Genomic DNA, 57671 nt, shown 5'->3' with positions numbered 1-57671 from the left:
TTCACCGCATAAGCGCAAGTCGATACCGCTTCTTTCAGCTTCCTGCGCAATCATCGCCAGCGCACGTAGCATCCCCGGATGCAGGCTGTCATAAATGCTGGCCACCCGCGTATTGTTACGATCGACGGCCAGAATGTATTGGGTAAGATCGTTGGTTCCGACCGAGATAAAGTCTATCCGGTTAGCCAGATGCGGCAGCATAAACACCATCGACGGAACTTCCAGCATGATGCCGATGCGCGGTTTCGGGATTGCGTAACCGATCATCTCTTCCACTTCACGTCCGGCGCGTTCAATCAGGCGTCGCGCTTCGTCCACTTCATCAATACTGGTCACCATCGGCAGCAAAATGCTCAGGTTACCGGTTGCCGCGTTCGCACGCAGCATGGCCCGGACCTGGATCAAAAAGATCTCCGGTTGATCGAGCGTAATGCGGATCCCTCGCCAGCCAAGGCATGGGTTTTCTTCACTGATCGGCATATAGGGCAGCTGTTTATCGGCCCCGACATCCAGCGTCCGCAGAGTCACTGGCTTGTCGTTAAACATTTGCAGCATCCCTTGATACTGCGCAACCTGTTCTTCTTCCGAAGGAAAACCGCTTTGCAGCATGAAAGGTATTTCTGTGCGATACAGACCAATGCCATCGATCCGGCTGCCCAGCTTCTCTTCATGTTCCGGGCTGAGACCCGCATTGAGCATTACCTTCACGCGCTCGCCGCTTTTTAACTGCGCCGGCTGATTGACGTCATCTTCCGCCAGGCGGCTCAGCTCAATCTCTTCGCTGATAAGACGCTGGTATTCCTGGACCAATACCGGTTCCGGATCGACCAGAACTTCGCCTCGATAACCATCCACCACCAGCGTTCGCCGGTGTAGCACTGACGGCTGGATATCTGCCCCCATGACGGTAGGAATACCCAGCGCACGCACCATAATTGCCGCATGAGAGTTGGCTGCGCCGTCCCGGACAACCACGCCGACTAACCGGTCCTGGGGAAGTTCCGCCAGCGTGGTCGCGGAAAGCTCATCCGCCACCAGCACAAAACGTTCCGGCCAGGCATTCGGTCCCTGGATCGAGTCGTCAAGATGAAATAGCAGACGCTGGCCCAGCGCGCGTAAATCTCCGGCCCGCTCTTTGAGGTAGTTATCGCTCAGCGCGGCAAACTGTTCGGCAAATTTTTCGATGATCGTTTTAACGGCCCACTCAGCCACCGAGCCGTTATCCACTTCCGCAAACAGTTCGCGGCGCAGACGGGTATCGGAAAGCAGGTGCGAGTAGAGATCAAAGATCGCCGCCGTTTCTTTCTGCGCCCCGGCGGTAAAACGCTTGCTGTAACGGCGGAATTCGTTCGCCGCTTCTTCCAGCGCGCCGGTCAGCCGCTCACGTTCGAGCACGGGATCCAGCGTTGAAGCCTGATAAACCTGCTCCATCAGCGGTAGCGTCGCATCCTGCCAGCCTTCGGCAATGGCTACACCGGGAGCAGCAGGCAATGCACGGATACGCGTTTGCCGATATTGGCCGAACAACGCATTCAGTTGCGACTGGGAAAGTATGGCCGCCATTTGCGTGGCGAGCGTCACCAGGAAAGACTCTTCGCTTTCGTCGTACTGACGTAATTCACGCTGCTGCACCACCAGCACACCCAAGAGCTGACGACGCTGAATAATCGGTACGCCTAAGAACGCACGAAAGCGCTCTTCTTTTACCGAAGGGATGTATTTAAAGCTGGGATGTTTTTGCGCATCGGCGAGGTTGATAGGTTCCGCCAGCCTGCCAACCAGGCCAACGATACCTTCATCAAACGCGAGTGCGACAGTGCGACCACGGGGTTTTTTCAGACCCCGTGTCGCCATGAGGTAATAACAACGTCGGTCGTGATCGGCCAGATAGACCGAGCAGACCTCTGTATCCATCGCAAGACAGATGTCGGTAACCAGTATATTAAGCGCCTCATTAAGACGCGGAGCACTGGCCACCTTTTCGACTATTTCGCGCAGGCGGGTGAGCATAATTTGCGTAGCTTAACCTCTTTTACGTCTGTACGCAGGTGCGCTTTGCGGTTTAGGAGTGGCCTCCTGAAGCGCCATAACAACACTTGCGAATTCTTTCATCACCCTGCGATAGACATCGCGTTTAAATGACACCACCTGTCGAACCGGATACCAGTAACTCACCCAGCGCCAGCCGTCGAACTCAGGTGTACTGCTGGTTTGCATATTGATTTCAGCATCGCTGCTGACCAATTGCAGAAGAAACCATTTTTGTTTCTGGCCGATACAAACCGGCTTTGTGTCCCAACGCACCAAACGTTTCGGTAACTTGTAACGCAACCAGTTACGAGTAGAAGCAAGTATCCGTACATCTTTACGGCTGAGACCCACTTCTTCAAAGAGTTCCCGGTACATCGCCTGCTCTGCTGTCTCTCCTGCGTTTATCCCACCTTGAGGGAATTGCCAGGAGTGCTGACCAAATCGCCGGGCCCACATGACCTGCCCCTGGCGGTTACAAATTACTATCCCTACATTCGGGCGGTAGCCATCGTCATCAATCACCGGACTACCTCAATATAAACCTTATATACAAATGATTGTTTCACACTACTGAGAGGCGGTAAACCACTCTGTTAAGGGTGCGATATTCTAATAACAATTGAATAACTCACAGCGAAGGCCCGAGTTATAAACAGAAGAAGAGCATTCAGGGCGATTTTATTCACCTTTTCTGTGGATATAGTTGTGAAGAAGTACGGAATTACTATGGGAAAACCCAGAACAGACCGAATAAGACATTCGTCACATATAAAAAATAGTCTTCTTTATTCATTAAGTTAAAAACGATCTCCACCAACAGATACACATAAATGTGATGTGTATCACGCGCACGATCTTCAGGCTGATGAAAGATCGACCAGCGTTGGTTTTATCCACAGATTATGCCAATAAGTTAGGCACAATTTGTGTAAAAATTCGATTTTCGTCGCACGTCAAGGCTGTAAATTGAAACAGTAGTGGGGGTTTTTCACAGTTATCCCATCTTTCTGTGGATAACATGGTGTAAGATCCTGTTCATTGTCAGTGACCAGAATTGGAAAACCTACATTGCTGTTGCGCAACAACGCGCGCGCGAATATAAAAACCAATATAAATCAAATAATTGAATAAAGCATGTGGAAAAAGATAAACTCTGTCCACACGGTATAAAATCATTGCTCATTTTTTCGCCTAAGGGTTAACCCGATGCCAGAACTCCATCCGTTACTTTCTCCGCCTGATTCTGAAGTCCAATTGCTGACCCAGGCGCGGCAGCTTGCGGGCTACTCGTTGGGAGAATTGGCGACCATGGCGGGACTCGTCACCCCCAAGGATCTCAAGCGTGATAAAGGCTGGATTGGCGTCCTGCTGGAGATTTGGCTGGGCGCCAGCGCAGGCAGCAAGCCGGAGCAGGATTTTGCGGCGCTGGGCGTAGAGCTGAAAACGATCCCTGTGGATAGTCTTGGCAGACCGCTGGAAACCACCTTCGTGTGCGTGGCGCCGTTAACTGGCAATACTGGCGTCACCTGGGAAACCAGCCATGTGCGACACAAACTTAAACGCGTACTGTGGATCCCGGTAGAGGGTGAACGCAGCATTCCACTGGCTGAACGTCGCGTCGGCTCGCCCTTGCTCTGGAGCCCGAACGACGAAGAAGAGCAGCAATTACGGCTAGACTGGGAAGAACTAATGGACATGATTGTACTAGGCCACGTCGAACGCATCACCGCTCGCCATGGGGAAGTGTTACAGCTGCGTCCCAAAGCCGCCAATGCCCGGGCGCTGACCGAAGCGATTGGCGCCAATGGCGAACCAATCCTGACCCTGCCACGCGGATTTTATCTGAAAAAGAACTTCACGCGCGCATTGCTTGAGCGGCATTTCTTATTCCAGCCGCAATAGGCACTGCCCGGCCTTTCACCCGCCGCGTTACGGGCCTATAATTACCGCTTCTTTTTTTTGGCAGGACTTTGCTCGATGTTATTTGCATGGATAACCGATCCTAACGCCTGGCTTGCGCTCGGTACGCTGACGCTGCTGGAGATCGTTCTTGGGATCGACAATATTATTTTCCTCTCTCTGGTTGTAGCCAAACTTCCGACAGCGCAACGCAATCATGCCCGACGTATTGGGCTGGCGGCAGCAATGATTATGCGTCTGGCGCTGCTGGCCTCTATCGCCTGGGTCACGCGACTGACAAACCCGTTGTTCGAGGTGTTTGGCGAGGCGATATCCGCTCGTGATCTGATCCTTCTGCTCGGCGGGTTGTTCCTGATCTGGAAAGCCAGCAAAGAGATCCACGAATCCATTGAAGGTGAGGAAGAGGGACTGAAAACCCGCGTCTCTTCGTTCCTGGGCGCGATTGTGCAGATCATGTTGTTAGACATTATCTTCAGTCTGGATTCCGTGATTACAGCGGTAGGCTTGTCTGACCATCTGTTTATCATGATGGCGGCGGTGGTGATTGCCGTAGGCGTGATGATGTTTGCTGCTCGCCCAATTGGTGAGTTTGTCGATCGTCACCCTTCAGTGAAAATGCTGGCGCTCTCTTTCCTGATTCTGGTCGGTTTTACGCTGATTCTGGAAAGTTTCGACGTCCACGTTCCGAAAGGATACATCTATTTCGCCATGTTCTTCTCTATCGCGGTAGAGACTCTGAATCTGTGGCGCAATAAAAAAAATCCGCTCTGATGAAATCTGTCGCTCCCCGCAAGGGGAGCGAATACCGCGCCGTACCTACCTCTTCTCACAGTTTAAGATTTTACTGCTTTCGTCATGCATAACTTCGCGTTATTACTAAACTATTGTCAGACGCAGGCCATGTGAGGATAAGCAGATGAAAAAATGGGCAGTTTTAATTTCCGCCGTAGGACTGGCTTTTGTAGTTTCTGGGTGCAGCAGCGATTATGTAATGGCGACAAAAGATGGTCGAATGATCCTGACCGACGGAAAACCAGAAATTGATGACGATACCGGTCTGGTGAGCTACCACGATCAGCAAGGCAACGCGATGCAGATCAACCGCGACGATGTATCTCAAATCATTGAACGCTGATGGTTGAGGTCAGCAACAGGCTGGCCTTAACAATTTTACTTCCCTTTTTCCCTTCCCTCAGCCATTTTTATAATCCTTATGTTGTGATTATAAAAAGGAAACGGCTATGCAATATCACCGTATACCCCACAGCTCGCTGGAAGTCAGTACACTGGGGCTGGGCACAATGACGTTTGGTGAACAAAACAGCGAAGCCGACGCCCATGCACAGCTCGATTATGCCGTGGCACAAGGCATAAATTTGATCGACGTTGCCGAGATGTATCCGGTACCGCCGCGTCCTGAAACCCAGGGGCTCACCGAAACTTACGTGGGCAACTGGCTAGCCAAACACGGTAGCCGCGAAAAGCTAATCGTGGCGTCGAAGGTCAGTGGGCCGTCACGTAACAACGACAGCGGCATTCGACCGAATCAGGCGCTGGACCGTAAAAACATCCGTGAAGCGCTGCACGACAGCCTGAAAAGACTGCAAACCGATTACCTGGATCTGTATCAGGTTCACTGGCCGCAGCGCCCCACCAACTGCTTTGGTAAGTTAGGCTACAGCTGGACGGACTCCGCGCCGGTCGTCTCCCTGCTGGATACGCTGGACGCGCTGGCTGAATTTCAGCGCGCGGGGAAAATTCGCTACATCGGCGTTTCCAATGAAACCGCGTTTGGCGTGATGCGTTATCTGCATCTGGCGGACAAACACGATCTGCCGCGCATCGCCACTATCCAGAATCCCTACAGCCTGCTGAACCGTAGCTATGAGGTTGGACTGGCAGAAGTCAGCCAGTACGAAGGGGTTGAACTACTGGCCTATTCTTGCCTGGGCTTCGGTACGCTCACCGGTAAGTATCTGAACGGCGCGAAGCCTGCCGGCGCACGTAATACGTTGTTTAGCCGTTTCACGCGCTACAGCGGTGAGCAAACGCAAAAGGCCGTTGCAGCCTATGTGGATATCGCGAAACGCCATAATCTGGATCCTGCACAAATGGCGCTGGCATTCGTGCGTCGTCAGCCGTTTGTCGCCAGCACCCTGCTGGGAGCAACGACGATGGAGCAGTTAAAAACCAACGTTGAAAGCCTGCATCTGGAATTGAGCGAAGAGGTTCTGGCCGAGATTGAAGCGGTGCATCAGGTGTATACCTATCCTGCGCCATAGCGGTTAGTGCCTGATGGCGCTACGCTTATCAGGCCTACAGAAAGCATTCCCTGTAGGCCGGATAAGGCAACTACACGTCACAGACTAATGGCGGCGCTGCCAAATCCATAGCGCCGCAATCGCCAGCGCAAACAGCGCGCCAAATCCAATACCAATCGCTACCGCCGGGATCCCTACCAGCACTGCCAGCGAGTAAATACCCAGCATCAGCAGCATCGCGCTGTTTTCACCCAGGTTTTGCACCGCAATCGCATTACCCGCACCGACGCTTTTCTTGCCCCGCTCCTGTAACAACGCATTCAGCGGCACCACAAAGAACCCGCCTGACACGCCGATAAGCATTAACAACGCGTAAGCCGGAAGCAGCGCATGTTGCAGCGAGAAGATCAGCACCACGACGCCAATCAGGATCCCCGCTGGCATACAGCGCGACACGGTTTCCAGTGTCACCAGCTTCGCCGCCGCACCCGCGCCGACCACAATCCCGATTGCCACCATGGCATTCAGGTAAGTAGGTGTAGCGTTATCAGTGATGCCCAGCGCCACCGGCACCCACAGCACCAACAGAAAACGCAGCGTGACGCCAGCGCCCCAAAAGAGGCTGGTTCCCACCAATGAGAAACGCGTTTCACCGTTACGCCACAGCGAAGTGGCCGCACAGAAAAAACTGCGGGTCATTTTCCCCAAATGCCAGGACTGGCCAGGGCGAGCCGCGGCCAGCTTAGGGATAAACAGGTTAGCCACCACGGCGCCCGCATAGGCCAGCGCACAGGCAGAAAGCGCAGCAATCACGTGCCAGTCGGCCAGCACGCCGCCTGCCACAGAACCGAGCAAAATCGCGGCAATGGTGGAGGCTTCCATCAGGCCGTTAGCTTTCACCAGTTTGTCGCCAGTGGTCAGTTCACCGAGAATGCCATACTTGGCTGGTGAATACGCCGCCGCGCCGATCCCCACCAGCGTATAGCCGAGAAATGGATTCACGCCGAAACAAATACTCGCCGCGCCCAGCAGCTTCATGCCATTAGCGAACATCATCACCCGGCCTTTGGCAAAGCTGTCTGCCACCTGCCCGACAAAGGGCGCAAACAGGATGTAAGCGCCCACAAACACCATTTGCAGGATCGGCTGACTCCAGTCCGGATAAAATTGTTCCTTAAGCAAAGCCAGCGTGGCGAACAGTAAGGCGTTATCGCCAAACGCCGACAGGAACTGCGCGGCGATAACGGACATCATCCCTTTGGACCAGATAGAAGTGTTAGTGTGCACTGACTCACTCATGTTGTTTTTCCGGCTCATCGACCCAGCTTTTCAGCGTAACAAAATCCGGCTTACCGCTGCCGAGTAATGGGAGTTGTTTCAGATGGCGAATATCACGCGGCACGGCAAGTTCAGGCACGCCATGCGTTCGCGCATACTGCTGCAGTTTTTCGCGCGTCAGTTCACTGTCGGTGGTGAACAGCACCAGCGCCTCGCCTTTGCTGGCATCGCTTTTGATCGCCGTGGCGTGCATTTTGTCTGCAGATACCGCCAGCGCCAGTTGCTCAACCATTTCCAGCGAGACCATCTCTCCGGCAATTTTAGCAAAACGCTTGGCGCGTCCCTGGATCTGCACAAAGCCGTTTTCATCAAAGCGCACGATGTCTCCGGTGTCATACCAGCCGTGCTCAATCTCACCCTGTGCATTTTCTGCCGTCGGCACTTCCAGCACGCCGGGTTTTTCGACACGCAAATAGCCGCTCATAATATTAGGGCCCTTCAGCTGTAAACGCCCTCCGTCCTCAATGCCAGGAACAGCTAACAGTCGGGCATCCATACCGGGTAAGATGCGCCCTACCGTTCCTGATTTCGCAGCCATCGGTACGTTGATCGACACCACCGGCGCACATTCCGTCACGCCATAGCCTTCAAGGACGCGCAGACCAAATTTCTCCTGCCACAGCTGTTTTGTGGTGTCTTGCAGTTTTTCCGCTCCCGCCACCACATAGCGCAGACGGTGAAAATCATAGGGATGCGCGAAACGAGCATAGTTGCCAAGGAACGTTGACGTACCAAACAGTACGGTGCAGTTCCGGTCGTAGACCAGTTCCGGCACAATGCGGTAATGCAGCGGGCTGGGATAAAGAAACACTTCTGCGCCGGTCAGCAGCGGCGTGAATAATCCCACCGTCAGACCAAAGGAGTGGAATAGCGGCAACGCAGACATAAAGCGGTCGTCGGCGGTGAAATCAGCGATGGTTTTAATCTGCTCGACGTTCGCCAGAATGCTCTTGTGGCTGTGTACCACACCTTTAGGATGACCTTCCGAGCCAGAGGTAAAGAGGATCACCGCAGCCTCTTCCGGCTGCTGTTTCACCTGCGCCAGATGCGGCGCCAGCAGATGCGAGAAAATCCACAGCTTATCGCTAAACGTCACATCGGCTTTCAGATCTTCCAGGTAAACCCAGCGCACCTGGGTGAGCTGTTCCGGTAAATGCCAAAGTTTGCCTTTATCGAGAAACTGTCGGGAAGTGAAGATAGTTTTGACTTCTGAAGCAGTAATGGCGCTGGTTAGCCCTTTTACACCTGCTGTATAGTTCATCATCGCCGGAATACGTCGACGCGCAATAGCGCCAAAAATGACCGCCGCGCTGATCCCCGCGTTTGGCAGCATCAGGCCAATTTTTTCACCCTCGGCGGTATATTTTTCCAGGATACGGGCCACAAACAGCGTCTTAGTCAGCAGTTTACGGTAGCTGTCCGGCGTAAAGTTAACATCTTCAATGCAGTTTTTGCCTGCGCCAAAGCGATATTTCGCCGCCAGCAGAGATTCGTAAAGTGTTTCACGCGGACGTACCGCCATGCGCGCTTCCATCATAATTTGATGCAGCATTTCACCCGCGATTTTGCGGCGATCGCGAGCACGCGGCGCTTCCGGCATCGGCATGTGGGTCGGCGGCAGGATGTGCAAGCGTATACGCGGGAAGAATCGCTGTTTAACCAGACCTTTCAGGCGACTAAAGCGTGACAACTCCGCGCCTTCGATGCGCACAGGAACCACCGTGGCCCCTGACTTTGCCGCGACAAACCCGGCGCCGTCATAGATTTTCATCAATGAACCGGTGGTCGAAATACGCCCTTCCGGGAAAATAACCACCGGACGCCCCTGCTCGACCAGGCGAACCAGATGTTTAATCGACATCGGTTTGGTCGGGTCTAACGGCACGAAATCAATCAGCGGAGTCAGCCAGCGCATGTACCATTGCTGACTAATAGAGGTGTAAACAGCAAAAACGGGGCGGATCGGTAAAAAAAGCGCCAGCAGGATGCCGTCGATAAATGAGACATGGTTGGGAGTAATTAGAACGCGTTCTCCCTGTAGCGCGCTGATATCGCCCGTGACGCGAACGCGGAAAAGCACGCGAAACAGATTACGAAAAAAGCCAAATAGCATCTCAACTCCCTGTGCCATTAATTACATAAACATTAATGTTGGGAGAGTATACGAGTTGGAGAGTGGGCGCGACAGGTAACTGGTGAATACAATCCGAAAAAAAACCTGCGCATCCGCGCAGGTCGGTGCAAGAGACAGGTACGAAGTGCGTACCGAATAATCTCACCAATCAATACCTCTGGGATCTTGATTGTGGTCGTCAGCAGCCAGATACGCCAGTGCGAAAACGCAAAGGAATGAACCCAAATGCAACGAGTTGTGTAAATTATCGGTTACTGTTACAGATAGGCCGAAGACAAAAAAAAACCTGCGCATCTGCGCAGGCTGGTGTAATTCTAGTGATCAACCCGAAAGTTGATTTCACCTATCAATACCTCTGGGATCCCAACTCTAGCAATCTGCTCAGTGCCCTCACCAGCGAACAATCGCAACAGCACATCGCAAAGTGTAAGTAAAAATTAGCGTTTTCTATTTTTTGTCTTACTTCGCTCGTGCGCGCTCACATTTGCGACGTCCTGACAGGCAATCTGCTTGAACAGCCAGCCATTTTCCGTAACACTGACACAATGTAAGCGTTTACCCACAACAGGTACTATCATGGCGACCATAAAGGATGTAGCCCGACTAGCTGGTGTATCAGTCGCCACCGTTTCTCGAGTGATTAATGACTCCCCCAAAGCCAGCGAAGCATCGCGTCTGGCCGTAACGAGTGCAATGGAATCACTCAGCTACCACCCCAACGCCAACGCGCGTGCGCTGGCGCAACAATCTACCGAAACCATCGGACTGGTGGTTGGTGATGTGTCAGATCCATTTTTTGGGGCAATGGTTAAAGCTGTCGAGCAGGTGGCCTATAACACCGGTAATTTTTTACTGATCGGCAACGGCTACCATAATGAACAGAAGGAACGTCAGGCGATTGAACAGCTCATTCGCCACCGCTGCGCTGCGCTTGTTGTCCACGCCAAAATCATCCCGGATGCAGACCTCGCTTCATTAATGAAGCAAATCCCCGGCATGGTATTGATCAACCGAATTCTGCCGGGATTCGAACAACGCTGTGTTGCCCTTGATGACCGCTTCGGCGCGTGGTTGGCTACCCGACACCTTATTCAGCAGGGCCATACGCGTATCGGTTATCTGTGCTCCAATCACACTATTTCAGATGCGGAGGATCGCCTGCAAGGCTATTACGATGCGCTGGCGGAGAGCAATATACCGATTAACGATCGGCTGGTGACCTTTGGCGAACCAGATGAGAGCGGCGGTGAGCAGGCCATGACCGAGTTGCTTGGCCGTGGCAAAAACTTCACGGCAGTAGCCTGCTATAACGACTCCATGGCGGCTGGCGCGATGGGCGTGTTAAATGATAACGGCATTGATGTACCAAGCGAAATTTCCCTGATCGGCTTCGATGATGTGCTGGTTTCCCGCTATGTGCGTCCACGTCTGACCACGGTACGCTATCCGATAGTGACGATGGCAACCCAGGCCGCTGAACTGGCGCTGGCGCTGGCGGAAAAGCGACCCACGCCTGAAATCACCCACGTATTTAACCCAACTCTGGTGCGCCGCCATTCCGTTTCGACGCTGACAGAGCCGGGCAATTCTTCGTCAAACGATTAACCAGGATAGCGTCATGACCACGATGTTGGACGTTTCACGACACGCTGGCGTCTCAAAAGCGACCGTTTCGCGCGTGCTGAATGGTACGGGTCAGGTAAAAGAGAGTACGCGCCAGAAAGTGTTTAAGGCGATGCAGGCACTTGATTATCGACCCAATTTTTTAGCGCGCTCTTTGGCGAACCGTACCAGCAACAGCATTGGCCTGGTGGTTTCCACGTTTGATGGATTCTACTTTGGACGCCTGCTGCAACAGGCTTCGCGCCAGACGGAATCTCACGGTAAGCAGTTGATCGTCACCGACGGCCACGACACACCGGAGCGTGAACAGGAAGCCGTGCAAATGCTGGCCGACAGGCAGTGTGATGCCATTATTCTCTATACCCGTTATATGAGTGAACAGGCGATTATGTCGCTAATGAACAGCATTGCTATGCCGTTGCTGGTCATTAACCGTGATGTCAGTCAGGCCCGCGATCGCGCGATTTTCTTTGAACAGGAAGAAGCCGCGTTCCAGGCGGTCAATTATCTGATCTCCCAGGGGCATAACGATATTGCCTGCATCACCGTGCCGGGCCATACCCCTACCGGTAAATCACGTTTGATGGGATATCGTAAGGCGCTGGAAAAAAACGGTATTCCCTGGGATCCCGACAAGGTCAAATACGGCGACTCCACAATGACGCGAGGCTATGAAGCCTGCCGTGAACTGCTGGAGGAAGGGGTGACATTCAGCGCCCTGTTCGCCTGTAACGATGACATGGCATTAGGTGCATCAAAAGCGTTGCATCAGGCTGGCCTGAAGATCCCAACGGACGTCTCGCTGTTTGGTTTTGATGATGCGCCCAGCGCCAAATGGCTGGAACCGGGGCTTTCTACCGTTTATCTGCCGATTGACGCCATGATAACAACGGCAATTGACCAGGCTATCCGTCTGGCCAACGGTGAGAGCGTAGAGCCGATCCCACCGTTTACCGGCAAACTGGTGTTGCGGGAATCGGTGACAACGGGGCCGTATTACGAATAGTGCCGGATGGCGCAAGCGCCATCCTGCGTTTCACAACGCTATATTCAGATTAATTCCAGCGCCAGTAGCTCATCAATCGTCTGGCGACGACGGATCAGTCGCGCCACACCATTATCAAACAACACCTCCGGCAGCAGCGGACGGCTATTGTAATTTGACGACATTGACGCGCCGTACGCCCCGGTATCGTGCAGCACCAGATAATCCCCCGGCACTACCGCTGGCAACAGACGGGTTTCCACATTTCCGCCTTCCTGCTGGGTAAAGACGTCGCCGGACTCACACAGCGGCCCGGCTACTACGGTTTCTATTTGCGCGGCTTGCTCCAGAGAACGGCCATCTCCCGCCAGTGCAGAGATATGGTGATAGCTACCGTACATCGCCGGGCGCATCAAATCGTTGAAGCCTGCGTCAATCAGCACAAAGTGACGGCTGCCCATCGCTTTTACGCTGCGCACCTGCGCCACCAGCACGCCAGCTTCCGCGACCAGAAAACGGCCCGGTTCGATCTCCAGTTTGACAGCGTGACCCAGATGATGCGCAATTTGATCGCGCGCGGCGTTCCATAACCCAAAGTAATGATCGGTATCGATCGCCTCTTCGCCCTCACGATACGGGATCGACAGCCCGCCGCCCGCGGAGATCGCCTCCAGATCCTGACCAAACTCGACAACCTGACGCACCATCGCGCCGCATACCTGTTCCAGATGGCCGTAGTCCACGCCGGATCCAATATGCATATGAATACCCACCAACTTCAACTGATAGCGCTGGATCACTTCCAGCGCCGCCGGAAGATCGCTGTACCAGATACCGTGCTTGCTGTTCTCGCCGCCGGTGTTGGTTTTTTGACTGTGTCCATGACCAAAACCAGGATTCACGCGCAGCCACACGCGATGGCCCGGCGAAAGCTGGCCCAGTTGTTCCAGCATATCCACCGATCCAGCATTTACCGGAATGCTCAATTCATGCACCCGGGCGAGCGTCGCGTCATCGATCATATCGGCGGTAAAGACTATCTCATCTTGTCCCGGCTCAAAGCCCGCCGCCAGCGCGCGTTCAATTTCGCCCAGCGAGACGGAATCGACCTTCACGCCCTGCTCGCGCATCAGGCGCAGAATATGAATATTTGAGCATGCCTTCTGGGCAAAACGCACCACGTCAAACTGGCTCAGTTTGGCAATCTGCGCGCGGATAATCTGTGCATCATACACCCACACCGGGCAGCCAAATTCAGCGGGCAGGCGTAGCAGGTTGGCGGCGGTGAGATCGGTATCAGTGCTGTTGAGTGGGCGTGGCATGATGTGCTCCGGTATTGGCTTTTTTATGATTACGCCACAGGCCAGAAAGAATAAAAAATATCGTTTTATCGTGAGTCTATGCAAAAATGATATGGCTTACATCATTCGAGGATTACTCATGCCCGCCGTTAACCTGCGCCATATTGAAATTTTTCATGCCATCATGACCGCAGGTAATCTGACGGAAGCCGCGCGGATGCTACATACCTCGCAGCCGACCGTCAGTCGGGAACTGGCCCGATTCGAGAAAGTGCTGGGATTAACGCTGTTCGAACGTTCGCGTGGCAGATTGCATCCGACCGTGCAAGGGTTACGTCTGTTTGAAGAGGTACAACGTTCCTGGTATGGTCTGGACAGGATTGTGAGCGCCGCCGAAAGTCTGCGCGAATTTCGTCAGGGCGAATTATCGATTGTCTGCCTGCCGGTATTCTCACAATCTTTTTTACCGCCGCTGCTGCAGCCATTCCTCACACGCTACCCGCAGGTCAATATTCAGATAGTGCCGCAGGAGTCACCATTGCTGGAAGAGTGGCTGTCGGCGCAACGCCACGATCTGGGGATCACAGAAACCCTGCATACTCCCGCCGGCACTAAACGTACAGAATTGCTGGCGCTGGATGAAGTATGCGTGCTGCCACAGGGACATCCGCTGGCCGAGAAATCCGTGCTCACCCCCCAGGATTTTCAGGGCGAAAACTACATCAGCCTGTCGCGGACCGACAGTTACCGTCAGCTTCTGGATACCCTGTTTAATGAGCATCAGGTGAAACGTCGCATGGTAATAGAAACCCATAGCGCCGCTTCAATTTGTGCAATGGTACGGGCGGGCGTAGGGATCTCGGTGGTCAATCCCTTAACGGCGCTGGATTACGCCAGTAGCGGGATCGTTATCCGCCGCTTCAGTATTTCGGTACCGTTTACGGTCAGCCTGATTCACCCGCTTCATCGCCCCGCCTCGGCGTTGGTCGATGCTTTTACTACGCATCTGCAAACCCATCTCCCGAGGCTTATCGATCCGCTGAACGCTATTTTGCATCCACAGACGAAAGCATAAACTCCACCGCATCTTGCGCATGGATAGCCGCAGTGTCGAAAACCGGTAGTGGGCTTAGCTCGGCTGGCACCAACAGACCAATCTCGGTACAGCCAAAAATTACCCCTTGCGCGCCCTGCTTAGCCAGTTGAGCAATCACACTGAGATAATAATCGCGGGACGTTTCATTGAATTCGCCGAGGCACAGCTCATCGAAAATAATCTGGTTTATTTTTTGCCGGTCGTTAACGTCAGGAATAAGTGTACTAATGCCAAATTCAGCCTGTAAGCGCCCACGGTAAAAATCCTGCTCCATGGTGTAGCGCGTACCCAGCAGCGCCACGTTGCTCATCTGCTGCTTTTGTATGGCGCGGCCAGTGGCATCAGCAATATGCAGGAACGGTACATCACAGGCGGTTGCAATCGCCTCAGCAACCTTGTGCATCGTGTTGGTACACAACACGATTCCCTCAGCACCCGCCTCCTGTAGCCCTCTGGCGGCCTGCGCGAGGATCTGCCCGGCCCGCAGCCAGTCGCCGCTGGACTGACAGGCTTCAATCTCATGAAAATCTACGCTGTGCAACAGAATCTGTGCTGAATGCAGGCCACCCAGACGCTGTTTCACCCCTTCATTAATGAGTCGATAATAAGGAATGGTGGATTCCCAGCTCATACCGCCTAACAGACCGATCGTCTTCATCGCTTCCCCTCATTCGTTGTTATCTCTCCAGTGAACCAAAGATGTGATCAACTTTCCACATTTGTTGGTGTGCATTTCTTTTTATACTTTGCTGGTATAAATTTAATGAAACAATGTTTCATTAACTTACAGGAATGCCGGATGTTTATTTTTCATAAAGAGACCACGCTTGAAGATCTGGGCAATGGCGTTACCCGTCGCATTCTGGCTCACGACGGTAAAATGATGGCGGTTGAGGTGAACTTCGAGCAGGGAGCGATTGGTCCGCTGCACAACCATCCGCATGAACAGCTGACTTACGTTTTATCCGGTGAGTTTGAATTTACGATTGGGGAAGAAAAGCATGTCGTTTCCGCAGGTGACACCCTGTATAAACAGCCCAACATTATGCATGGCTGCGTCTGCTTAAAACCGGGAACATTACTCGATACGTTCACCCCGGTGCGCGAAGATTTTCTGCACGGGTAATTTCGCTGTTTTCAAGCCGTGCTACTGAACGGTTTGAGGACACGCTAAAATGCGTACTCAGTTCCCTAAAAATGAATACGTTACAAGGTGGGGTATTTTCCTTCGATACCAGCTCGCATAAGCATTAATCACCCGATGCGCCTCGCCATGTGGGCGATTACTGTCACGTTAACTTAATTAACGGTGACGGATCGCCATGACAAAAATGACAACGGCCACTCCACATGACGCAGTCTTCAAACAGTTCTTGTACCATCCCGATACTGCAAGAGATTTTCTGGATATCTATCTTCCATCAACCTTGCGGGAGCTATGTGATCTGCAAACATTAAAACTGGAATCAGGCAGTTTTATTGAGGATAGCCTGCGAGCCAGCTACTCCGACGTGCTGTGGTCATTAAAAACAAACGAAGGCGATGGGTATATCTATGTCGTTATCGAGCATCAGAGTTCACCCGACGCTCACATGGCATTTCGGCTAATGCGCTACGCCATGGCTGCAATGCAACGCCATCTGGATGCTGGCCATAAAACATTACCTTTGGTGATACCGATGCTGTTTTATCATGGCGCTCTCAGCCCCTACCCCTTTTCACTCTGCTGGCTGGATGAGTTTGACGATCCCGCATTGGCACGACAGCTGTACTCAGCAACATTTCCGCTGGTAGATATCACCGTAATACCCGATGACGAAATTATGCAACATCGCCGTATAGCACTGCTGGAATTGATGCAAAAACATATCCGCAAGCGTGATTTAATGGGATTAGTGGAACAACTGGTCTCGTTGCTGGCTACGGGATACGCTAATGACAGCCAGCTCAAAACGCTATTTAATTACATGATGCAGTTTGGAAATACGCCTCACGTTGATAAATTTATCCGTGAGGTTGCCTATCGGGTACCACAGCAAAAGGAACGTCTGATGACTATTGCGGAAGTGTTGCGACAAGAAGCTAAACAACAAGAGGCGTTACGCATTGCCCAGATGATGTTAGCGAATGGTATTAGTCATGAAATTATACTAAAGATAACCGGTCTGTCTGCTAAGGACCTCCTCGCCAGGCAGGCGTCTCCGCATTGAAACAGGTAGCAATGGGGGCCCGATAATGAGTTGATCTATCGGGCTCCCTGCTCACTTACACCCCAATATTTCTTAGCTTCTCACCCGACATCAGCTTGCGCTCGATGTGTTCCAGCGTGACGTTTTTGGTTTCTGGGATAAGCCAGAATGTAATACCGATAAAAGCGACGTTCAACGCGGTATACAGCCAGAACGTACCCGCCGCGCCAATGCTGTCGAGCAGCGTCAGGAACGTGGCGCCAATGATCATGTTCGACACCCAGTTGGTGGTGGTCGAGCAGGTAATACCAAAATCACGGCATTTCAGCGGCTGAATTTCCGAACACAGGATCCACACCACCGGCGCGGCACTCATCGCGTAACCTGCAATGCACATCATGGTCATACCGACTGACAGCCAGGAAAGGCCACTGGAAGCCGTGCCGTTATCAAACTGCATCAGGCAATAGCCGAGTACCAGCGTCCCAATGGCCATCACGCTGAAACCAATTTTAAGCGCCGGTTTACGCCCCGCTTTGTCGACCGTGAAAACGGCAATAAAGGTGGCGAACATGAACGTTAAGCCAACCACCAGCGTGGCAATCATCTGCTGTTCGGTGGTGGTAAAGCCCGCCATTTTAAAAATGCGCGGCGCGTAGTACATGATGATATTCATCCCGGTGAACTGCTGCATCGCCTGCAACAACATTCCGAGGAAAACCGCGCGACGCACGTTACGGTTAATTTTAAATAGCGCCCAGCCGCCCTGCTTCAGCTTCAGGCTTTCACGGATTTCGTTCAGCTCATCGCGGGCTTTTTCTGACGTATCGCGCAGCATACGCAATACTTCTTCAGCTTCGATATGGCGACCTTTTTCCGCCAGCCAGCGCGGACTGTTCGGCAGGAAAACCACCAGGATAATCAGTAACACCGCCGGGAGCGCCAGCACCCCCAGCATCGCGCGCCAGTTACCGCTGTAGCTGAATGCCGTATCGGATAAGAAGGCCAGCACAATGCCCAGCGTAACCATCAGCTGGTACATACTGATCATCTTACCGCGCACATTCTCACTGGCCATTTCTGAGAGATACAGCGGCGCGGTGTAAGACGCGATACCCACCGCAACGCCCAGCACCACGCGGGCAAAAATGAGCATTTCAACGCTGGATGCCAACGCCGATCCCAGAGAACCGACGACAAAAAGGATCGCGCCCGCCATCAGACTGTATTTACGTCCCAGGCGGAATGACAGCCAACCATTAAAAAGTGCGCCAATTGCCGCACCCAGCATCATGCTGCTCACCACCCACTCCTGCAGGCGGCTGGTCAGGACAAAGTGATCGGTAATGAAAGGCAACGCGCCGGCTATCACGCCAATATCCAGGCCGAATAACAATCCTGCGACAGCCGCAGAGATAGAGACAAACATATTCATACGTCGCGTATCGCGCACAGGGCGCGGCGCTAAAGCAGCATCATTATTTATTGAGACCATTTTTTCCTGCCAGATACAGAGTAAACCATGTCCCTGAAAGTAAGGGATCCCTTACATGAAGCGTCAGGCGGGAAACGGCAAAAACATGGATTAAATAGCTACACCACCTTGTTATGTGATGGATATTCCAATTTTAAAATTTATCAGCAACCACTCAATTAAATTTAATTTATTGATATTAAAGAGGATTAAACATTACAAATTCATACATATATAATTATGTATGGATTAATTTATAGACAGAATATGGATTAAAATAACTTAAAACCAAAAAAAACCCTGCCAGATGACAGGGTTTGTTATTCAAAAAATGTATTAACGTGCCAGCCAGCCGCCGTCTACCGCAACGGTATAGCCGTTAATATAGTCAGACGCGCTGGACGCCAGGAACACGACAGGCCCCATCAGGTCGCTCGGCAGTCCCCAACGTCCTGCCGGAATACGATCGAGGATTTCTGCGCTACGCTGCTCATCAGCACGCAGCTGCTGAGTGTTGTTGGTCGCCATATAACCCGGCGCAATCGCGTTGACGTTGATGTTATGTTTTGCCCACTCGTTCGCCATCAGACGGGTGACGCCCATTACGCCGCTTTTAGACGCGGTGTAAGACGGAACGCGGATACCGCCCTGGAAAGAGAGCATAGAGGCGATATTGATAATTTTGCCGCCGTTACCCTGAGCGATAAAGTGCTTCGCCGCAGCCTGAGACATAAAGAATACGCTCTTAATGTTCAGGTTCATAACGTCATCCCAGTCTTTTTCGCTGAAGTCGATCGCATCGTCACGACGGATAAGGCCCGCATTGTTGACCAGAATATCGATATGGCCGAATTCTGCCACTGCGCGCTCCAGCAGCGCTGGAATACCATCAATTTGGCGCAGGTCGGCGGTCAGACTTAAAAAACGGCGACCCAGTGCGGTCACGCGTTCGATGGTTTCCGTCGGTTCAACAATGTTGATACCGACAATATCGCAACCCGCTTCCGCCAGACCCAGCGCCATACCCTGACCCAGGCCAGTGTCGCAACCGGTCACAACGGCGACTTTACCTTCAAGAGAGAATGCATTCAAAATCATTGTAAATCCTTAATTTTTTATAATGCCCGCCGCAGGCAGGCACGGCTGTCGCCCGCAACTAGCGCAGATCTTTGACGGCGACATGGTCCATATCATCAAAGACCTGGTTTTCACCAACCATGCCCCAAATGAACGTATAAGCTTTTGTGCCAACGCCTGAGTGAATAGACCAGCTCGGGGAAATCACCGCCTGCTCGTTGTGCATCACAATATGACGCGTTTCCTGAGGCTGTCCCATCATGTGGAAGACGCAGGTATCTTCTTCCATGTTGAAGTAGAAGTAGACTTCCATACGACGTTCATGGGTATGGCACGGCATGGTGTTCCACAGGTTGCCCGGCGCCAGCTCAGTCAGGCCCATGCTCAGTTGGCAGGTTTCCAGCACATCCGGTACAAAATATTTGTTGATGGTGCGACGATTACTGGTGAGGTTATCGCCCAGCGTCACTGGCGCAACGTCAGCAGGCGTGACTTTTTTGGTTGGATAAGTCGTGTGGGCCGGCGCGCAGTTGTAGTAAAACTTCGCTGGTTTCGCCGTATCAACGCTGGCAAACACAACTTCTTTTGCCCCTTTGCCGACGTACAGGGCATCACGATGACCAATTTCATAGCACTGACCGTCAACGGTAATCGTGCCCGGACCACCGATGTTAATCACACCCAACTCACGGCGTTCAAGAAAATAGGTTACGCCCAGTTGTTTACCGACTTCGCCACCTACAGAGACAGTTTTGGCCACCGGCATAATGCCGCCAACAATAATACGGTCGATGTGGCTGTAAACCATGGTGTATTCATCTGCGACAAATACTTCTTCGACCAAAAACTCATTACGCAGCCCCTGAGTGTCGAGGGTTTTGGCATGCGCACTATGGATGCTTTGTCTTACGTCCACATTTACCTCCAGTGATAAATTGACCGTGAATGCTTTAACGAATAGCAAAACGCTGTTCCGTTTTATCTAATGCGCTCATGATATCCCTCCCGGATAGGGTTTTCAATTACAACTGAAACGTTGTTTCACTTTTTCCGCATCTTATTGTCAAAAGTGTAGTTGCGATCACGCTCGGGCATATAAATCGTGGGAATATTTAAAATAAAATTATTTAAAACAATTAGATAGATTAAAGTGAAAAAGAGATAATCATTAGTGGCAGGGATAAGACATTGAAAATACAGACGGGCACATACGATGTTCGCACACCTTTGCTGACAAAGTGCGCAGTCAATCACATGAAATGAAACAATGTTTTGATATATTGACGGCGTTTAGAGTGTATGTTTCTGTAACTGGCCTTGCCCTCCTGTTGGAGGGCTTTTTTATAGATGCCGGGGTAACACACAAAAAAGGCGTTTAAGAAGGGAAATCTAAGATCGTTAGTCTCGTTCGATAGCGAGCGCCACACCTTGGCCACCGCCGATACACAGCGTTGCCAGCCCTTTGTGCGCCCGACGCTTCACCATTTCATGCACCAGCGAAACCAGTATACGACAACCCGATGCGCCAATCGGATGGCCAAGCGCGATAGCGCCGCCGTTCACATTTACCCGCCGTTCATCCCACTCCAGCATTTTCCCAACGGACAAGGCCTGCGCGGCGAAGGCTTCGTTGGCTTCGATCAGATCAACATCAGCCAGTTGCCAGCCCACACGCTCAAGGCAGCGGCGCGTCGCATACACTGGCGCAATCCCCATCAGTGCGGGATCGACCCCGACGCTGGCGAACGCGCGAATGCGGGCCAGCACCGGCAAATTCAGCTCCTGCGCTTTGGCCTCGCTCATCATCATCACCGCGGCGGCGCCATCGTTAATGGATGAGGCGTTCCCCGCGGTGACCGAACCGAGCCGATCAAAGGTAGGATCCAGACGCGCCAACCCTTCCGCACTGGCATCGGTACGCGGTTGCTCATCGGTATCCACTACGAATGATTGGCCATTACGCTGGGTCACCACCGGCACGATTTCATCTTTAAATCGTCCGGCATCGATGGCCATTCGTGCCTTGTGCTGCGAGTGCAGCGCGTAGGCATCCTGTAATTCACGGCTAATGCCGTATTCCCGCGCGAGGTTTTCTGCAGTGACGCCCATATGATAATCGTTGAAAGCATCCCACAGACCATCATGCACCAGGCTGTCGACCAGTTGACTGTTCCCCAGTTGTGCGCCAGTGCGGCTATCGGTAAGGACATGCGGCGCACGGCTCATATTCTCCTGTCCACCGGCAATCACAATGTCGGCTTCGCCGCATTGAATAGCCTGGGTCGCCAGATGCAGCGCTTTCAGCCCCGAACCACAAACATCGTTAATGGTGATGGCGGAAACGGTATTAGGTAGCCCACCATTGATGGCGGACTGACGGGCCGGGTTCTGCCCGGCACCTGCGGTAAGCACCTGCCCGAGGATCACTTCATCCACGGCGTGAACATCCACGCCCGTGCGTTCCAGCAACGCCTTGACCACCATGCTGCCTAACTCAACGGCAGAGTGGCGAGCCAGCGTTCCCTGGAAACAGCCGATCGGTGTCCTTAACGCCCCGACTATCACAACCTCTTTCATCACTACCTCAGCGCAAAATAACACCGCAATAGTAGATGATTGTTAAAAGTAGTTATCAAAGTTGTTTAAAAATGGTGATTTTTATCACAAAGGAATTTCGTATCATTTATTGGTCATCTGAACGCCACTCTGCTGTAAATGATCGCGCAGCCAACTTCCCGCCACGCCTGGCGGTGATTTCTTATTCCACAACAGATCGATAGAGATAGCCTTTGGCCAGCCGGGCACATGTAGTTGAACCAGCGGTTTTTCCGCTGCAAACTCTTCCACCAGTGCACAAGGGAGCGCGCACCAGCCGAATCCCTGAACCGCCATACTCAACAACAGCAAATAGTTAGGCGCCGACCAGACAGGACCGCGCACCACGTTGGTACTGCTTTCCAGGTAGGTATTCAGACGCAGTTCGCGCCAGGTGTGGAGTTGTTCCCATTGTAGTTTTTCCTGACACGCCAGCGGATGCGAGTCCGCAACGTACAACCCCATCCAGGATTGCATCGGCAGCCGCGTCACGCCCATGTCGGTCGGATAATCCTCTCTTGCCTCAATCAACCCGACCTGCGCGCGCCCTTTTTGCAGCAGATCGATCACGTCTTCATCTTCACCAATCAGACATTCAAACTCGGTATGCGGAAACTTGCGGTCAAACTGCACCATTAATTCTTCCAGCACATCCGGGTGCAGCGTGTCCGAAAGTACGAAGGTCAGGCGCGCTTCCGTTTCACCCGACAGCGAGATAGCCGCCTCATCGAGACGTTCGCTGGCCGTCAAAATTGCCTGCACATAGCCCAGCACCAGCTTACCTTCTTCGGTCAGCGTTGGCTGACGGGACGATCGGTCAAACAGCGCAAAACCAAGATCGGCTTCCAGATGCGCAATAGCCGTACTGATGGTGGACTGGCTTTTACGCAGTCGCCGGGCCGCGGCAGAAAATGAGCCGCAGGAAACGGTCTCTACAAATGCCGTTAATGCTTCAGGAGAGTAACGCATGAACTATCTACTTTATCGATGGATACTATCTTTTAGATATCACATAAAACGATAAAATTGCCACCATTCCGTTATCCGGGCATCAAAGAAGGTTTTAGGTTATGCAACACGATACAGTCCAGCGCCGCTCACTAGTGGAGCGTATTTTTCACGCCGTTTGTTTTGAAGGCATTGCCACCGCAATCCTTGCGCCAACCACCGCGTGGCTGATGCAGCGCTCGGTGCTGGAAATGGGCGGGCTGACAATTATTCTGGCTACCACGGCGATGATCTGGAATATCATTTATAACGCCCTGTTTGACCGCTTATGGCCGTCGCATCGGGTAAAACGTACGGCGAAAGTTCGCGCCTTTCACGCCTTAGGCTTCGAGAGCGGCTTTATTGTGATTGGGGTGAGCATCGTGGCCTATGTGCTGAACGTCAGCCTGCTTCAGGCATTCACGTTGGAAATAGGTTTCTTCCTGTTCTTCCTGCCGTACACCATGCTCTATAACTGGGCGTATGACACATTACGCGAGCGCGTTATGAAGCGCCGCCAGCAGCGTGTTACTGCCTGATAATTCAATAAATAGTCGGAATTATCTTGATTCCGGCTATTCATACATTCACCAGCCCACTTGTTCACACTTCCCCCAGCCCCTCTCATTTGTGGTAAATTGCGCTTCTTTTTGTTTATTTTATAGTTGATACGTTCAAATAATGTCGAAAATTTGGTCAAAAGAAGAGACTCTCTGGAGCTTCGCACTATATGGGACTGCCGTCGGTGCAGGAACCCTCTTCCTCCCCATACAGCTGGGTTCTGCAGGCGCGGTAGTGCTGTTTATCACCGCCCTCGTGGCCTGGCCTTTAACCTACTGGCCACACAAGGCGCTGTGCCAGTTTATCCTGTCGTCAAAAACGTCTGCTGGCGAAGGCATCACCGGTGCAGTCACCCATTACTACGGCAAGAAGATTGGCAACCTGATCACCACCCTCTATTTTATTGCCTTCTTTGTCGTCGTGTTGATCTACGCCGTAGCGATAACCAATTCACTCACTGAACAGTTGGCAAAACATATCACTATCGATTTGCGTGTTCGTATGCTGGTCAGTCTCGGTGTGGTGCTGGTGCTGAACCTGATTTTTCTGATGGGCCGACAAGCCACCATTCGGGTTATGGGCTTTCTGGTATTCCCACTGATTGCTTACTTTTTGTTCCTTTCGCTTTACCTGACCGGAAGCTGGCAGCCAACGCTACTCACCGGCCAGATGTCTTTCGATCAGCACACGCTTCATCAGGTTTGGATCTCTATTCCCGTGATGGTTTTCGCTTTTAGCCATACGCCAATTATCTCTACGTTCGCTATTGACCGACGTGAGAAATATGGCGAGCAGGCCATGGGTAAATGCAAAAAAATCATGAAGGTCGCCTACATCATCATCTGCCTGAGCGTACTGTTTTTCGTCTTCAGCTGTTTGCTTTCGATTCCGACAAACTATATCGAAGACGCGAAAAATGAAGGCGTGACCATTCTGTCAGCGTTATCGATGATGCCAAACGCACCGGCATGGCTGTCAATTTCCGGGATTATCGTCGCCGTCGTGGCGATGTCAAAATCGTTCCTCGGCACCTACTTTGGCGTGATTGAAGGGGCAACGGAAGTGGTAAAAACGTCGCTGCATCAGGTGGGCGTGAAGAAAAGCCGGGCCTTTAACCGCGCCCTGTCCATCATGTTAGTGTCGGCCATTACGTTTATCATCTGCTGCATTAATCCTAATGCGATTTCAATGATTTACGCCATTAGCGGGCCACTCATCGCCATGATTTTGTTTATCATGCCGACATTATCTACCTATCTGATCCCGGCGCTGAAGCCGTACCGTTCAGTGGGTAATCTGATCACTTTGATTGTCGGGTTGCTGTGTGTATCTGTGATGTTTTTTGGCTAGAACGTATAGTTAACGGCTCATTCTCCTGAAATTGGGTGCGATGCCGCTCATTTAACGACTCAGTTTCAGAAAGTATCAACCTGTGTTAGCGGAAGTAATGAACATGCTATCTCAGAGAAAGGGTTCCGTTCACCTCATGTTCATTGTTTCTCTGAAGTACCGATTCCTGTGAACGTGCAAGAGAGGCTCACCGCCGCCTCCCTTGCAACCCAGGCTCCCGGCGGGAAAATCGTCGCTACGCGATTCATTCGTCTTATGCCGTCTGCCTGTCGGGTCGGGGCGGAGCCTGCGTCCATGCAGGCCGTCCCCTCTGTCCGCATCCCTGCGGACAGCCCCGGTCAGCCGTCAACAACTCATCGATTTTCAGCCGGACCGGAGTCATCGCTTCAACGCTCTGACTTCCAGTTAAATCTGTTTTGCTGTTTAAACAAAAAACGCAAATGGTCAGGTGTGGGCTGGTCCGGCTGAAAATTGCCGACGTGTTTCCGTAAGGCCGGGAGAGCCAGCATGGATGCTGGCTCAGGGCGCGCTTTGCAAGGACGCTACCTCGCGCCCGGCCCGGTAGCCTGGAGGAATAAGCGGAGGGGACCGCGGAGTGGCAATTTTCCCGCCGGGAGCCGGGATTGTAAAGGGCGTGGCGAAGAACGCCCTTTACACGTTCACGGGTATCGATGCTTCAGATAAATGACACTGCTGAGGTGAACGGAACCCTGAGCAAGAATCACATATTCACCCTACATGCTTAACTTGACGGTATTGAACGTGGATGAGCCGTTAAACTGACTTATTTGATGTACGAATCCAGTACTTTCAGCACCACATCCAAATCTTCTTCGCGCTTTATTTCATCGCCCTGATGCACGATGTGCTCGGTCAGATGACCTTTAATCACCTCACGCATTAATCCGTTTACCGCCCCGCGGATCGCCGCTATTTGCTGCAATACCGCCGCGCATTCATGCGGTTCATCCAGCATGGTTTTCAACGCCGCTACCTGCCCCTGAATCTTGCTGGTTCGGGCTTTCAGCTTTTGTTTGTCGCGGATCGTATGTGACATAACTTTACCTATTTAACGTCTGGCTGTAGCGACAATACCATCGACATTCTACTGGGGGGTAGTATTTAATACTGGGGGGGAGTAGAATCGGGCGAAATTAAACAACTAAGAATCATTCTCATGGGTGAGTTTTCTACGCTTCTTCAGCAAGGCAACGCCTGGTTTTTCATTCCCAGCGCGATTTTATTGGGTGTGTTACATGGTCTGGAACCGGGGCATTCGAAAACGATGATGGCGGCTTTTATTATTGCCATTAAAGGCACCATCAAACAGGCAGTGATGCTGGGGTTGGCGGCAACGCTGTCGCATACCGCAGTGGTGTGGTTGATCGCGCTCGGCGGGATGTATATCAGCAAAGCGTTTACCGCCCAGGCCGTTGAGCCATGGCTGCAGTTTGTCTCGGCGATTATCATTCTCGGCACCGCATTCTGGATGTTCTGGCGAACCCGGCAGGGAGAGCAGAGCTGGCTGGCCCAGACGCATCACGATGATGGCCACGAACATCATGATCATCACCACCACGATCATCATCACGATCACGACGGCGAGCACCACCACCATCACCACGATCATGACCATGCCGCGCTGGCAGGGCTGAGCGAGGGTTCAAAAGAGTATCAGGATGCCCACGAACGGGCGCATGCCACCGACATTCAGCGCCGCTTTGCCGGTAAAGAGGTCACTAACGGCCAAATATTACTGTTTGGTTTGACCGGCGGGTTAATCCCCTGCCCTGCCGCCATTACGGTGCTGCTGATTTGCATCCAGCTCAAAGCCTTCACGCTGGGCGCGACTATGGTGCTGTGCTTCAGCCTCGGACTGGCATTGACGCTGGTGACGGTGGGTGTGGGCGCAGCAATCAGCGTACAGCAGGCGGCCAAACGCTGGAGTGGATTTAATACGCTGGCACGCAAAGCGCCCTATTTTTCCAGCGCGCTCATCGCCATGGTCGGCTTATATATAGGGATTCACGGCTATATGGGGATCGTCGGTTAACGAACAGAACGCGCAGCAGCGATTGCCGCTGCGCGTAAATCCAGGCTAGCTGGCGACATTCCCCCATACCAGTCGCCCTTTATGGAAGGTCGCGGTGCGGGGGGAGATGCGGGCAACCGCTTCTGCCGAACAGGAGGCATCCACCAGCACAAAGCTGGCTTCATCCTGCGCTTTCGGCCACACGCGTTCACCTTTATCGTTTAGCGGCAGCACATCGCCGGTGGCAAGAAACAGCGCGCGCGACAGGTTAAGCTCGTTGGGGCGAATATAGAGCTGCGCGTACAAATTCGCCTTCTCCAGCATGTCTCCCAGCCCGTACGGCGACCAGTGGTCAATCACGCTGTCGGTCCCGGTAATCACCTCCACGCCTTTGTCACGCAGCTGTTTGAGCGGCATATGCAATGTGCCAATCGGCACCGTCGAGGCAATGGTAATCTGCTGCGCCGCCATACGGGTCGCCAGCGCGTCAACCTGCTGCTCGTTCAGCGTTGCCAGCGCGAAAGCGTGGCTGATGGTCAGTTTGCCCTTCAACTGCGGCGTTTTCTCTACCGTTTCCACCATGTAATTCACCGCCGCCACGCCCGCCGGGCTGGTTTCGTGCAGATGAATATCCACGCCTTTATCGTAATCCAGCGCAATCTGGAACATGGTGTCGAGGGATTTTTCCATCGCCCCGTCGACGCTGGTTGGGTCCAGACCACCGACGTAATGCGCCCCCGCCTGCATAGCTTCACGCATCAGCGGTTCAGATTTTGATAACAGCAGGCCATGCTGTGGAAACGCCACAATTTCACAGGCAAAACCCGGCTGGCGACGCGCCAACACCGCCTGCAGGTTTTCCAGGTTTTTCAGCCCGGAAACCGGTTCTATGTTGCAGTGGCTGCGGGCAATCGAGGTACCTTTAGATTGCAGCAAATCGATAAGCTTTTCCGCGCGCTCCTGGGTGTAAGGCTGGAGTTCAGGCAGCAGCTTTTGTTCCAGGCGGATCATATCCTGAATAGTGGTGCCAGCCGGACGGTTCAGTGAGCGCCACGGACCGCCATAAAAGGTTTTATCCAGGTGGATGTGCATATCGCGCATGGCAGGCAGCATCAGCTTGCCACCCGCATCGTAGTGCGGCAGCGTCGCATCCGGATGCTGCTTATTCTCACGCAGCGCAACAATTTTCCCGTCCTGGATTTCAACGGTTTGCAGTGCGGTACGGGTATGTACCACCACCGCGTTTTCGTAATCAAACCCTGCTTCCAGCAGAACGTTGTCCAGGTAATAGTGTTTATCGTTAATCGTCATCGTGCTCTTCGACCCGCAGGTGTTCCCGACAGGATTAGCAGCATACGCGACCGGGGCCACTGCGCCAAACAGCGCGGCAGCGGTCACCATTTTTCCGCTCTGGCTTAAAAATTCGCGGCGGCTGTTACTTTCTTTCATTCGCATCTCCTCTCAGGAATGGACAATGTGGGTACCCGTTTCACCGCGGATTGCGGCGGGCAGACATTCCGGCGTGGTGATGATTACCCGCTTACCTCCGCGTGCCAGGAATGTCAGGCTGGCAACGATTTTGGGTAGCATGCTGCCCGGCGGGAAATGTCCTTCCTGCATGTAGCGGGTCATCGTGGCGACATCCACCGTATCCAGCGCCTGCTGCTCAGGTTTGCCAAAGTGAATACACACTTTCTCAACACCGGTGGTGATCACCAGAATGTCGGCGCGGATCTCCTGGGCCAGCAGCGCTGTGGAAAGATCTTTGTCAATCACCGCGTCCACGCTCTGGTAATCACCTTGCTCACCACGCACCACCGGGATCCCGCCGCCGCCCGCGCCAATAACTACAAAGCCTTGCCGGGTTAGCGCCTTAATCGCCTCCGCTTCGACGATGCGCTTCGGCTCTGGCGAAGCGACCACCCGACGGTAGCCGCGCCCGGAATCCTCCACAAAACGCCAGCCCGGATTGACCCGCAGCAGTTCATCGCGCTGGGCTGCGCTAAAGAACGCGCCGATAGGTTTGGTTGGATTCGCGAAGCCCGGATCGTTTTTGTCGACCTCCACCTGCGTGACCACCGTAACTGCCTTCTGCTCACCGCGCCGCGCCAGACGGTTATTCAGCGCCTGTTGGATCAGATAACCAATACCGCCCTGCGTATCGGCAACGCAGTTTGCCAGCGGGGTGAGTGGCAACCCTTCACGCTCGTGTGCGATTTCCGCCCGCCGCAGATCCAGTCCCACCTGCGGTCCGTTACCGTGCGTCAGCACAATGTTGTAGTCCGATGCCAACATTTCCAGCACCGTGTCCGCAACCGCTTTCACCGCTTCAGCCTGGTGCTCAATCGACTGGCTGGCGTTATCTTTGATAATGCTGTTGCCGCCAATGGCAACGACCACAAGTTCTTTCATAGTGTTATCTTCCGCTTGCAGACGATTCAGGTGGATTTCGTCGGTTGTTGCTCAGGCGCAGTCACCGCTTCACGACTGTCGAGCACGTGCTTGAGGACAAACATGCCGCTCATCATCAGGTAGGCCAGCACAAACATCATCGAACTGCCCTCTGCAAAGCCGACCGCCGGGGAGTGGATCACGCCAAACAGCGACAGCAGGGCGCCAAAGGCAGCGGCAATCGCCCCACGCAACGGCTTATTCATAATGGCGAAGATGGCGACACAGCCCCACAACATGCTGGCCAGCGGCGCGCCGCTTCCCAGATGCACCAGCCCGTCGTAATAGACGCCTTTGCTGTGCAGCAGGTCGCTACCGAGCTTACCGGCTGACGTACCGGCCGCGCCCATCACGCTATTAACGATGGTTAGCGCCCAGTTAGCGATCCACGGGAACAGGCAGATGAAGATAACGGGAACCTCGACTTTGGGCGTTTCTCGCACCACCTGGTTGGCGGTCACCACGCCGATAAACACCAAAATTGGCACTATCGCAGTCATCGGAATAATGGCGAGCATAAACGCCCCCAGACCAAACAGCGGCACCAGGAACATAGTGATCCCCGAAGCGAGGGTATAGCCGATGCTGGCGCCCATCGCTTTCCAGCCCGCATGGCCGACATACACAGTCACCGGGAACGGGTTGCCCAGCATGCAGCCGAGCATGGAAGCAAAACCGTTCGCCATCATGACCTTACGGGTGTTGTACTCATCGCCCGCGGCATGCGCACTTTCAATGTTCTCGAGGTCGAAAATGTAGTTCGCCAGACCCAGAGGAACCGCAGAAGCCAGATACGGCAGCGCGTGCGGCAAACCTTGCAGGAAGCTGTCGACATGAATTTCCGGTGGGTTAAAGCCAAAAGAAGACATCGACGCTTTAATCGCTTCCGGGCTTTGCAAACCCGAGATCCACGCCAGGGCCGTCCCGGCAATCAGCAGCAGCAAACCGGTAGGAATACGGGCAAAAATCGGCTTCTTACCGAACCAGTTAATAAAGATCAGCAGCAGGACGATGAAAGAAACGGTTGGCGCTTCAAATGCCTGCAGCATTGGGTTCATCGCCAACAGCAGCAGGCCCAGGCCGGATAAACAAGAGAGCAGTACCGTTCGTGGGATCATCTTGCGGATGGTCTCGCCAAGGAAGGAGCCGCCCACCAGGATTAATGCTTCCACAAAGCACCACACCAGCGCTATCTGGATGGCGAAGTTGGCATCTTTGGTTTGCTGATAAACCGGCATCAGCACCAGGAAGGTCACGGTAAAGATCGACGGTGCGCTGGGACCGGACGGCAGCGCCGTTACGTCATTACGTCCGGTGTGTTTTGCCATTTGCAGGCCAAACCAGGCGTAGCAGACGCTGGCCACCAGCACCGCCAGACCAAAGGCAGGCGCAATGCGACCATAGACAATTTCGGTAGGGATCCCGACGACAAAAATGAGCAGCCCCATCATTGTCAGCAGGTTCGTCAGGTTGTTGGTCATCAGCCCGAAGTAAGCCGCCCAGTCACCACGTTTCCATTCTAGTTTTATGCTGTTCATGGAATATCCTTAACAGGTTAAGCATCGTTTGCGATCGAGGAGATCGCCCAGCCCTGCAGGTAAGCAACGTTTAACGCTTTGCTACTGTGGGGCTAACGCCATTAGCCCCGATTGTTGTTATTAGCAGTAGCGGTCACGCCAGTTGAGGATCGCCTTTTCAAAACAGGCGAACGGCGGGTGAACGATTCCGGCACCGATCATGCCGATCCCCGCATCTTTGTGCGCAATGGCGGTGTTGATCACTGGCAAAATGCCGGTGCTGCCCACGCGCGTAATGTCGATAGCGGTCGGTACCCCCATAAAACCGAGCAGCGGAATGGTAACGTTGGGGTTTTCACCGAGGGTGATTTCGCGCATCTGGCGAGAGAAATCGACCGCCTCCTCGACCGTACCGCCGACCAGCGCCACAATGGCAGGCGCCGTCGCCATGGCAAAACCGCCAATGCCATAGGTTTCGGTAATCGCGCTATCGCCGATATCACGCCCGGAATCTTCCGGCTTATAGCCCGCGAACATTGGACCAATCACCTGCTGCGCAGGACCGGTAAACCATTGCCCCGGCAACCCGCTGACGCGCAGACCGAACTCGACGCCGTTACGCGCCATCGTCGTGACCACGGTGCTGTATTCAATGCCGTGTGCGGCATCCATCGCGGCTTTACACATCGCCATCCAGGTCGGCCCGGAGAAGTAATCGCTGCTGAGGACGAACTCGAATACCTCGCGCTGCTGCTCAACCGGATAACCGGTCTGGATAATCCACGGCGTTAGCGCCTGAATCAGTAGCGCTGTCCCGGCGTTGTTACGGTTATGGCACTCATCGCCCATGTGCAACGCCTGCGCCAGCATCAGACGCAAATCGATTTCACCCGCCAGCTTCATAGCATCACGCAGCATCGGTCCCATCACATCGCGCATCCAGTTCAGTCGATCGATAACGCTCTGATCGTTCGCCCCCATGCGCAGGATCTTCGCCATCTGCTCGCTCATATTGGTATATGCGCGGTTGCCGTAGGTTTTGTTCTCCACGATATGCATAAACATCGACGCCGACGTCACCCCCGCCATCGAGCCAACACAGTCATGCTCGTGGCACGGAGAGAAGATGATTTCTCCCGAGGCGGCCAGTTCGGCGGCTTCATCCAGATCTTTCGCCAGCCCTTCAAACACCAGCGCCCCGGTTACCGCGCCCTTCATCGCGCCGCACATTTTTTCCCAGCGGATCGGCGGGCCGGCGTGCAAAATGGTGTTGCGGGTCATGCCCGGCACCACGTTGATGGCCTGGTCATAACCAATCAGCACCGGATGCGACTGGATGATGCGCTCCAACGCCTGCTGGTTAGCGGCCGCGATTTTGTCCGCCAGCGGCGAATCAGCAATGTCATCCAGCGCGGCCACGACCTGCATATTGCCCTGACCCGGCGGCGTCCAGTCGAGTTGAGTCACGGGCACATTCTGTTTTTTCAGGTCATCGCTGAACATCGCGATGCCGACATTAATCACGTTCAGCGGCTGGTTAAACAGTGTCTGGCTCATCAGGCTTCCTCCCCTTTACAGATAAATTCACGCGCCAGCAACCCGGTGTTGGTACTACTGCTCGCCCAGATAACCCCGGCGTCGGTCAGCATCTGGCACTGTTTTTCCAGCGACGGCGTATCGAGATCGGTTCCCAGCACATAGCCGAGGATTTCCAGCGGACGCCCCTCTGCGGCGGCGATCGCTTTGGCTTCAACGATCGCGTCCAGCATCACCCCGACCGGATCTTCATGCGATCCAAATCCAAGCACGAAGTCCATCACGATCACGCCCACTTCAGGATCGCGCGCCTCCTGCAACAGACGACTAATACGGTTGGTGGGATCGATCATCGGGTGTGGTTTACCGTTGGTAAAATCGTCATCACCGAAATCAAGGAAGGTATGCGCCACGCTGCGGTTGAGATCTTTCAGGCGAAACGCCGGATCCGGATGAATGTTGCTGTAAACCTGCGCGTGTTTTTCCATGGTGGCAAACATCGCCTCATCACACAACGTGCCGCCGCAGAACAAGCCACGGATATACTTTTGCTGCGGGGTCAGACGGGCGCGGACCTCTTCAATCAGCGGCCAGTTGAGCGGATGCAGGTCCAGGCTCTCTTTTTTCACGCCGGTCAGCAGCACCGCTTTCAGCGCCGCCTCTTTGGTACCGCGTGCAAACTGCAGACCTTTTTCATCCGCAGGCGCGGCTTCGCGTCCGAGGAAGCACACCACGACTGGCTTTTGGCAGGCGCGCGCACGTTCCAGCACCTTGCGCGCCACCGCTGGGGCAGGTGGTTTAGAGATAAGCGCAATGATTTCGGTTTGCGGATCGGCTTCCAGCATGCCAATCGCATCAAGCATCATCAGGCCGCCAATCTTCTCACTTAGATCGCGACCACCGGTGCCAATCAGTTGGGAAATCCCGCCGCCAAACTCGTGAATACGTACGCTCAGTTCCTGGCTACCGGTACCGGACGCACCAACAATCCCAATGTTGCCGCGACGTACCGCGTTGCCAAAGCACAGCGCCGCGCCGTTAATAATGGCGGTCCCGCAGTCTGGCCCCATCATCAACAGCCCTTTTTCGTGCGCCAGTTGTTTTAGCGCCAGTTCATCCTCAAGAGAAACGTTGTCCGAGAACAGCATCACGTTGAGGTTATTTTGCAGCGCCTGACGCGCTTCACGCGCCGCAAACAGACCATTGACCGAGATCACCGCCAGGTTACTGTCAGGCACATGCTTCTTGGCACTAGCAAGCGTGGCATAGCGCGCTTCATGCTGGCCGCCCTGCTCTTTATGCGTAAACAGATCTTCAATTGCCATCAGTGTCTGGTCGTTCGCCGCCTCGCTTGCGCCTTTAATGACAATCATCAGATCGCCACTTTTTGCCTCTTCCAGTTCAGGCGTCAGCAGGCCGAGATTCTTCAGCACACCCTTGTTCATTTCCGTGGCCATCGCCACGAATGCCTGCTCAACGCCATCGAGCTTATTTGCACGTGTGGAGATAGACATCAGTGAAACGGAATCAAAATACGTGTTCTTTTTAACAACTATCCTGATCGACATAATTCCCTCCGGACCTGTGGCTCAGGGCGCAGGCGTCCGCCATGCCATACAGCATGTCGCAGCCAGAACTTGAGCCGATTTTTTTAATGTCAGTAATATATTGCGTAGAAACGGGTTGTTGCTCAGTAATAATATGCTGCAGCAGCCGCACGACGCTTTCCCGATAACGTTGATGCAAAGCTTCTTCGAGCGTTATTTTGCTAAGTAGCGTCGTATTATTTCCGGCGCATTGTAATGCCGCTAAAAAATCTCCACGATATTTCTCCAGCGGATGTCCTGGGATTAATAAAATGGCACTTAAGCCCACTAAATAATCATCGGATGATGGCGTCAGGCCAATTCCCAGACCAATTAAATGGCTGGCCGCTGTAGAAATATTTACTCCCGTATATAGCGCCGCTATTAGTGTTTGTCGGCGGTTGAGTAATTGACGGGTGATTTCCTGATAAAACGGGTTGTCCCCCTGATACAAAAATAATGTGTCGTCGCTGTTTAACTGTTGGCGGATTACCTCTTCCCAGCGCTGCCAGCGGACTGCGGCGAGGGTTACTGCATCTGGCGTCCACTGTGGTATGCGCCACGGCAGGCAACCAGAGGTCTCTATCCATTTATCTTTGCCAACGGCTATCCCCGACTCGGTAAATCTGACCTGCTCACCGGGGAGAAACAGGTCCGCGCAATGCGTCAGCGCCAGCCGACAGCTATTAGGCGCGTTATCACAACCTTCACTCAGCAACGTCAACAGTCGCTGCTGGTCAGGTATCAACAGGTTCACCGCGCGGGAAAAAACCTGTTCAACTTGCCCCGTCCCCCGGAAAGCGAGAAACGCGCTATCTGCGGTTAGCGCCTGTACGCATCGCCGTGATGGCGTAGCGATAGCGGCGCTCCTCTGTCAGGCTCCGGCAGCAATCAGCAGCTCGGCAATTTCGTGATAACCTTTCTCCCGCGCCAGTTCCAGCGGGGTTTTACCATATTTATCCGTCATATGCGGATTCGCGCCATGATCGAGCAGCAGCTTGACGATCTCCTGCTGTTTCGCGCCTCCGTCATTAAGCACAATGGCTTCCAGAAGCGGCGTCCAGCCAACAAAGTTGGTATGGTTGACATTGATATCAGTACGCAGCAGTAGTTCGCGCACAATCTCCACATGACCTTTTTCACTGGCAGGCGTAATGCCTACGCCGCCAAAACGACTCAGGCAGTTAAGGTCGGGGTTAGCAGGCAATACGGTACGCAGCAGCGTTAAATCGTCAGTCAGGCAGCTAATCAGGAAAGGATTAAAACAGGTTTGGTCCTGTTTATTAATATCGGCACCGGCGGCAATCAATAAAGAAACACAGTCATAATGCTTATTCAGGCTGGCAATAATAATAGCGGTACGTCCCTGGCGGTTCGTGGCATTAATATCCACATTTTTTGCCAGACAGGATTTTAATCCATCGGCATTACCTTGCTCTGCCGCCAGCAGAAATTCAGTAATGAGTTCTTTCTCTGACATAATTGCTCTCCTGCAGTTTTTTAGACTTTTTAAATATCCGATAAGCTGAGAATAGCAACAGAGTGTAGAGAATAACATCCGCTTAAATTTCATTCATCGTAAGCGTGGCAATTATTGAATAAAATTTAACAATGAGAGGAAACCGTGCTGTAGTGCAATCTTTCCCTTATGGCTGGGGCGTTTTTTGCCACTAATTAATAGTCAGGCAAATCGGGCGGTATGCTGCACGGATAGCGGCCTGCAATTAATATGCAGAAGTGTGATTACCTTCAAATCAAATGTAAAACTAGTGTTAAATTCTGTTCAAAACTGATTGCTCTGTATAAGGATTACAAATACATTCAACAATCATTATGTGGCGGGGCGTGTTGGTTGCCTGAAGGGAGAAAAGATGAATTCCATTTTTACCGAGGAAAATCTGCTGGCATTTACTATGGCTGCCCGCTACAGCAGCTTCAGCAAAGCTGCGGAGGAGCTAGGTTTAACCACATCAGCAATTAGCTACACCATTAAACGCATGGAGATGGGGCTCGATGTGGTGTTGTTTACGCGTAGCACCCGTAGCATTGAGTTGACTGAATCTGGTCGCTACCTGTTTCGCAAGGCCACCGACCTGCTCAACGATTTCCACGCGATTAAGCGCAGCATTGATACCATCTCTCAGGGCATTGAAGCCCGGGTGCGCATCTGTATTAACCAGTTGTTGTACACCCCACAGCATACCGCTCGACTGCTGCAGGTACTCAAGAAACAGTTCCCTACCTGCCAGATAACCGTCACCACCGAGGTGTATAACGGCGTCTGGGATTCGATCATCAACAACCTTGCCAATATCGCCATTGGCGCGCCCGATACGTTACTGGACGGCGGCGGGATTGATTATACCGAGATCGGCGCTATTCGCTGGTCGTTTGCCATTGCCCCGGATCATCCCTTGGCTTTCATGCCTGAACCGATTTCTGAGAGCCAGCTGCGTTTGTATCCGAACATTATGGTGGAAGACACCGCCCACACCATTAACAAAAAGGTCGGGTGGCTGTTACACGGTCAGGAGTCGATTCTGGTTCCCGATTTTAATACCAAATGTCAGTGCCAAATTCTGGGCGAAGGCATCGGTTTTTTACCGGACTATATGGTGCGCGAAGCGATGGAAAAGTCGCTGCTGGTCACGCGACAGATCCACAATCCACGTCAGGATTCACGGATGCTGCTGGCGACCCAGCATTCGGCAACCGGTCGAGTAACCCAGTGGATTAAAAAAGAGTTTGGCCCGCAAGGGGTACTGACGGGCATTTATCAGGATTTGCTGCATCGGGAGTGATATGCCGGATAAGACTATCCGGCGGAAATCAGACTTCAGGCACGAATATCGTCGTACTCGCGAGTTTTATCAAATTCATGTTTGGCAAACGGACACAGCGGAATAACTTTGCGGTTTTCTGCGCGCATTTTCTCCACCACCTTCGCCACCAGCTGTTTGCCGACGCCCTGACCTTTCAGACTGGGGTCAACATCGGTATGTTCAATGATGCTCAGATGCTCGCCCGTCGGCACAAAGACAATCTCGGCAACCTGATTGCCTTCGGCATCGTTGACATAAAATTTGTTGTGGCCTGCAAGAATTTCCATGATTCCCTCACTTATTTCTGGCGATATTTCAGCGCACCGCTTGGACAGGTATCGATGACCTTAATCACCGTCGCGACATCCACTTCATCGGGGATTATCCAGGGTTTGCGTTTCAGATTGAAAAGCTTCGCGCTTCCCCGCACGCAGTTTCCTGAATGCTGACATATCGCCGTATTGAAGTAGACGTCAATCTTCTCGCCGGTATAGGCCCGGTAGCCTGCATCAAGTAGTTCCTTTTCCACGACATTGCCTCGCATTTTTTATTGTCTGAGTCTAATCATAGACCGATGCGAGTCTGAAGGAAGTGGCGGGTAGCAGAAATATCACTCAGTCCCTTTTTGTAACGATGGCTCCCGCTCCGGCGGCAAATATTCCAGCATTGCAGGCGTCGGCGGCGGCAGGCGGTTATCGGCGATGTGCTTGTCCACATCGATATGACTGATTTCGCCATTCTCATGATGATGGACCGTCAGCACCCTCGCTTTGTTCAACTCCGTAACCAGTTCACGGGTAATGCGTAAACTTTCTGCCAGCTCATGGTGTTCCAGTCCTGGTCTACGGCTGCGACGCTCCACCCGAAAGCGAAACTGGTTGTATTTCGCCCAGCCGATCAGCACCAGTCCGTTGACCAGCGCGACAAGGATATAAAACGTGACCGTATCCAGCGTGGTGAAAAAGGGACGCACGCCCATATACGGTGAATGCGCCAGGGCCGTGATCAGCCCTTTATAGATCAGGTATAAAAAACCAACCCAGGCGATGACCGTCAACAGCACGTCGATGATGCGCGGCAGTAGACGCCGTTCCGTAAAGATCAGTGGCTGGCTCATGATTCGATCCTCCCAATTCCACGGTCAGGACTCACCCAGCGCGCCCTGCCGCGTTTGCGTTTAAGCATCACTTTCGGGAAAGCCACCAGCGTAGTGAACAGGCTTAGCATCCAGTACACCACAGGGAACCAGATAATCCAGAACAACGAGGCGCCAATGCCTTTTTCATAGCGTCGTTCAATCATCAGACTCACCGCAAACTGTATTAAGCAGACCACACCGAGAATAAGTCCGGTAAAGGCTGGCGGGAACAGATGTTGTACATACAACGAGTCCGGCATCGGAATCATCAGTCCCAACAGGAACAGCACGATACTGATCGCATAGGCAAACGACCAGGCGGTAGAAAAGCAGAACTCGAAAAACAGCGGCCACATACGGCGGAACTCCCACGACCACAGACGACGCATGTTAACGATAAACACCTCCGCCCCACCTTGCGCCCAGCGCAGGCGCTGCTTCCACAGCCCTTTTAACGTTTCAGGCATCAGGATCCAGCACAGCGCGCGCGGCTCAAAGAATACCGACCAGTGGCGCAACTGCAGCTTCCAACTGATATCGATATCTTCGGTGATCATGTCCGGGCTCCAGTAGCCGACCTCGGCCAGTGCGCGACGACGAAACGCCGCAACGACGCCGGAAACGGTAAAGATCTGCCCATAGACTCGCTGAGTGCGCTTAATCAAGCCGATAATGGAAGAGAATTCACCGACCTGCACACGACCGATTAACGTAGAGCGGGTTCGAATACGCGGGTTCCCCGTCACCGCACCAACGCGCGGGAACTGGATCAGAGGCGCCACCAGATACGCCACGGCATCGCGATCCAGTAACGCATCGCCATCAATGCACACCAGGTAATCACTGCGCGCTGCGGCCGCACCGGTCTTGAGCGCCAGTGCTTTACCCTGGTTTTCAGCCAGATGAATCACCCGCAGGCTGGGGTATTCCACTGCCAGTTGTTCCAGTACGTCGTGCGTGTCATCCGTCGAACCATCGTTGATGGCAATCACTTCGATATTCTTATATCGCTGTGCCAGTGCAGCCTCAATGGTTTCACGCGCGTTAATCCCTTCGTTAAAACAGGGGATCAGAATGGAAACCAGCGGATTTCCCTCCAGCGTCGGTGGCGGTGTATCGTCTCCCCATTTCCAGTGACGCTCACGATAAAACCAGAAATAGACCCCGCCGCTTATCCATAATGCAGACATGAATAAAGGCCAGAAGAAGACGAAGTTCAACATGACTTCACCTGTAAAGATGACAGCCACGCCAAACGGCAGGCTGAACATCAGGCAAAGTATCAGGAAAGCAATAATGCGATCGGTCATTTTTGCGGGTACCAGTATGAGGAGAACGTCGAGCGAATCTCTGACATCTCAGGTTTGTCGCTGATGAAATCATCCGGATAATAGCCGTAGTTACCTGCACCACTAAGTTTCAGCTGGCGCATCCATTCAGCTATTTGTTTTCCACTGATTTCTGCTTCGTCCCCGGATTTGCGCCAGTCTCGTGCCTGCAGTTCAAACACGGTTTTGTCCAGCGCGCCGGGCGTTTGTGCAACGGCATTCACTAATCTGTCGAGCCAGGCGTTGGCATCATTAGCCGGGATCTGTTCCATGAATGGCATCGCCATTGGCGCCGTCCAGTCATAGGTATTGAGGAAATCACTCAGGTTTTGTGCAAACCATGCTTCACTTTCAGGCTCCAGCACTGGTAAGGCGTAAATATTACGCGCGGTTTTTACCTGTGGACCGCGAATATTGCGTACCGATTGCGTCAGCTGCTTAGTAAAGTCGATCAACATCTTACTTTTCAGGCGCGTCCAGCGCTCGAAGGTCTGAGGGTTGCTACGGATTTGCTCAATACTTCCCGGAAGACCTGCGGCGCGGTAGGCGGCTAACGCCTCCGGTGACGCATCTTCAAAGTCCGTCAGGAAAGCATCGTCGTGGAACAAAATCCCTTTGAAACTGGCGTGCTTTGCCAGATCTTCATAGATTTCAGTAATGCGTTTACGCGCTTCGCTGTCCCAGGGAGACAGACGCAAATAATTCTCGCGGTTGATCGCAGTGCGTCCTGTTTTCGGATCCCATGCCGTCACGCGTGGAATGGACGCATCGAGGTCGAAAGCCAGTACCGGCATCCAGGCATACACCGTCACCCCGGCCCGCGTTTGTAACTGCCAGGAGATATAGTTAAACAGATCGGCGCGCATCGGCAGCCAACGGTTAGGGAAATAGAGTTCGCGAATATTCCCGTCGCCTTTAGGATCGGCGTACGCCTGCAGGAAGACATGAGAAATGCGCATGTCATAAACGCGCTGGATCAGCTTGTCGATGTTTCGCTTCTGCTGGGCAGGATCTTTGTCATACACGTAATCCAGATCGACGTGCATGACGCGCATCGTTTGCGGTTCACGTACCTGAGCGACCTGGCTGGCAAAGCGCTTGAGGGACGGATTATCAGAGATCAGTACGCGCGGGATATCATCCAGAAACGCGGCGTTCGCCAGCCCTTCGTTGAGCGTAAAGGCCATCTTATAGCCATGCTCTTTGGCCAGGTTTAAGGTGGTGCCGTTAGCCGCACCGTAAGGCCATACCCACGCGCGCGGCGATTTCCCGGTTACCGATTTAATCTTATTGGTAATCAGCGAGATATCAGTATTAATGCGACGATTGTACTGTTCGTCGGTTTCGTAAGTTCCGGTTTTCTTATCGAAAAGGCGGTTCGCCACCGCAGGTTCTTTACTTCCCTGCGGGTTCGCCTCAGCACCGAAATGCGAGTTCCAGGTGTGCGCGCCCACTTCCACCAACGGCGATTTGCCCATTTCCTCGACCATCTTCCAGGTGGCAAATTTATCTCGCGCCGTCATCAAGCCGCCAAAATCGACTTTTTTATTGGCTGGAGAATCAACCCAACTGCCCACTGGCGCCCAGAGCGCAGGCCAGTTGTAGGCTTTCAGTAGCGGCCAGACGCGGGTATAAAAACTGCTGTATCCGTCGTCAAAGGTGAGTAAGACCGCTTTTTCCGGCAACACAATTTTACCGTCATGGGCGTCCAGAATTTGCTGCACGCTGATCGGGTTATAGCCATTATCACGCAGCCAGGCCATCTGGTCGCTCAACGCGCTGGTGCGCACGGAGAGGTAGCGCTGGTCGGCGGCGCCATCCTCAACATCATGGTAGCCGAGCACCAGAAAGCTATTCTTCGGCCACGGATGATCCGCCGTCAGCGGCGTTCTCTCTGCGGGAGGAACATAGCGAGGCGTTGTATTATGCGCGCTGCTGCACGCGGTAATCATCAACCAGCCAGCGATTAATGCGCTAAGCCACAGGCATCTTTTCAGCATGAACAATCCTTAAAACCTGACATTTAAATCGAAAGCGAGGGAGATATTCCGCTCACGTTTACCGTCGTAGGGGCGTTTATCCCAAACCAGCATCACCCCGCCATCTACGACGTTGTTCCATTTCAGCCGTTGTCCGTATCCCACCTGGACGATAGCGCCTGCGTCTTCACCTTGCTGCCAATAACCGCCGACTCCGGCTATGCCTTGCTGGGTCCACACGGTGTCATAGTGGCGGTAAAGAACCTGCTCCGCGCTCAGGCCAGGGACAACCGAAAAATCACTCTTCGGGTTGTAATACGGCACATTTTCTTTGGTGTTGGTGCTCCCGCCAATGCCCGGCGTAAAGTCCAGCGTGAAGCGCGGTGTAGTCCACATGCGCTCTTTTCCGCTCAGCCCGTATTCGATGCGATCGTTACCGTCCGAGAAATGTGATGCGGCAAACGACAGTTGATATTCACGTCGTTCGTTTTGATACCAGCGGACAAACATATCGCCGCCGTTGGCATACACGCCGCTACGCAGCGCGCGCAGTGGCGTGTTGCGCGAAAGACGCTCGGCCGAACCGCCAACGCGCCAGTTGTCATTGAAGTCATGCCAGCCAGATAGACGCCCACCAATCTTCTGACCATCACCATAATTTCGGCCAGACACTTCCATTTCGGCCCAGTAATCACGGGAAGTCCATTCTGCACCCGCCGCCAGATCGCGGCTGATGCCCTTCCCTTCCTCAAATTCACCGGTAGCGAAGTTGAATCCGGTAAACAGTCGCCAGTTGTCGTCAATTGGCGGGCTGTAAATCGCCGTGTTGATGTTGAAATCATTCTTACCGCTGACCGGACTATCGGACGAGATCCCCTGCGTGCCGATAATACGTACTTCCGACATTTTATGCACATCACGAATACGCGCGAGGCGCAGCGTCGCTTCATCATCCGGGCTGCGAGCAATAACGTCATCCGTCAGTTCATCGGCCTGCTTCCACTCCTGGAGATCCAGCGCCACATAAGCCTGCTGACGCTCCAGTTCCAGGTTACTGGGTTCAATCACTTCCGCCAGCTTTAGCTCTTTCTCCGCCGCATGCGGCAGTCCACGGGCTTCAAGAACAGAAGCATAGGATATGCGCAGCCCTTGGTTACCTGAGCCTGTGCGTGCCAGATGCTCAGCGAGTTTTTCTGCCTCCGGCAGTTCATTAGCTGCGATATGATATTGCGTCAGCAGCGACTGTCCGAGCAGCCAGTTATCGTTAGGCTGCGGCGTTGGCGAACCATAGATGCGTCGCAGGTACGGGCTGTCTTTGATTAACGCATCGACCTGCTTTTTCGCCGCATCAAAGTTTTCATTATCGATATGCGCGTAGAACAGATCCTGTTGATCCTCAGGACCGAGCGGCGTAACCGGAATCGGTCCGTTCGGATAATAGATGCTCGTTAGCATCGCTTCGGTTTTTTCCGGCTGGCGTTCGCTCAACCATGCTGATGCCACCCAGCGTTTAGCATAGTTTGGCACTTCACCACTTGCGGACAGCGAATCATATTCCTGAACAACTTCGGCAGTACGCTTACGCACCAACAAGGCGCCCATGCGGTCAATTCTGGCCCGACGGACATCATTCTGCGCGGACGGTTCATCCTTCCAGGCAGCCAGCAACTGGTCATAACGGGCCAGCGCTTTATCGGCCACGATAAACCGTTCTTCTTCATTACGTGCGGACGTATAGGAGGAACGTACCATTTCTGCTGCGGCATCAAGCTCAAGGCGACGCTTCACCGGGTCTGCCGTTGGTACCACCTCTGCCATATTTAAGGCGGGCCCGGAAACGCGGTTTGCTGACAGCGCAGACAGCAATGTGGATTTTGCATTTTTGTTGCCCGGATCGACGTCATCCGCCTGGCTGGCGACTAACAATGCATCCCAGTTTTTTCCCTGCGAATGGTAGACATAGGCAAGTAGCGCATCAGAATCAGCCCCGGGATGTGCCTGCGCCCATTTATTCGCTTCAGTAAGGGCTTGCTGATTGTAGCGAGCATCCGCCAACGTCATTATCCAGCCGGTACGAACATCAACGTTATCAGGCTCTTCCTGTAAAACACTTTCCCAGACGGCTAAAGAATCATTCCAGTTCTTCTGATTGCGATACGCTCGTGCAGCAGCGACTTTTCCCCGGGCAGGTATATTCATCTGTCCACGATACTGCTGCCAGATTTCAATTGTGGTTTTATCGTTGTTATCGACCCAACTGGAAACTTGCAGCCAGTCGGCAACCTGATTGGGCGTTAGTGCGCTTTTCTTTCCCTGATCCTCAAGGAAACGTAATAGCGGTGCACTATTACCTCCCCGTGCTTCAATAACTAAAGCATCATAATCTGATACCGCCGCAGAGATTGGCATCGGGAAAAGAATGCTTACCGTAAATAAACAGCTTACAGACTTAAAACGTTTAATGAAGTTGGCATGTCGACGCATACTTAACATATCTGCCCTTATATCTTACATCAGAGTAAAAATAAGCGTTTTCAATAAGTTACAGTCAATCCCTGACGGTTGCCGACCATGTAAGACGCACTGCCGCTTATTTCGTAATAGGGTTATGAAGCAATTAATTCTTTCGTCTTATTGACTACCTTTGCCTCGCCCTCTAATCCTTGGAAAGGAGGCATAAACTCGAGAATTTTATCACTCAACGTAGTTCATGGCTATGTAATAAGATAATGCTTAGGCAAAAAAAGTATTTTAAACTAAATTATCCTAATACTCTTGGGATTGCATTCTGGATTTAGATTAATTTTCCGTGACGAAGCCATGTGACGATGCAAACTATTGTTGGGTAACATAGCTACACTCCGTAACTGTTTGCACAGTAACTATTTGGTATGAATAGAGAAAGTTCTGATAGCAACCACTCTTATCACTATAAAAATAATGAGACAAACTCGACAACGTAATTTTAATTTACAGGCAGTATTGATGAAGTCAAATTAAAGGTACAGCCACGATAAACATTAGGCACAGTGATAATACCATGAAATCAAAGTGGTTTATTAATTCACAATTGAATGATAGTATTTTTTCATCCGGCCATATTGGTCTGAAAATTTATCAGCTTCTCTATTTATCACCCTGACTTGCTATTGACAGCATTAACCACAATTATTTTTACCCTTACTATTAACAAGCTTAATTTCATTGTGAGCTCCTGATTGAAGCATAACTTTTTGCGCTTACCTTCCTTTCAGACTTTCAGGTAATCTGAAAAAAGATGCCACCAGGAGTTGGTCGATGAAAATCGTTAATGCAGAAGAAAAATACATCCCCGCGATACGCGATATCTATGCACACCACGTTATTCACGGTACAGGCAGCTTTGAAACTGACCCACCGGATACCCACGAAATGCTGGCTCGGCTGGAAAAAATTCATAGTCTGGGGTTGCCGTGGATTGTCGCTCTGCAGGAAGACAGGGTCATAGGATATTGTTATCTCACTCGCTACCGCGAACGTTATGCCTACCGCTATACCCTAGAAGATTCAATTTACATTGACCCGACGGCGCAGCGTCAGGGAGCGGGAAAAGCGCTACTGCGCCATGTAATTGACTGGGCCGAAACGCACGGCTATCGACAGTTAATTGCCATGGTCGGCGACAGCAATAATCAGGGGTCGCTCAAAGTCCATCAGCAGGTCGGATTTACAGAAATAGGCACGCTGAAAGACGTTGGCTTCAAGCATGGTCGCTGGCTGGATACGGTTTTGCTGCAACGAACTCTGGGGGAAGGGAACAGTACACTACCAGCGGATATAGATGCCGCTATTTAACCTTTCTAAGGGATGATTTCAGGAAAAGGAAATCTGGAGTAGGCGAAGGACTTTGAGCATGCCACATAATTTATTGTTTACGAACCCGTCGCAATAGTAATGTGGTCGGGTGGCGGCTACGCTTGACCCGACCTACGGTTTTAGCCATTTCAGGCAAGATCAGGCGTAGCCGCCACCGGGCGATTAAGACTGCAGCATACCGTGCTGGATCAAGAACCCCCACCAGGGAATACCGACGAGCATGTGAATCACAAACGTGCTCAATGCCACGATAGTACCGATTGTCCACCACGACTTAATGTCATTATACCCTGCGGCAAAGATAATCGGCCCCGCCGCGCCACCATAGTGAGTGATGCAACCGCCGTAGGAGTTGGAAAATAGGATGGCAAGCGCCAGCAAAACAGGTGCCGTTCCGGTAACCAGACCTACGGTGGCAAAGACCGGCACCATTGCTGCGACGTATGCCCCGCCGGAAGCAAAGAAATAGCGCACCAGCACGCTGAGAAACACAATAATCACAATAGTCATATTCCCGGCACTGAGAAAATCCAGATGCGCTGACATGAAATCGGCCAGCCAGCGGAAAAATCCCTCCTTGCTCAGGGTGGCGCTCAGACCAATGATGCCCCCGTACCACATCAGGGTATTCCAGCCGCCTTTATTTTTCTGGACATCACTCCAGCCAATAATATTAAACAGCAGTGCCGCACCCATTGCGATAATGGCGACCGCAGATTCATTGAGTCCGAGTTTACGTGAGAAGATCCAACCCAATAATGCAGCGACAAAAATGACCACCAGCCCTTTCTCTTTGAGGCTCATTGCCCCAAGACTTTGAAGTCCGTTGGTCGCAATAGCGACATTATCAATTTTTTTAATTTCCGGGGAAGCAACCCGGTAGCAGATATAGGGAATGATACATAGCATCAATAACCCCAACGGTGCTGCCGCCAGCATCCAGCCGATCCAGCTAATACGAATATGGAAAATATCTGAAATGAGCTGTAGCGCTAACGCGTTACCGGCAAAGCCCGTTAAAAACATATAGCTGGTCGTTTTCGTGACCATATAGACGTTGACCATTAAATAACGGCCAGCTTTGCTGGGTGACTCTTTTGGCGTTGAGCCCAATACTGTCGCGATACTGTTAATAATAGGGAAAACCACCCCACCTGCCCGCGCGGTATTTGAGGGCGTCGCAGGTGCCAACACCAAATCCAGCAAGGCGGTAACATACCCCAGTCTCAGCGTCGTACTGCCAAATTTAAGGATAAACCAGTAGGCAAGCCGTTTCCCGAGGCCGGTAGTGACAAATGCAGCACTCAGTGTAAAGGCGCTAAACACCAGCCAGGTGGTGCCTGACGCGTACCCGCTCAGCACATCCAGTGATTTGACGGGTGAATCCGGGAATTTTGTCACGGTAAAACAGGTTAACGCAACCGCAACCAGCATAATGACGGGTTCAGGATAGGGTTTAATAACCAGCCCAACGATAGCGGATAAATATATTCCTGCCAGTATCCACGCCTCTTTGGTTAATCCATCAGGCGGAGGGATAAATATTGATAATAATATTATCACGGCAAGCAGTATTGTTTTTAAAATATTCGATTTAAGCATATCTCACCCATGAGAAAAGGGTCCCTGAATAACAGAGGCCGCTCCGGGGAGGAGCCTCCGCACACTAAATACATTTATCAAACAAATAATAAATATTACAGATTCACAATTTTGATATTATCGTTTTCCGTGATTTGATATTCACTTAAAATATCAAAACTGAGATAGCGATAGATATCCTCATGTACGTCATGAAGCTTATCGGTATAGCTAAAATATTCTTCAACGGTGGGCATTTTACCCAACATGGCCGCGACGGTGCTTAATTCTGCGGAGGCAAGAAATACTTTAGCATTCGTTCCCAGACGATTCGGGAAATTTCGCGTAGAGGTCGATACCACGTTACTCCCTTCGCGCACCCTCGCCTGGTTCCCCATGCACAGGGAACAGCCCGCTGGCTCGATTCTCGCCCCTGATTTAATAAACTGACTAAAATAGCCTTCACGGGAGAGCTGTTGGGCATCCATTTTAGTCGGCGGCGCCAGCCACAAGCGCGCCTGGTTTTCGCGGCCACCGGCCATGATTTTACCCGCAGCGCGGAAATGACCAATGTTTGTCATGCAGGAACCAATGAAGACCTCTTCAATGGGCGTGCTGGCAACCTCATTAAGTAACCGGGCATCGTCCGGATCGTTCGGGGCACAGACTACCGGTTCGGTGATTTCATTAAGATCAATATCAATGACAGCAGCATATTCCGCGTCAGGATCGGCAGAAAGCAGCGACGGGCTAGCCAGCCATGCCTCCATCTCAGCAATACGGCGTTCAAGCGTGGCGGCGTTCTCATAACCCTGCTTAACCATCCAGCGCAGCAGGGCCGCATTGGAGCGCAAATATTGCGCGACATTGTCTTCCGCCAGACGCATAACGCAGGCCGCAGCGGAGCGCTCGGCAGAAGCATCAGCCAGTTCAAACGCCTGCTCTGCACTCAACATTTCCAGCCCTTCAATTTCGAGGATCCGGCCCGAGATAATATTGCGCTTATTCTTTTTCTCGACCGTTAACAGCCCCTGCTTTTTGGCATACAGCGGAATGGCATGCACCAGATCGCGCAGGGTGATCCCTTTCTGCATCTCGCCCTTAAAGCGCACCAGTACAGATTCAGGCATATCCAGCGGCATAATGCCCGTCGCGGCAGCGAACGCCACCAGCCCGGAACCACCAGGGAAGGAGATCCCCAGCGGGAAGCGAGTATGGGAGTCAGCGCCTGTACCAACCGTGTCCGGCAGCAGCATGCGGTTAAGCCATGAGTGGATAATGCCGTCGCCCGGTTTCAGCGCAACCCCGTTACGGCTGGTGATAAACTGCGGCAGGGTTTCATGGAGTAGAACATCTACAGGCTTAGGATATGCAGAGGTGTGGCAGAACGACTGCATCACCAGATCGGCTGAAAACGTGAGACACGCCAGGTCGGTTAGCTCGTCACGCGTCATCCCACCGGTAGTGTCCTGAGAACCCACGGTCGCGATCTTCGGCTCGCAATACTGTCCAGGTCGGATCCCCGCGACGCCGCAGGCTTTACCCACCATTTTTTGTGCAAGCGTAAAACCTTTCGCGGAAGGCGCAACTAACGCGGGCTTGCGGAATACCTCGGAAGGCGCCAGCTTCAGCGATTCACGCGCTTTCGCCGTCAGGCTGCGTCCGATAATGAGTGGGATGCGCCCACCGGCGCGCACTTCGTCCAGCAGCACCTCGGTTTTCAGGGTAAAGGTTGTCACCAGCCGCTGGCTTTCTGTTTCACGAATTTCGCCCTTGTAGGGGTAAAGATCGATCAGCATCCCGGTCGTCAGCGCAGAGACATCCATCTCTATCGGCAGGGCACCGGAATCTTCCAGGGTGTTAAAGAAAATAGGGGCAATCTTGCCGCCAAACACAAACCCGCCGTTACGTTTATTCGGCACGTACGGAATATCGTTCCCGATGTGCCACAGGATGGAGTTGGTAGCGGATTTACGTGATGATCCGGTCCCCACGACGTCACCCACGTACACCAGCGGCCAACCGCCCTCTTTTAGTGCTGCCAACTGACGGACAGGACCACGCACGCCGGGTTCATCAGGTGCAACCCCTTCCCTAACGTTACTGAGCATGGAGAGCGCGTGCAGCGGAATATCCGGGCGTGACCACGCCTCCGGCGCAGGAGACAAATCGTCGGTATTGGTCTCACCGGAAACCTTAAACACCTTCAGGGTGATTTTTTCAGCCATGGCCGGACGGCGGGTAAACCATTCGGCATCAGCCCAGGACTGCAGTACCTCTTGTGCCTGGACGTTACCGCTCAGTGCTTTGGCCTCAACCAGGCTGAATTTTTCGAAGATCAGGATCGTAGAAGAAAGCTGCTGCGCGGCCAGCGGTGCCAGATCAGGATGCTCAAGAAGATCGATCAGTGGCTGGACGTTATAGCCGCCCTGCATGGAGCCCAGCAGCGCCGTTGCTGCTTCGGGAGTAAGCCCGTCAACACGGTATTCCTGCATCGCCACCTTAAATAAAAACTCGGCTTTTAACTTTGCCGCAGGATCGACACCCGGTGGTACACTATGGGTCAATAAATGAATTAATTCCGGATGATGTGCGGGTGCATCATTGATTAAACGCTGAATCAGTACATCAGTTTGTTGCGCTGTTAAGGGTTTCGCCGGAATACCCGATTCAGCACGCGCATGCAGGTGCTGATTATAATCATCTAACATAGGTTCTCCTGTTAAAACTAAAGTTGTTCACAAAATTCTGTTAAGCGTTCGAGTCCGTACGGCCAGTCGCCAAAGCCAGACTCGGCATTAATATGTCCCGCCTCCCCGATATCGATTAAATGCCCCTCCCAGCAAGCCGCCCAGAACTGCGCGCGCGAAAAAGGCATCAGGGGATCATTTCTGCTGGCAAACATCAGGCAGGGAACGGGTAAAGCCGCTGGCTGAATAGCCTCTTCAAGGCCGAAAAACGCGGGTTCCGCCGGTGCGACCATAACGACACCGGCGACGTTTACCCGTCGCGTTTGCAGTAATCTGCACGACGCCAGCGCGCCAAAACTATGACCGACGAGAATGGCAGGCAGCGGGGAAAGCGCCAGCTCGCGGGTGATGGCGGAAACCCAGTTTTCAATATCAGGCTCTAGCCAGTTTTTTTGCTGAATCCGCCTCCAGAAAGGAAAACGTCGCCCCCAGCAGCTTTGCCAGTGATATTCATCGCTGTCTCTCAGACCCGGCACCAGAATAAGGGTATAAACGTTACTGAGTTGCTGCAGGCGTTGTTCAATCATGACGTTTTCCTGTTACGCTATTCGCGCTTATTCGGCGGGAAATTGCGACAATAACCATCCAACGGCGATAAGATCTGCGCTACCGCCAGGGCTTAAATTCCGTTTGATAAATTCCGCATCCATTCTGAATAACGCCCTCACTAATTTATCCGCCGTGAGACGCTGTATTTTTAATAATCGTCTGGCGTAGCGTCTGGCGTAATTCAGCCCTGCGGTCCCTCCCCGAGAAACCAGATTGGTATCCGGATTTGCCGCCATCAGGCCCAGTAACATTCTCAGTAACGCCACCTCTTCGGATTCTCCCTGACGTAACGCGGTCTGCAGATACGGAAGACCTGACTGGCGTACAGTGATAAAACCACTGGCGGCTTCCCCTCTTGCCCCAGTGAACCCGTATGCCTGAAACTGCTGCTCTCCCTTCGTTTTTGCGATACCGCTATTTTTCAATTCCTGCTCGACAATGCCGGTACATATAAGGCTGGTCTCATGACACAGGCTACGTTGCGTGAGCGCTTCATGCCTTTGGGTAAGACGCCCCGCCGCAGCACACAGCAACCCTAACGAGAAGATCCCCCCTTTATGGGTGTTCACCCCGCCGGTGGCGGTAAACATCGCCTGCTCACAGGCCAGGCCAGTCGGCCTTAGCGCCCGCAGCGTTTGTGGGCCAGTAAGATAAGCACTCTCTCTGCCTGTGTTGAAAAATAGTGACAGCCAGGGGGCAATCGCCGCGATACTGGTTATGAACAGTGCGAAATTCATATCGCTATGCGCCCCGCTGTTTACGCGATCCACCAGACCCGGTTTCGGGGTTAAATTAATTTCCCGGTACAGGGCCTCGACAGCCAGCTCAGCAAAGGAGCGCTGCACGTCTGGTTCGTTAAATCTGGCAAGCAAAGTAGTCATCGGTTAACTCCTCGATCACGCGCGTTAGCTCGGCCTGCGAATGACGTCGCGAACGGGAACAAACATGAGCAGGTTCATGACAGATAAAGCATCTACGCATCGGCTGCTGGATGGCATTTCTTTTCAGCTGCCCCTTTTTCGGACAAAACACGTCGATATCCCACAGACGTCCCAAAGGATGGTTATCTTCCAGATGTGCAGTGACGTGTTTTATCATCCACGCGGGAGCCGCTACCGACCAGAGAGCTTCCGGCCCGGTGACCGGGTGTAACACCTGATGCCGACAGACCTTCCACTGATGCGTGTGGAACAGGTCTCCGAGAGCCTGATTCGCGACAGCCATCACGCGTCTGGCCAGCGCGGTATCCTTCACCTCGCCCGGCCAGACCAGCGTGACGGAAACCACGGTATGATCCGACTGAAACAGCCACGCCTGCTGCCGACGGGCTCGTTGCTCCCGGGAAGCCAGAACCTGTTCCAGAGAGACATTCACGTTCGAGGCTTTATCCGTCATGGGAATTACTCCTTCACCTGGCGAACCACATCAATCACACTGCCGTCGCGGTAGCGCACCACACCGACAATTCGGTCAGTAAATTCAACCGGCTTAGGCTTGCCCGAAATCAGCAGTGCCTGTTGATACAAGGCTTCAATGTCGACGATGGGCAGTCCGGCGTTGATCAGACGTTCACGGATTTCCGGGCGCGCCGGATTAACGGCAATACCGTGATCGGTAACCAGAACGTCAATACTTTCACCCGGCGTTACCAGCGTAGTGACCTGCCTGACGACGGTAGGAATGCGGCTGCGGATCAGCGGGGCAACGACAATAGTGAGATTTGCCGCTGCCGCGACATCGCAGTGTCCGCCCGACGCGCCGCGCATTACGCCGTCGGAGCCGGTCAGGACATTGACGTTAAACTGGGTGTCTACTTCCAGTGCGCTGAGGATGACCACATCCACTCTGTCACAGCAGGCGGCTTTTGCGGCCGGGTTCGCATAGACGTTAGTGGAGATTTCCACATGGTCGGGATTGACCGCCATGGAGGCTGCCGCCGCACCGTCAAAACTTTGCGTATCAAGGATCTTTTCAATTAACCCTTTCTGATGCAGATCGACAATGCTGCCGGTGATTCCGCCCAGTGCGAACCGGGCAACAATGTTGTGCTTGCGCATTCGGGTTTCCATAAAACGCGTACACGCCGTTGACGCCGCACCTGAACCGGTCTGAATGGAAAAACCGTTGCGGAAATAACCTGAGTGTTCGATCACGTCGGCAGCAGAGCGGGCAATCATCAGCTCACGTGGATTACTGGTGACCCTGGCGGCGCCTACGCTGATTTTTGCCGGGTCGCCGACGCTCTCAATCTGCACAATATAGTCAACCTGATCCTGAACGATACTGGCTGGCAAGTTGGGGAAAGGCTTCAGGGTTTCGGTGAGCAACACCACTTTTTTGGCATATTTTGCGTCGACCATGGCGTAACCGAGGGAGCCGCACTGCGATTTGCCGCCGTTGCCGCTGGCATTGCCATATTCATCGCAGCAGGAAACCGCCAGAAACGCGACGTCAATGGCAATTTCGCCCTTCTGAATCAAATTCACCCGCCCGCCGTGCGAATGGATTTGTACTGGCTCGTCCATCAGGCCGTGCGAAATTGCATCCGCCAGATCACCCCGCATACCGGAGGTGTAGATTTTGCCGATCACGCCATTGCGAATGTGTTCAATAAGCGGAGTATTGCACGACATTAACGAGCTGGACGCGAGCGTGATCCCTTTCAGGCCGCGCTGAGCCAGCTTATCCATCACGTAATTGATGACCTTATCCCCTTCGCGGAAGGCGTGGTGAAAGGAAACTGTCATACCGTCATGCAGATCGCAGCGGGCCAGAACATCGTCCACGCTGGCAAAAAGTTTGCGCTGGTATTTTTGCTGATTATCAGCAAGATAAGGCGTCGTTGCGTTCGCGCCGCTGAATGCGACGTACTCACGACGGGAGTCTGGAATGTGATGCAGAGTTTCTGTTAGGTTTTTCATTATTCATCCTGTCGCTTGCAATGGGGAATTACTGACGAATGCCGGAAGCATTTTTGCGTTCGATAACCACGCGGGCATGGTTGATAATCGGCGCATCAATCATTTTGCCGTTCAGCGAAATCACCCCGAGTCCGTTGCGCTCCCCTTCCTCTGCAGCTGCAATCACGCGTTGTGCGTAATCCACTTCTTCCTGGGTTGGCGCGTAAGCGTTATGCAGAATTTCAATTTGTCGCGGATTAATCAGCGATTTTCCGTTGAAGCCCATCCGTCGAATCAGATCCACTTCCTTCAGGAAACCGGCCTCATCATTCACATCGGCGTACACCACATCGAAAGCGTCAATACCCGCCCCGCGTGCGGCATGTAATACGGCACAGCGGGCGTAGAACAGTTCTGTCCCGTCGCCTCGCTCAGTTTGCATATCCATCACATAGTCAAAGGCGGCCAGCGCAATCCCCATTAAACGGTCGGACGATTTCGCAATGGCAACGGCATTAATAACGCCAACGGCAGATTCGATCGCTGCCATTAATTTCGTTGAGCCAACAGGACGTCCGCAATTTTCTTCAATGCGAACAATTTCGCGTTCAAGCTGATGGATATCTTCCGGAGAGTCGGTTTTCGGTAAACGAATAACATCAACGCCCGCCCTGACGGCGGCTTCCAGATCTTTTAATCCAAAAGGTGTATTCAGCGGATTAATTCTGACAACGGTTTCAATATCTTTGTACATCGGGTTTTGCAGGGCATGAAATACCAGAAGGCGAGCGCTGTCTTTTTCTTTTAGCGCTACGGCATCTTCCAGATCAAACATAATGGAGTCCGGTTTATAAATATATGCCGTAGAAAGCATGGCGGCACTTGAACCGGGAATAAATAACATACTGCGGCGTAACTTTTTCATTATAACTTTTCCCATGCAATATCTTCCCGAGCCGAACCTCTGAGCAGAGCAGCCTGTAAACGGGCACGGATCACGCAATCCAGCGCGCCTTTATCATCAATAATGATCTGCCCTTGATCGATGTTGAACGCAGCCAGGGTTTCATTCACCACTTCGGTAATTCGGTCGCCGAACTGCTTATACACTTCGCTGTGGATGACCACATCCAGCCCGCTCTCGACGGGGCTGACCTTTACCATAAGGTCACTGGACTCCAGCGTTCCCGCCATCGCGGCTTGTACAATTTTCATATCAGTTTTCCTGTGATAATGCGGTTAAACCGCTGCCGACAACGATTCGGATAAACGAGGCTGATGTTGCCCCTCGTTATTCAGAAACGCGCGCGTGGTGGCAGGCACCATACGACTGGCGGCAGCAATTTGGTTTTCTTTTAATAAACGACGAACGGCTGAAGCAGAGACCGGCACATCATTACCGTCCGTTCTTCTTTCTATTTCGTGTACGCGGATACAGGCCGCTGTGCTCGTTGCGTTTTCCAGCCAGTGATGCATCGCCCGGTTATATTCTGCGGTTAGCTGACAGAATGGTTCCGTCCCCACAAAACGATGAGTGATATTCAGCGCAGGTGCGATGTAATTTCTGAACAGCATAAGATCAATTGCCGCGTAGGCTTTATCTATCACCTGCTTATCTTTCAGGAAATAGCCTGGGAATGTCCCGCGCGAAATAATATATGCAGACCCCGGATGAACAGTGACATTTTTAAGATGCCGCGATCCGTCCCTGACCATCGCAAAACGTTCTTTAAACGAAAAAGCGGAGACATCTTCCTGAACCACGAAAACATGGAGCCAATCGCACTGGCTTGCCGCATGCTCGATAAGATATTGATGGCCTAGCGTGAATGGATTCGCGTTCATCACGATCGCGCCTATATTTTTTCCCGGCACGAAATGATGATTACGCAACTGGCTGCAGTAACGATGAATACCGACCGGCGTATTCTCCATTAATGCCGCACAATTATCGACGGTGACAAGCGGATAGAATCCGCATCCGCGAAACGACTTCACATTATCCGGACAGGTAAAAAGAAAGAGCTGATGTTCGCCGTTTTGTGCCGCCAGAAGTTCGGCCTCATGAATTAACGTCAGGATTAACGACGAGCCGCGCCACCCGGAATCCACTGCAATGCATTTTAAGGTGTTACCCGCAATACCGGTGCAGGCAATAATCTGACGCTGGTAGAGTGCAACAATAAATTGCGAGATATCGTCATCAATGCCTAAACCGTTGCGTGCCAGGAAGCGGGCAACTTCCTCTCTGGCCTGAGCGTTACCGGCTTTTATAATCTCAAATTCTGGCGTTCTGGCGGTGTACATCGTCTCTCTCCTGACCGTCTAAACAAGCAACGCTTCTTGCTGCGGTTGGGCTTCCACAATGGTATTAATCAGACGACCAATATTTTCGATTTCAACTTCAACCCGATCGCCATCATGCATAAATAACGGAGGATTGCGTTTTTTACCGACGCCGCCAGGCGAACCCGTAATAATGACGTCACCGGCGCTGAGGGAGGTGAATGTGCTGATATAGGCGATAAGATCTGCAACTTTGTGGATCATGCTACCAGTGGAGTCGTTCTGAACCAGCATGCCATTCAGCCAAGTATGGATGGTCAACGCATGAGGATCGGGTATCTCATCCGCTGTAGTCATATAGGGGCCGAAAGCGCCGGTTTGCTTCCAGTTTTTACCAGCGGTAAACCACGCGTGCTGCCAGTCACGAACGGAGCCATCCATATAGCAACTGTATCCCGCGACATGATCGAGCGCGTTATTTACATCAATTCGGGAGCCCGGTTTACCAATGATGACGGCCAGCTCGCCCTCATAATCGAATTCTCTCGACAACTCAGGTTTAAGCACAGGTTGGGCATGACCTGTTTGCGAATCAGGAAAACGGATAAACAGCGTCGGGGCATTATTCGTCTCGGCAAACTCTTTTCTTTTTTCAGCGTAATTCATCCCAACGCAGAAAATTTTTCCTGGCTCTTCGATAACGGGCAAAAAGGTAATATCTTCAAGCGTAATATCCACAGGGCAATCGTTGTATTGCCTTGCGACGTCAACGGCATCCCATTGAAGAAGGTCTTTCAACGTCGCATATTGATGGCCGATTTTATTACCCAAATCTATAACGCCGAACTCTGTATAAATCCCGTAGCTTTTACGGCCCTGATGAATATAACTTGCTAATTTCATGATGACACCCGATTGATATACATGCCTATTTTTGTTTACGCCCTGAGGCGTAAACAAATTGCCAAACTTTTTATTCTGCGGACTGGGCGGGCACCAGTACCGATTTTGTACCGGCTGCCAGATACGTAGCCACGACAACGCCAACGCCAAGCAATACCAGAATCAACCCGGTCATCCCCACCCAGCCCAGTGAATGGAAAACAAAACCGTTGATAAAACCAATCACCGAACCGCCCATGTAGTAGAAGAATAAATAGAGTGCAACGGCCTGGCCTCTTGCATGCGTTGCATTTTTACTTACCCAGCTCAAACCAATAGAGTGACAGCCGAAGAAACAGCCGGTAAAAATCACCGCGCCAGCAATAAAGGCGATGACATTCGACGTCAGCGTCAGCAGCATGCCTAAGGCCATGATCAGGAATAGCACGCGCAATACTTTCATCGCGCCATATTTCGCACTTAAACGACCAGCCTGCGGAGCCGTAAAGAAACTCAGGGCGAAGCTAAAGGAGAGCAGACCTGCATTTGCCGGTGAAATATGGAATGGCTCCCCTTTCAGGAAGAAGGCCAGATAGTTATAAAGCGAGGTAAATGCGCCGAAAATAATGAAGCTGATGACAAAAGCCAGCGCCAGATTTTTGTTTTTGAAATGCGATGCAGCCCCTTTCACCATACGCGTAACGTTAAGGTTTTGCGTTGGGGTGAAGTTTTTAGATTCAGGCAGTAAAAACTTAACCAGAATGGCAACCACAATCAAGCTGGTCGCAAAACCGTAAAAGATGGCATTTATTGAAACGTGATCAATAAGTTGGCTGGCAACAATACGACCGGACATGCCGCCCATCGAATTACCGAAGACAAAATATCCCGTTACAATACCTGCCGCCACCGGGGCGACTTCTTCACTGATGTAGGCGGTGGCTGCCGCAGCGATGCCGCTCAGCGCCAGACCAATTACCGCACGTAGCGCCACCAGCATCGCCCAGGATTCCATCAGCGGGCAGAGCAGCGTAAGAATACCGCCTAACAGGAGGGAAACAATAATTAACCGTTTTCTGCCATAATGATCGGATAACGTCCCGGTAAACAGCAATCCAATCGCCAGCAAGGCCGTTTCTGCTGATAAGATAATACTCACCTGGCTGACAGGAACATTATATTCCACAGCAAGTGTCGGAAGCAGTGGCTGAATAAAAAACAGAGAAGCAAGCTCTGCAAGCCCGGATAATGCCAGGGCCAGAATCACGCGAATATGCGCACCGGCTTTTACAGAATCTGAAGCTTTCAGGGTATTGTTAGCATGAGTTAACGCCATAATAACCTCGGTATTATTGTTAGGGTACAGAGTGTAATTTTTTAAGGCAGATGTTTTTTATTTAGATTTTATTTACTCAACTTCAGTGAGCATTTTTTCCGGTACACATACGGCACCCTCAAATAACTTGCGTGAAGTACGTATGACAGCGGCACGGGTTTTTTCGATATTGTTACCTTCCTTCAACAAGGACACAGATATTTTTCCACTTGGGTGTTCAA

General features: G+C 52.5%; 51 protein-coding genes (2 of these 51 cut by a window edge). 14 read left to right on the top strand and 37 right to left on the bottom strand.

What is annotated here, in order from left to right; genetic code table 11:
• On the bottom strand, positions 1–2010 hold the 5' portion of the coding sequence (ptsP, locus tag FDW96_RS05320) for a phosphoenolpyruvate--protein phosphotransferase (protein ID WP_042310784.1). It extends 237 nt beyond the left edge of the window; only the first 2010 of its 2247 coding nucleotides appear in the window; it begins with the start codon at positions 2008–2010; its stop codon lies beyond the left edge, outside the window.
• A 12-nt stretch (positions 2011–2022) separates the two neighbouring features.
• A complete protein-coding gene (rppH, locus tag FDW96_RS05315) occupies positions 2023–2553 on the bottom strand; it encodes an RNA pyrophosphohydrolase (protein ID WP_042310785.1) in 531 nt (176 codons plus the stop codon).
• A 684-nt stretch (positions 2554–3237) separates the two neighbouring features.
• Here rppH and mutH point away from each other — a divergent pair.
• The 4 genes from mutH to FDW96_RS05295 all read left to right on the top strand — a co-directional run bounded on the left by mutH (position 3238) and on the right by FDW96_RS05295 (position 6233).
• Positions 3238–3933 carry a DNA mismatch repair endonuclease MutH gene (gene mutH, locus FDW96_RS05310; protein WP_042310787.1) on the top strand — a complete coding sequence of 232 codons (696 nt, stop codon included), beginning with the start codon at positions 3238–3240 and terminating at the stop codon, positions 3931–3933.
• 75 nt (positions 3934–4008) lie between these two features.
• Positions 4009–4722 (top strand): TerC family protein, encoded by a 714-nt coding sequence (locus tag FDW96_RS05305; RefSeq protein ID WP_038633330.1) that lies wholly within the window; start codon positions 4009–4011, stop codon positions 4720–4722.
• Between the two features lie 145 nt (positions 4723–4867).
• Positions 4868–5086, top strand: coding sequence for a lipoprotein YgdR (ygdR, locus tag FDW96_RS05300; protein WP_038633333.1), 219 nt, complete (start codon positions 4868–4870; stop codon positions 5084–5086).
• Positions 5087–5192: 106 nt separating this feature from the next.
• Entirely contained in the window at positions 5193–6233 is a 1041-nt protein-coding gene (locus FDW96_RS05295) for an NADP(H)-dependent aldo-keto reductase (protein ID WP_042310789.1), read from the top strand.
• Between the two features lie 84 nt (positions 6234–6317).
• On the opposite strand, the gene lplT is transcribed toward FDW96_RS05295, so the two are convergent.
• Complete coding sequence (gene lplT / locus FDW96_RS05290; RefSeq protein ID WP_038633338.1) at positions 6318–7511, bottom strand: lysophospholipid transporter LplT; 1194 nt, start codon at positions 7509–7511, stop codon at positions 6318–6320.
• A complete protein-coding gene (gene aas, locus FDW96_RS05285) occupies positions 7504–9663 on the bottom strand; it encodes a bifunctional acyl-ACP--phospholipid O-acyltransferase/long-chain-fatty-acid--ACP ligase (RefSeq protein ID WP_137365309.1) in 2160 nt (719 codons plus the stop codon). The genes lplT and aas overlap by 8 nt, the downstream gene beginning before the upstream one ends.
• Positions 9664–10260: 597 nt before the next feature.
• Here aas and galR point away from each other — a divergent pair.
• Both galR and FDW96_RS05270 read left to right on the top strand, forming a co-directional pair.
• A complete protein-coding gene (gene galR, locus FDW96_RS05275; protein ID WP_137365308.1) occupies positions 10261–11289 on the top strand; it encodes an HTH-type transcriptional regulator GalR in 1029 nt (342 codons plus the stop codon).
• A gap of 13 nt (positions 11290–11302) precedes the next feature.
• Positions 11303–12313 (top strand): LacI family DNA-binding transcriptional regulator, encoded by a 1011-nt coding sequence (locus tag FDW96_RS05270; RefSeq protein WP_042310796.1) that lies wholly within the window; start codon positions 11303–11305, stop codon positions 12311–12313.
• Between the two features lie 44 nt (positions 12314–12357).
• Here FDW96_RS05270 and lysA read toward each other — a convergent pair whose 3' ends face one another.
• Positions 12358–13614: a diaminopimelate decarboxylase gene (lysA, locus tag FDW96_RS05265; RefSeq protein WP_079226045.1), complete on the bottom strand. Its 1257-nt coding sequence runs from the start codon at positions 13612–13614 to the stop codon at positions 12358–12360.
• Positions 13615–13732: 118 nt separating this feature from the next.
• On the opposite strand from lysA, the gene FDW96_RS05260 reads away from it, so the two are divergent.
• A complete protein-coding gene (locus FDW96_RS05260) occupies positions 13733–14668 on the top strand; it encodes a LysR family transcriptional regulator (protein WP_137365307.1) in 936 nt (311 codons plus the stop codon).
• Here FDW96_RS05260 and FDW96_RS05255 read toward each other — a convergent pair.
• Complete coding sequence (locus FDW96_RS05255) at positions 14640–15347, bottom strand: aspartate/glutamate racemase (RefSeq protein ID WP_042310799.1); 708 nt, start codon at positions 15345–15347, stop codon at positions 14640–14642. The genes FDW96_RS05260 and FDW96_RS05255 overlap by 29 nt on opposite strands.
• Positions 15348–15488: 141 nt before the next feature.
• Between FDW96_RS05255 and FDW96_RS05250 the strand changes: the two genes are divergently transcribed.
• Positions 15489–15815, top strand: coding sequence for a cupin domain-containing protein (locus tag FDW96_RS05250; protein WP_042310801.1), 327 nt, complete (start codon positions 15489–15491; stop codon positions 15813–15815).
• Positions 15816–16011: 196 nt separating this feature from the next.
• Positions 16012–16899, top strand: coding sequence for an Rpn family recombination-promoting nuclease/putative transposase (locus FDW96_RS05245; RefSeq protein ID WP_079226044.1), 888 nt, complete (start codon positions 16012–16014; stop codon positions 16897–16899).
• A gap of 55 nt (positions 16900–16954) precedes the next feature.
• Here the strand turns inward: FDW96_RS05245 and araE are convergent, their stop codons facing one another.
• From araE to FDW96_RS05220, 5 genes are all read right to left on the bottom strand, one after another.
• Positions 16955–18373, bottom strand: coding sequence for an arabinose-proton symporter AraE (gene araE, locus FDW96_RS05240; protein WP_042310805.1), 1419 nt, complete (start codon positions 18371–18373; stop codon positions 16955–16957).
• A 315-nt stretch (positions 18374–18688) separates the two neighbouring features.
• A complete protein-coding gene (kduD, locus tag FDW96_RS05235) occupies positions 18689–19450 on the bottom strand; it encodes a 2-dehydro-3-deoxy-D-gluconate 5-dehydrogenase KduD (RefSeq protein ID WP_003033923.1) in 762 nt (253 codons plus the stop codon).
• 58 nt (positions 19451–19508) lie between these two features.
• Positions 19509–20345 carry a 5-dehydro-4-deoxy-D-glucuronate isomerase gene (gene kduI / locus FDW96_RS05230; RefSeq protein ID WP_042310807.1) on the bottom strand — a complete coding sequence of 279 codons (837 nt, stop codon included), beginning with the start codon at positions 20343–20345 and terminating at the stop codon, positions 19509–19511.
• Between the two features lie 482 nt (positions 20346–20827).
• Positions 20828–22006: an acetyl-CoA C-acetyltransferase gene (locus FDW96_RS05225; protein WP_032944867.1), complete on the bottom strand. Its 1179-nt coding sequence runs from the start codon at positions 22004–22006 to the stop codon at positions 20828–20830.
• 102 nt (positions 22007–22108) lie between these two features.
• Positions 22109–22993, bottom strand: coding sequence for a LysR family transcriptional regulator (locus FDW96_RS05220; RefSeq protein ID WP_137365306.1), 885 nt, complete (start codon positions 22991–22993; stop codon positions 22109–22111).
• A 101-nt stretch (positions 22994–23094) separates the two neighbouring features.
• On the opposite strand from FDW96_RS05220, the gene FDW96_RS05215 reads away from it, so the two are divergent.
• Positions 23095–23550, top strand: coding sequence for a multidrug/biocide efflux PACE transporter (locus FDW96_RS05215; protein ID WP_061382392.1), 456 nt, complete (start codon positions 23095–23097; stop codon positions 23548–23550).
• Between the two features lie 142 nt (positions 23551–23692).
• Complete coding sequence (locus FDW96_RS05210) at positions 23693–24922, top strand: amino acid permease (protein WP_061382393.1); 1230 nt, start codon at positions 23693–23695, stop codon at positions 24920–24922.
• A gap of 784 nt (positions 24923–25706) precedes the next feature.
• Here FDW96_RS05210 and rcnR read toward each other — a convergent pair.
• Positions 25707–25979, bottom strand: a complete 273-nt coding sequence (gene rcnR / locus FDW96_RS05200) for a Ni(II)/Co(II)-binding transcriptional repressor RcnR (RefSeq protein WP_003825567.1) — start codon at positions 25977–25979, stop codon at positions 25707–25709.
• A gap of 120 nt (positions 25980–26099) precedes the next feature.
• Between rcnR and FDW96_RS05195 the strand changes: the two genes are divergently transcribed.
• Entirely contained in the window at positions 26100–26975 is an 876-nt protein-coding gene (locus FDW96_RS05195; RefSeq protein WP_137365305.1) for a nickel/cobalt efflux protein RcnA, read from the top strand.
• A 45-nt stretch (positions 26976–27020) separates the two neighbouring features.
• Here FDW96_RS05195 and FDW96_RS05190 read toward each other — a convergent pair whose 3' ends face one another.
• The 7 genes from FDW96_RS05190 to FDW96_RS05160 form a co-directional block, all read right to left on the bottom strand.
• Positions 27021–28403, bottom strand: a complete 1383-nt coding sequence (locus tag FDW96_RS05190) for an amidohydrolase family protein (protein ID WP_137365304.1) — start codon at positions 28401–28403, stop codon at positions 27021–27023.
• Between the two features lie 12 nt (positions 28404–28415).
• Positions 28416–29366: a carbamate kinase family protein gene (locus FDW96_RS05185; protein ID WP_137365303.1), complete on the bottom strand. Its 951-nt coding sequence runs from the start codon at positions 29364–29366 to the stop codon at positions 28416–28418.
• 26 nt (positions 29367–29392) lie between these two features.
• Positions 29393–30943: a hypothetical protein gene (locus FDW96_RS05180; protein ID WP_038633383.1), complete on the bottom strand. Its 1551-nt coding sequence runs from the start codon at positions 30941–30943 to the stop codon at positions 29393–29395.
• A gap of 120 nt (positions 30944–31063) precedes the next feature.
• Positions 31064–32479, bottom strand: a complete 1416-nt coding sequence (locus FDW96_RS05175) for a DUF1116 domain-containing protein (protein ID WP_038633386.1) — start codon at positions 32477–32479, stop codon at positions 31064–31066.
• The gene (fdrA, locus tag FDW96_RS05170) at positions 32479–34026 is read right to left on the bottom strand and encodes an acyl-CoA synthetase FdrA (RefSeq protein WP_079226039.1); all 1548 of its coding nucleotides are present in this window, start codon (positions 34024–34026) and stop codon (positions 32479–32481) included. Before fdrA ends, FDW96_RS05175 begins: the two co-directional genes overlap by 1 nt.
• Entirely contained in the window at positions 34004–34792 is a 789-nt protein-coding gene (locus FDW96_RS05165; protein WP_137365397.1) for a DUF2877 domain-containing protein, read from the bottom strand. Before FDW96_RS05165 ends, fdrA begins: the two co-directional genes overlap by 23 nt.
• Before the next feature lie 126 nt (positions 34793–34918).
• Positions 34919–35524 carry an ankyrin repeat domain-containing protein gene (locus FDW96_RS05160; protein WP_042310828.1) on the bottom strand — a complete coding sequence of 202 codons (606 nt, stop codon included), beginning with the start codon at positions 35522–35524 and terminating at the stop codon, positions 34919–34921.
• A 391-nt stretch (positions 35525–35915) separates the two neighbouring features.
• Here FDW96_RS05160 and FDW96_RS05155 point away from each other — a divergent pair, with 391 nt between their 5' ends.
• Complete coding sequence (locus tag FDW96_RS05155; RefSeq protein ID WP_061382399.1) at positions 35916–36845, top strand: LysR substrate-binding domain-containing protein; 930 nt, start codon at positions 35916–35918, stop codon at positions 36843–36845.
• A gap of 35 nt (positions 36846–36880) precedes the next feature.
• On the opposite strand, the gene FDW96_RS05150 is transcribed toward FDW96_RS05155, so the two are convergent.
• The 6 genes from FDW96_RS05150 to pgaA form a co-directional block, all read right to left on the bottom strand.
• The gene (locus tag FDW96_RS05150) at positions 36881–37153 is read right to left on the bottom strand and encodes a GNAT family N-acetyltransferase (RefSeq protein ID WP_003033869.1); all 273 of its coding nucleotides are present in this window, start codon (positions 37151–37153) and stop codon (positions 36881–36883) included.
• 11 nt (positions 37154–37164) lie between these two features.
• Complete coding sequence (gene yjdI, locus FDW96_RS05145; protein WP_032940569.1) at positions 37165–37395, bottom strand: 4Fe-4S mono-cluster protein YjdI; 231 nt, start codon at positions 37393–37395, stop codon at positions 37165–37167.
• An 81-nt stretch (positions 37396–37476) separates the two neighbouring features.
• Positions 37477–37983, bottom strand: a complete 507-nt coding sequence (gene pgaD, locus FDW96_RS05140) for a poly-beta-1,6-N-acetyl-D-glucosamine biosynthesis protein PgaD (RefSeq protein ID WP_042310833.1) — start codon at positions 37981–37983, stop codon at positions 37477–37479.
• Positions 37980–39314, bottom strand: a complete 1335-nt coding sequence (pgaC, locus tag FDW96_RS05135) for a poly-beta-1,6-N-acetyl-D-glucosamine synthase (RefSeq protein WP_061382400.1) — start codon at positions 39312–39314, stop codon at positions 37980–37982. The genes pgaD and pgaC overlap by 4 nt, the downstream gene beginning before the upstream one ends.
• The gene (gene pgaB / locus FDW96_RS05130; protein ID WP_137365302.1) at positions 39311–41332 is read right to left on the bottom strand and encodes a poly-beta-1,6-N-acetyl-D-glucosamine N-deacetylase PgaB; all 2022 of its coding nucleotides are present in this window, start codon (positions 41330–41332) and stop codon (positions 39311–39313) included. The genes pgaC and pgaB overlap by 4 nt, the downstream gene beginning before the upstream one ends.
• Positions 41333–41341: 9 nt before the next feature.
• On the bottom strand, positions 41342–43804 hold the full coding sequence (gene pgaA, locus FDW96_RS05125; RefSeq protein ID WP_137365301.1) for a poly-beta-1,6 N-acetyl-D-glucosamine export porin PgaA: 2463 nt from the start codon (positions 43802–43804) through the stop codon (positions 41342–41344).
• Positions 43805–44608: 804 nt separating this feature from the next.
• Here pgaA and FDW96_RS05120 point away from each other — a divergent pair.
• Positions 44609–45145 (top strand): GNAT family N-acetyltransferase, encoded by a 537-nt coding sequence (locus FDW96_RS05120; RefSeq protein ID WP_137365300.1) that lies wholly within the window; start codon positions 44609–44611, stop codon positions 45143–45145.
• A gap of 183 nt (positions 45146–45328) precedes the next feature.
• On the opposite strand, the gene FDW96_RS05115 is transcribed toward FDW96_RS05120, so the two are convergent.
• The 12 genes from FDW96_RS05115 to FDW96_RS05060 all read right to left on the bottom strand — a co-directional run.
• Positions 45329–46768 carry an anion permease gene (locus tag FDW96_RS05115; RefSeq protein ID WP_042310843.1) on the bottom strand — a complete coding sequence of 480 codons (1440 nt, stop codon included), beginning with the start codon at positions 46766–46768 and terminating at the stop codon, positions 45329–45331.
• Positions 46769–46863: 95 nt separating this feature from the next.
• A complete protein-coding gene (gene acnB, locus FDW96_RS05110) occupies positions 46864–49458 on the bottom strand; it encodes a bifunctional aconitate hydratase 2/2-methylisocitrate dehydratase (protein WP_137365299.1) in 2595 nt (864 codons plus the stop codon).
• Between the two features lie 17 nt (positions 49459–49475).
• On the bottom strand, positions 49476–50024 hold the full coding sequence (locus tag FDW96_RS05105) for an alpha/beta hydrolase (RefSeq protein ID WP_137365298.1): 549 nt from the start codon (positions 50022–50024) through the stop codon (positions 49476–49478).
• 27 nt (positions 50025–50051) lie between these two features.
• On the bottom strand, positions 50052–50927 hold the full coding sequence (citG, locus tag FDW96_RS05100) for a triphosphoribosyl-dephospho-CoA synthase CitG (RefSeq protein WP_137365297.1): 876 nt from the start codon (positions 50925–50927) through the stop codon (positions 50052–50054).
• Positions 50902–51441 carry a citrate lyase holo-[acyl-carrier protein] synthase gene (gene citX, locus FDW96_RS05095; protein ID WP_079226030.1) on the bottom strand — a complete coding sequence of 180 codons (540 nt, stop codon included), beginning with the start codon at positions 51439–51441 and terminating at the stop codon, positions 50902–50904. The genes citG and citX overlap by 26 nt, the downstream gene beginning before the upstream one ends.
• A gap of 5 nt (positions 51442–51446) precedes the next feature.
• Positions 51447–52967, bottom strand: coding sequence for a citrate lyase subunit alpha (citF, locus tag FDW96_RS05090; protein WP_079226029.1), 1521 nt, complete (start codon positions 52965–52967; stop codon positions 51447–51449).
• Positions 52968–52995: 28 nt separating this feature from the next.
• Positions 52996–53871 carry a citrate (pro-3S)-lyase subunit beta gene (gene citE / locus FDW96_RS05085; RefSeq protein WP_038633430.1) on the bottom strand — a complete coding sequence of 292 codons (876 nt, stop codon included), beginning with the start codon at positions 53869–53871 and terminating at the stop codon, positions 52996–52998.
• On the bottom strand, positions 53871–54161 hold the full coding sequence (gene citD / locus FDW96_RS05080) for a citrate lyase acyl carrier protein (RefSeq protein WP_042310853.1): 291 nt from the start codon (positions 54159–54161) through the stop codon (positions 53871–53873). Before citD ends, citE begins: the two co-directional genes overlap by 1 nt.
• 24 nt (positions 54162–54185) lie before the next feature.
• Positions 54186–55253: a [citrate (pro-3S)-lyase] ligase gene (gene citC / locus FDW96_RS05075; protein ID WP_137365296.1), complete on the bottom strand. Its 1068-nt coding sequence runs from the start codon at positions 55251–55253 to the stop codon at positions 54186–54188.
• 18 nt (positions 55254–55271) lie between these two features.
• Entirely contained in the window at positions 55272–56135 is an 864-nt protein-coding gene (locus tag FDW96_RS05070; protein ID WP_137365295.1) for a fumarylacetoacetate hydrolase family protein, read from the bottom strand.
• A 70-nt stretch (positions 56136–56205) separates the two neighbouring features.
• Entirely contained in the window at positions 56206–57450 is a 1245-nt protein-coding gene (locus tag FDW96_RS05065) for an MFS transporter (RefSeq protein WP_079226025.1), read from the bottom strand.
• Between the two features lie 72 nt (positions 57451–57522).
• Positions 57523–57671, bottom strand: the final stretch of a protein-coding gene (locus FDW96_RS05060) for a 4-oxalomesaconate tautomerase (RefSeq protein ID WP_137349434.1). Its footprint extends 940 nt past the window's final position; 149 of the gene's 1089 nt are visible here — the last part of the coding sequence; its start codon lies off the right edge, out of view; it ends in the stop codon at positions 57523–57525.

The sequence above is a fragment of the Citrobacter sp. TBCS-15 genome, assembly GCF_005280815.1.
Classification (GTDB): domain Bacteria; phylum Pseudomonadota; class Gammaproteobacteria; order Enterobacterales; family Enterobacteriaceae; genus Citrobacter; species Citrobacter werkmanii.
The sequence above is the reverse complement of the archived record's forward strand: the minus strand, read 5'-3'. Positions and strand labels throughout refer to the sequence as shown.

Bases quoted from the DNA above. Each gene is read 5' to 3' on its own strand.
- mutH (WP_042310787.1), top strand. From the start codon at position 3,238: ATGCCAGAACTCCATCCGTTACTTTCTCCGCCTGATTCTGAAGTCCAA.
- FDW96_RS05305 (WP_038633330.1), top strand. From the start codon at position 4,009: ATGTTATTTGCATGGATAACCGATCCTAACGCCTGGCTTGCGCTCGGT.
- ygdR (WP_038633333.1), top strand. From the start codon at position 4,868: ATGAAAAAATGGGCAGTTTTAATTTCCGCCGTAGGACTGGCTTTTGTA.
- FDW96_RS05295 (WP_042310789.1), top strand. From the start codon at position 5,193: ATGCAATATCACCGTATACCCCACAGCTCGCTGGAAGTCAGTACACTG.
- lplT (WP_038633338.1), bottom strand. From the start codon at position 7,511: ATGAGTGAGTCAGTGCACACTAACACTTCTATCTGGTCCAAAGGGATG.
- aas (WP_137365309.1), bottom strand. From the start codon at position 9,663: ATGCTATTTGGCTTTTTTCGTAATCTGTTTCGCGTGCTTTTCCGCGTT.
- galR (WP_137365308.1), top strand. From the start codon at position 10,261: ATGGCGACCATAAAGGATGTAGCCCGACTAGCTGGTGTATCAGTCGCC.
- FDW96_RS05270 (WP_042310796.1), top strand. From the start codon at position 11,303: ATGACCACGATGTTGGACGTTTCACGACACGCTGGCGTCTCAAAAGCG.
- lysA (WP_079226045.1), bottom strand. From the start codon at position 13,614: ATGCCACGCCCACTCAACAGCACTGATACCGATCTCACCGCCGCCAAC.
- FDW96_RS05260 (WP_137365307.1), top strand. From the start codon at position 13,733: ATGCCCGCCGTTAACCTGCGCCATATTGAAATTTTTCATGCCATCATG.
- FDW96_RS05255 (WP_042310799.1), bottom strand. From the start codon at position 15,347: ATGAAGACGATCGGTCTGTTAGGCGGTATGAGCTGGGAATCCACCATT.
- FDW96_RS05250 (WP_042310801.1), top strand. From the start codon at position 15,489: ATGTTTATTTTTCATAAAGAGACCACGCTTGAAGATCTGGGCAATGGC.
- FDW96_RS05245 (WP_079226044.1), top strand. From the start codon at position 16,012: ATGACAAAAATGACAACGGCCACTCCACATGACGCAGTCTTCAAACAG.
- araE (WP_042310805.1), bottom strand. From the start codon at position 18,373: ATGGTCTCAATAAATAATGATGCTGCTTTAGCGCCGCGCCCTGTGCGC.
- kduD (WP_003033923.1), bottom strand. From the start codon at position 19,450: ATGATTTTGAATGCATTCTCTCTTGAAGGTAAAGTCGCCGTTGTGACC.
- FDW96_RS05225 (WP_032944867.1), bottom strand. From the start codon at position 22,006: ATGAAAGAGGTTGTGATAGTCGGGGCGTTAAGGACACCGATCGGCTGT.
- FDW96_RS05220 (WP_137365306.1), bottom strand. From the start codon at position 22,993: ATGCGTTACTCTCCTGAAGCATTAACGGCATTTGTAGAGACCGTTTCC.
- FDW96_RS05215 (WP_061382392.1), top strand. From the start codon at position 23,095: ATGCAACACGATACAGTCCAGCGCCGCTCACTAGTGGAGCGTATTTTT.
- FDW96_RS05210 (WP_061382393.1), top strand. From the start codon at position 23,693: ATGTCGAAAATTTGGTCAAAAGAAGAGACTCTCTGGAGCTTCGCACTA.
- rcnR (WP_003825567.1), bottom strand. From the start codon at position 25,979: ATGTCACATACGATCCGCGACAAACAAAAGCTGAAAGCCCGAACCAGC.
- FDW96_RS05195 (WP_137365305.1), top strand. From the start codon at position 26,100: ATGGGTGAGTTTTCTACGCTTCTTCAGCAAGGCAACGCCTGGTTTTTC.
- FDW96_RS05190 (WP_137365304.1), bottom strand. From the start codon at position 28,403: ATGAAAGAAAGTAACAGCCGCCGCGAATTTTTAAGCCAGAGCGGAAAA.
- FDW96_RS05185 (WP_137365303.1), bottom strand. From the start codon at position 29,366: ATGAAAGAACTTGTGGTCGTTGCCATTGGCGGCAACAGCATTATCAAA.
- FDW96_RS05180 (WP_038633383.1), bottom strand. From the start codon at position 30,943: ATGAACAGCATAAAACTAGAATGGAAACGTGGTGACTGGGCGGCTTAC.
- FDW96_RS05175 (WP_038633386.1), bottom strand. From the start codon at position 32,479: ATGAGCCAGACACTGTTTAACCAGCCGCTGAACGTGATTAATGTCGGC.
- fdrA (WP_079226039.1), bottom strand. From the start codon at position 34,026: ATGTCGATCAGGATAGTTGTTAAAAAGAACACGTATTTTGATTCCGTT.
- FDW96_RS05160 (WP_042310828.1), bottom strand. From the start codon at position 35,524: ATGTCAGAGAAAGAACTCATTACTGAATTTCTGCTGGCGGCAGAGCAA.
- FDW96_RS05155 (WP_061382399.1), top strand. From the start codon at position 35,916: ATGAATTCCATTTTTACCGAGGAAAATCTGCTGGCATTTACTATGGCT.
- FDW96_RS05150 (WP_003033869.1), bottom strand. From the start codon at position 37,153: ATGGAAATTCTTGCAGGCCACAACAAATTTTATGTCAACGATGCCGAA.
- pgaD (WP_042310833.1), bottom strand. From the start codon at position 37,983: ATGAGCCAGCCACTGATCTTTACGGAACGGCGTCTACTGCCGCGCATC.
- pgaC (WP_061382400.1), bottom strand. From the start codon at position 39,314: ATGACCGATCGCATTATTGCTTTCCTGATACTTTGCCTGATGTTCAGC.
- pgaB (WP_137365302.1), bottom strand. From the start codon at position 41,332: ATGCTGAAAAGATGCCTGTGGCTTAGCGCATTAATCGCTGGCTGGTTG.
- pgaA (WP_137365301.1), bottom strand. From the start codon at position 43,804: ATGTTAAGTATGCGTCGACATGCCAACTTCATTAAACGTTTTAAGTCT.
- FDW96_RS05120 (WP_137365300.1), top strand. From the start codon at position 44,609: ATGAAAATCGTTAATGCAGAAGAAAAATACATCCCCGCGATACGCGAT.
- FDW96_RS05115 (WP_042310843.1), bottom strand. From the start codon at position 46,768: ATGCTTAAATCGAATATTTTAAAAACAATACTGCTTGCCGTGATAATA.
- acnB (WP_137365299.1), bottom strand. From the start codon at position 49,458: ATGTTAGATGATTATAATCAGCACCTGCATGCGCGTGCTGAATCGGGT.
- FDW96_RS05105 (WP_137365298.1), bottom strand. From the start codon at position 50,024: ATGATTGAACAACGCCTGCAGCAACTCAGTAACGTTTATACCCTTATT.
- citG (WP_137365297.1), bottom strand. From the start codon at position 50,927: ATGACTACTTTGCTTGCCAGATTTAACGAACCAGACGTGCAGCGCTCC.
- citX (WP_079226030.1), bottom strand. From the start codon at position 51,441: ATGACGGATAAAGCCTCGAACGTGAATGTCTCTCTGGAACAGGTTCTG.
- citF (WP_079226029.1), bottom strand. From the start codon at position 52,967: ATGAAAAACCTAACAGAAACTCTGCATCACATTCCAGACTCCCGTCGT.
- citE (WP_038633430.1), bottom strand. From the start codon at position 53,871: ATGAAAAAGTTACGCCGCAGTATGTTATTTATTCCCGGTTCAAGTGCC.
- citD (WP_042310853.1), bottom strand. From the start codon at position 54,161: ATGAAAATTGTACAAGCCGCGATGGCGGGAACGCTGGAGTCCAGTGAC.
- citC (WP_137365296.1), bottom strand. From the start codon at position 55,253: ATGTACACCGCCAGAACGCCAGAATTTGAGATTATAAAAGCCGGTAAC.
- FDW96_RS05070 (WP_137365295.1), bottom strand. From the start codon at position 56,135: ATGAAATTAGCAAGTTATATTCATCAGGGCCGTAAAAGCTACGGGATT.
- FDW96_RS05065 (WP_079226025.1), bottom strand. From the start codon at position 57,450: ATGGCGTTAACTCATGCTAACAATACCCTGAAAGCTTCAGATTCTGTA.